General features: G+C 60.6%; 53 protein-coding genes, 2 tRNA genes and 1 pseudogene. 24 read left to right on the top strand and 32 right to left on the bottom strand.

Annotated features, from left to right (window positions below; translation table 11 throughout):
• The 3 genes and pseudogenes from AAFH49_RS13880 to AAFH49_RS13870 form a co-directional block, all read right to left on the bottom strand.
• Positions 1-268, bottom strand: a pseudogene (locus AAFH49_RS13880) (hypothetical protein); the annotation flags it as partial.
• Between the two features lie 181 nt (positions 269-449).
• Complete coding sequence (locus AAFH49_RS13875) at positions 450-2909, bottom strand: TonB-dependent receptor (RefSeq protein WP_342299029.1); 2460 nt, start codon at positions 2907-2909, stop codon at positions 450-452.
• A 96-nt stretch (positions 2910-3005) separates the two neighbouring features.
• Positions 3006-3356 (bottom strand): hypothetical protein, encoded by a 351-nt coding sequence (locus AAFH49_RS13870; RefSeq protein WP_342299028.1) that lies wholly within the window; start codon positions 3354-3356, stop codon positions 3006-3008.
• Positions 3357-3527: 171 nt separating this feature from the next.
• Here AAFH49_RS13870 and AAFH49_RS13865 point away from each other — a divergent pair, with 171 nt between their 5' ends.
• Positions 3528-4004: a hypothetical protein gene (locus AAFH49_RS13865; RefSeq protein WP_342299027.1), complete on the top strand. Its 477-nt coding sequence runs from the start codon at positions 3528-3530 to the stop codon at positions 4002-4004.
• 219 nt (positions 4005-4223) lie between these two features.
• A complete protein-coding gene (htpG, locus tag AAFH49_RS13860) occupies positions 4224-6041 on the top strand; it encodes a molecular chaperone HtpG (RefSeq protein ID WP_342299025.1) in 1818 nt (605 codons plus the stop codon).
• Positions 6042-6162: 121 nt separating this feature from the next.
• On the opposite strand, the gene AAFH49_RS13855 is transcribed toward htpG, so the two are convergent.
• Positions 6163-7077 carry a class I SAM-dependent methyltransferase gene (locus AAFH49_RS13855; protein ID WP_342299023.1) on the bottom strand — a complete coding sequence of 305 codons (915 nt, stop codon included), beginning with the start codon at positions 7075-7077 and terminating at the stop codon, positions 6163-6165.
• A gap of 116 nt (positions 7078-7193) precedes the next feature.
• On the opposite strand from AAFH49_RS13855, the gene AAFH49_RS13850 reads away from it, so the two are divergent.
• The gene (locus tag AAFH49_RS13850; RefSeq protein WP_342299021.1) at positions 7194-8162 is read left to right on the top strand and encodes a YpdA family putative bacillithiol disulfide reductase; all 969 of its coding nucleotides are present in this window, start codon (positions 7194-7196) and stop codon (positions 8160-8162) included.
• A gap of 61 nt (positions 8163-8223) precedes the next feature.
• Here the strand turns inward: AAFH49_RS13850 and AAFH49_RS13845 are convergent, their stop codons facing one another.
• The gene (locus tag AAFH49_RS13845) at positions 8224-9624 is read right to left on the bottom strand and encodes an SGNH/GDSL hydrolase family protein (protein WP_342299020.1); all 1401 of its coding nucleotides are present in this window, start codon (positions 9622-9624) and stop codon (positions 8224-8226) included.
• Between the two features lie 29 nt (positions 9625-9653).
• Positions 9654-10997, bottom strand: coding sequence for an OmpP1/FadL family transporter (locus AAFH49_RS13840; protein ID WP_342299019.1), 1344 nt, complete (start codon positions 10995-10997; stop codon positions 9654-9656).
• 150 nt (positions 10998-11147) lie between these two features.
• Between AAFH49_RS13840 and lptB the strand changes: the two genes are divergently transcribed.
• From lptB to AAFH49_RS13825, 3 genes are all read left to right on the top strand, one after another.
• Positions 11148-11879, top strand: a complete 732-nt coding sequence (gene lptB / locus AAFH49_RS13835; protein ID WP_342299017.1) for an LPS export ABC transporter ATP-binding protein — start codon at positions 11148-11150, stop codon at positions 11877-11879.
• A 110-nt stretch (positions 11880-11989) separates the two neighbouring features.
• The gene (locus AAFH49_RS13830) at positions 11990-13540 is read left to right on the top strand and encodes a GH3 auxin-responsive promoter family protein (RefSeq protein ID WP_342299015.1); all 1551 of its coding nucleotides are present in this window, start codon (positions 11990-11992) and stop codon (positions 13538-13540) included.
• Positions 13541-13676: 136 nt separating this feature from the next.
• Entirely contained in the window at positions 13677-13910 is a 234-nt protein-coding gene (locus AAFH49_RS13825) for a hypothetical protein (RefSeq protein ID WP_342299013.1), read from the top strand.
• Between the two features lie 15 nt (positions 13911-13925).
• Here the strand turns inward: AAFH49_RS13825 and AAFH49_RS13820 are convergent, their stop codons facing one another.
• Entirely contained in the window at positions 13926-14708 is a 783-nt protein-coding gene (locus AAFH49_RS13820) for a TIGR00266 family protein (RefSeq protein ID WP_342299011.1), read from the bottom strand.
• A gap of 185 nt (positions 14709-14893) precedes the next feature.
• On the opposite strand from AAFH49_RS13820, the gene AAFH49_RS13815 reads away from it, so the two are divergent.
• A complete protein-coding gene (locus AAFH49_RS13815; RefSeq protein WP_342299010.1) occupies positions 14894-15502 on the top strand; it encodes a toxin-antitoxin system YwqK family antitoxin in 609 nt (202 codons plus the stop codon).
• Positions 15503-15513: 11 nt separating this feature from the next.
• On the opposite strand, the gene AAFH49_RS13810 is transcribed toward AAFH49_RS13815, so the two are convergent.
• The 10 genes from AAFH49_RS13810 to AAFH49_RS13765 all read right to left on the bottom strand — a co-directional run bounded on the left by AAFH49_RS13810 (position 15514) and on the right by AAFH49_RS13765 (position 27050).
• Positions 15514-15906 carry a hypothetical protein gene (locus tag AAFH49_RS13810; protein WP_342299009.1) on the bottom strand — a complete coding sequence of 131 codons (393 nt, stop codon included), beginning with the start codon at positions 15904-15906 and terminating at the stop codon, positions 15514-15516.
• Between the two features lie 143 nt (positions 15907-16049).
• Positions 16050-16670, bottom strand: coding sequence for a response regulator (locus tag AAFH49_RS13805; RefSeq protein WP_342299008.1), 621 nt, complete (start codon positions 16668-16670; stop codon positions 16050-16052).
• Positions 16671-16767: 97 nt separating this feature from the next.
• Complete coding sequence (locus tag AAFH49_RS13800) at positions 16768-18771, bottom strand: tetratricopeptide repeat-containing sensor histidine kinase (protein ID WP_342299007.1); 2004 nt, start codon at positions 18769-18771, stop codon at positions 16768-16770.
• A 258-nt stretch (positions 18772-19029) separates the two neighbouring features.
• Entirely contained in the window at positions 19030-20580 is a 1551-nt protein-coding gene (gltX, locus tag AAFH49_RS13795) for a glutamate--tRNA ligase (protein WP_342299005.1), read from the bottom strand.
• A gap of 104 nt (positions 20581-20684) precedes the next feature.
• On the bottom strand, positions 20685-21980 hold the full coding sequence (locus AAFH49_RS13790) for an erythromycin esterase family protein (RefSeq protein WP_342299004.1): 1296 nt from the start codon (positions 21978-21980) through the stop codon (positions 20685-20687).
• Positions 21981-22092: 112 nt separating this feature from the next.
• Complete coding sequence (locus tag AAFH49_RS13785; protein ID WP_342299003.1) at positions 22093-22284, bottom strand: hypothetical protein; 192 nt, start codon at positions 22282-22284, stop codon at positions 22093-22095.
• Between the two features lie 58 nt (positions 22285-22342).
• A complete protein-coding gene (locus AAFH49_RS13780) occupies positions 22343-22726 on the bottom strand; it encodes a RidA family protein (protein ID WP_342299001.1) in 384 nt (127 codons plus the stop codon).
• 131 nt (positions 22727-22857) lie between these two features.
• The gene (gene glmS / locus AAFH49_RS13775; protein ID WP_342298999.1) at positions 22858-24693 is read right to left on the bottom strand and encodes a glutamine--fructose-6-phosphate transaminase (isomerizing); all 1836 of its coding nucleotides are present in this window, start codon (positions 24691-24693) and stop codon (positions 22858-22860) included.
• A 67-nt stretch (positions 24694-24760) separates the two neighbouring features.
• Positions 24761-26254 carry a DUF4270 family protein gene (locus tag AAFH49_RS13770; RefSeq protein ID WP_342298997.1) on the bottom strand — a complete coding sequence of 498 codons (1494 nt, stop codon included), beginning with the start codon at positions 26252-26254 and terminating at the stop codon, positions 24761-24763.
• Entirely contained in the window at positions 26238-27050 is an 813-nt protein-coding gene (locus AAFH49_RS13765) for a glycogen/starch synthase (protein ID WP_342298995.1), read from the bottom strand. The genes AAFH49_RS13770 and AAFH49_RS13765 overlap by 17 nt, the downstream gene beginning before the upstream one ends.
• A 119-nt stretch (positions 27051-27169) precedes the next feature.
• Between AAFH49_RS13765 and panC the strand changes: the two genes are divergently transcribed.
• The 6 genes from panC (at position 27170) to AAFH49_RS13735 (ending at position 31904) form a co-directional block, all read left to right on the top strand.
• A complete protein-coding gene (gene panC / locus AAFH49_RS13760) occupies positions 27170-28018 on the top strand; it encodes a pantoate--beta-alanine ligase (RefSeq protein ID WP_342298994.1) in 849 nt (282 codons plus the stop codon).
• Between the two features lie 110 nt (positions 28019-28128).
• Entirely contained in the window at positions 28129-28476 is a 348-nt protein-coding gene (panD, locus tag AAFH49_RS13755; RefSeq protein WP_198069639.1) for an aspartate 1-decarboxylase, read from the top strand.
• Between the two features lie 99 nt (positions 28477-28575).
• Positions 28576-29625 carry a lysylphosphatidylglycerol synthase transmembrane domain-containing protein gene (locus tag AAFH49_RS13750; protein ID WP_342298993.1) on the top strand — a complete coding sequence of 350 codons (1050 nt, stop codon included), beginning with the start codon at positions 28576-28578 and terminating at the stop codon, positions 29623-29625.
• A gap of 100 nt (positions 29626-29725) precedes the next feature.
• Complete coding sequence (rfaE2, locus tag AAFH49_RS13745) at positions 29726-30205, top strand: D-glycero-beta-D-manno-heptose 1-phosphate adenylyltransferase (RefSeq protein WP_342298991.1); 480 nt, start codon at positions 29726-29728, stop codon at positions 30203-30205.
• A 143-nt stretch (positions 30206-30348) separates the two neighbouring features.
• Positions 30349-31026, top strand: coding sequence for a zinc metallopeptidase (locus AAFH49_RS13740; RefSeq protein WP_342298990.1), 678 nt, complete (start codon positions 30349-30351; stop codon positions 31024-31026).
• A 263-nt stretch (positions 31027-31289) separates the two neighbouring features.
• Positions 31290-31904 carry a LuxR C-terminal-related transcriptional regulator gene (locus AAFH49_RS13735; RefSeq protein WP_342298989.1) on the top strand — a complete coding sequence of 205 codons (615 nt, stop codon included), beginning with the start codon at positions 31290-31292 and terminating at the stop codon, positions 31902-31904.
• Between the two features lie 108 nt (positions 31905-32012).
• Here AAFH49_RS13735 and ettA read toward each other — a convergent pair whose 3' ends face one another.
• Positions 32013-33677 carry an energy-dependent translational throttle protein EttA gene (gene ettA, locus AAFH49_RS13730; protein WP_342298987.1) on the bottom strand — a complete coding sequence of 555 codons (1665 nt, stop codon included), beginning with the start codon at positions 33675-33677 and terminating at the stop codon, positions 32013-32015.
• A gap of 283 nt (positions 33678-33960) precedes the next feature.
• Between ettA and AAFH49_RS13725 the strand changes: the two genes are divergently transcribed.
• From AAFH49_RS13725 to AAFH49_RS13715, 3 genes are all read left to right on the top strand, one after another.
• A complete protein-coding gene (locus AAFH49_RS13725; protein WP_342298986.1) occupies positions 33961-35280 on the top strand; it encodes a DUF349 domain-containing protein in 1320 nt (439 codons plus the stop codon).
• A gap of 99 nt (positions 35281-35379) precedes the next feature.
• Complete coding sequence (locus AAFH49_RS13720; protein WP_035561220.1) at positions 35380-35601, top strand: DUF2795 domain-containing protein; 222 nt, start codon at positions 35380-35382, stop codon at positions 35599-35601.
• Between the two features lie 134 nt (positions 35602-35735).
• The gene (locus tag AAFH49_RS13715; RefSeq protein WP_342298981.1) at positions 35736-36416 is read left to right on the top strand and encodes an ABC transporter ATP-binding protein; all 681 of its coding nucleotides are present in this window, start codon (positions 35736-35738) and stop codon (positions 36414-36416) included.
• A 4-nt stretch (positions 36417-36420) separates the two neighbouring features.
• Here AAFH49_RS13715 and AAFH49_RS13710 read toward each other — a convergent pair whose 3' ends face one another.
• From AAFH49_RS13710 to AAFH49_RS13700, 3 genes are all read right to left on the bottom strand, one after another.
• Positions 36421-37611 carry a lycopene cyclase family protein gene (locus AAFH49_RS13710; protein WP_342298980.1) on the bottom strand — a complete coding sequence of 397 codons (1191 nt, stop codon included), beginning with the start codon at positions 37609-37611 and terminating at the stop codon, positions 36421-36423.
• A gap of 99 nt (positions 37612-37710) precedes the next feature.
• Positions 37711-38454 carry an LOG family protein gene (locus tag AAFH49_RS13705; RefSeq protein WP_342299031.1) on the bottom strand — a complete coding sequence of 248 codons (744 nt, stop codon included), beginning with the start codon at positions 38452-38454 and terminating at the stop codon, positions 37711-37713.
• Positions 38455-38834: 380 nt separating this feature from the next.
• Entirely contained in the window at positions 38835-40064 is a 1230-nt protein-coding gene (locus AAFH49_RS13700; protein ID WP_342298978.1) for a Glu/Leu/Phe/Val dehydrogenase dimerization domain-containing protein, read from the bottom strand.
• A gap of 245 nt (positions 40065-40309) precedes the next feature.
• Between AAFH49_RS13700 and AAFH49_RS13695 the strand changes: the two genes are divergently transcribed.
• Positions 40310-40630, top strand: coding sequence for an ArsR/SmtB family transcription factor (locus tag AAFH49_RS13695; protein ID WP_168671712.1), 321 nt, complete (start codon positions 40310-40312; stop codon positions 40628-40630).
• An 11-nt stretch (positions 40631-40641) separates the two neighbouring features.
• On the opposite strand, the gene coaE is transcribed toward AAFH49_RS13695, so the two are convergent.
• From coaE to AAFH49_RS13655, 8 genes are all read right to left on the bottom strand, one after another.
• Entirely contained in the window at positions 40642-41295 is a 654-nt protein-coding gene (gene coaE, locus AAFH49_RS13690) for a dephospho-CoA kinase (RefSeq protein WP_342298976.1), read from the bottom strand.
• A 34-nt stretch (positions 41296-41329) separates the two neighbouring features.
• The gene (locus AAFH49_RS13685; RefSeq protein WP_342298974.1) at positions 41330-42016 is read right to left on the bottom strand and encodes a YbbR-like domain-containing protein; all 687 of its coding nucleotides are present in this window, start codon (positions 42014-42016) and stop codon (positions 41330-41332) included.
• A 3-nt stretch (positions 42017-42019) separates the two neighbouring features.
• Complete coding sequence (yajC, locus tag AAFH49_RS13680) at positions 42020-42352, bottom strand: preprotein translocase subunit YajC (RefSeq protein WP_342298972.1); 333 nt, start codon at positions 42350-42352, stop codon at positions 42020-42022.
• Between the two features lie 27 nt (positions 42353-42379).
• Positions 42380-42880: a DUF1573 domain-containing protein gene (locus tag AAFH49_RS13675; protein WP_342298971.1), complete on the bottom strand. Its 501-nt coding sequence runs from the start codon at positions 42878-42880 to the stop codon at positions 42380-42382.
• A gap of 132 nt (positions 42881-43012) precedes the next feature.
• Complete coding sequence (locus tag AAFH49_RS13670; RefSeq protein WP_342298969.1) at positions 43013-44011, bottom strand: isocitrate/isopropylmalate dehydrogenase family protein; 999 nt, start codon at positions 44009-44011, stop codon at positions 43013-43015.
• A gap of 128 nt (positions 44012-44139) precedes the next feature.
• A complete protein-coding gene (locus tag AAFH49_RS13665) occupies positions 44140-44451 on the bottom strand; it encodes a YtxH domain-containing protein (RefSeq protein WP_342298967.1) in 312 nt (103 codons plus the stop codon).
• Between the two features lie 141 nt (positions 44452-44592).
• Entirely contained in the window at positions 44593-45789 is a 1197-nt protein-coding gene (gene nusB, locus AAFH49_RS13660) for a transcription antitermination factor NusB (RefSeq protein ID WP_342298965.1), read from the bottom strand.
• A 176-nt stretch (positions 45790-45965) separates the two neighbouring features.
• Complete coding sequence (locus AAFH49_RS13655; protein WP_342298963.1) at positions 45966-47057, bottom strand: Glu/Leu/Phe/Val dehydrogenase dimerization domain-containing protein; 1092 nt, start codon at positions 47055-47057, stop codon at positions 45966-45968.
• Positions 47058-47324: 267 nt separating this feature from the next.
• On the opposite strand from AAFH49_RS13655, the gene AAFH49_RS13650 reads away from it, so the two are divergent.
• Positions 47325-49109 carry an ABC transporter ATP-binding protein gene (locus AAFH49_RS13650; RefSeq protein ID WP_342298961.1) on the top strand — a complete coding sequence of 595 codons (1785 nt, stop codon included), beginning with the start codon at positions 47325-47327 and terminating at the stop codon, positions 49107-49109.
• Positions 49110-49115: 6 nt separating this feature from the next.
• The gene (locus tag AAFH49_RS13645; protein WP_342298960.1) at positions 49116-49511 is read left to right on the top strand and encodes a VOC family protein; all 396 of its coding nucleotides are present in this window, start codon (positions 49116-49118) and stop codon (positions 49509-49511) included.
• Between the two features lie 65 nt (positions 49512-49576).
• Here AAFH49_RS13645 and AAFH49_RS13640 read toward each other — a convergent pair whose 3' ends face one another.
• Complete coding sequence (locus AAFH49_RS13640; protein ID WP_342298958.1) at positions 49577-50041, bottom strand: T9SS type A sorting domain-containing protein; 465 nt, start codon at positions 50039-50041, stop codon at positions 49577-49579.
• A gap of 177 nt (positions 50042-50218) precedes the next feature.
• On the opposite strand from AAFH49_RS13640, the gene AAFH49_RS13635 reads away from it, so the two are divergent.
• The 4 genes from AAFH49_RS13635 to AAFH49_RS13620 all read left to right on the top strand — a co-directional run bounded on the left by AAFH49_RS13635 (position 50219) and on the right by AAFH49_RS13620 (position 52198).
• Positions 50219-50292 (top strand) — tRNA-Pro (locus tag AAFH49_RS13635).
• 106 nt (positions 50293-50398) lie between these two features.
• Positions 50399-50472: transfer RNA gene (locus AAFH49_RS13630), tRNA-Pro, on the top strand.
• A gap of 209 nt (positions 50473-50681) precedes the next feature.
• On the top strand, positions 50682-51359 hold the full coding sequence (locus AAFH49_RS13625) for a hypothetical protein (protein WP_342298957.1): 678 nt from the start codon (positions 50682-50684) through the stop codon (positions 51357-51359).
• Between the two features lie 125 nt (positions 51360-51484).
• The gene (locus AAFH49_RS13620) at positions 51485-52198 is read left to right on the top strand and encodes a hypothetical protein (protein ID WP_342298954.1); all 714 of its coding nucleotides are present in this window, start codon (positions 51485-51487) and stop codon (positions 52196-52198) included.
• Positions 52199-52207: 9 nt separating this feature from the next.
• Here AAFH49_RS13620 and AAFH49_RS13615 read toward each other — a convergent pair whose 3' ends face one another.
• Positions 52208-52726, bottom strand: coding sequence for a hypothetical protein (locus AAFH49_RS13615; RefSeq protein ID WP_342298951.1), 519 nt, complete (start codon positions 52724-52726; stop codon positions 52208-52210).
• Between the two features lie 93 nt (positions 52727-52819).
• Between AAFH49_RS13615 and AAFH49_RS13610 the strand changes: the two genes are divergently transcribed.
• Positions 52820-53527: a hypothetical protein gene (locus AAFH49_RS13610; RefSeq protein WP_342298949.1), complete on the top strand. Its 708-nt coding sequence runs from the start codon at positions 52820-52822 to the stop codon at positions 53525-53527.
• A 9-nt stretch (positions 53528-53536) separates the two neighbouring features.
• Here the strand turns inward: AAFH49_RS13610 and AAFH49_RS13605 are convergent.
• A partial coding sequence (locus AAFH49_RS13605; RefSeq protein WP_342298948.1) for an ABC transporter ATP-binding protein occupies positions 53537-55191 on the bottom strand: 1655 nt, incomplete at its 5' end.

Genomic DNA, 55191 nt, shown 5'->3' with positions numbered 1-55191 from the left:
CATCGGCAAAGCCGATAGCGTCGGGCGCAGCAGGCTCAATAGCTACCTTTTCGCAGGCGGCCAGCAGGCCACCGGCTCCCACCAGCACGCCCAGTTTGGTGGTGATGGCCAGGAAATCGCGCCGGCTCTGGCCGGTGGCCAGCTCCGCCAGCTCCTCAGCCGAGGGCCCGCCGGGCTCGTTGGCCGCCACGGCCAGCTGAAAGGCTTTTTGCAATGAGCGCAGCAGCGAAGTACGGGCCTTGGGAATGTTCGTAAAGAGTTCGGACATATAAACTGGAAAAGGGCGGGATTTATGAAATTTATCGAAAGAAACAGTTTTATATCGGGATAAAAAAATACGGTCGGCGACTTCCATCTGGAAGCCACCGACCGTTGCAAATTGCCGGTTGGTGATTAGTCGGCGAGTAATAAGGGCCCAGTTTCGCCCGGCCTGTGAAAGCCGCGCGCCGCTACTTGAACGCCAGCGGCACCACCAGCCGCACGCTCACATTACGCCCCTGATTGAACACGCCGTAGCGGCCATTGGCCACATTCAAATCAGCGTATTTCAACCGGCTCAGATGGCTCTGGTAGCCCACATCGAACAGATTATTGGCGGTGATGAACAGCGAAAACAGCGTGCGACCTTTGGCATCGGCCAAATCGGTGCCGATGCCGGCGTTGATGAGCGTGTAGCCGGGCGTGGCCGTCTCGGTGTCGAAGGCCGAGAAGTAGCGGTTCTGGGCGAAGGTGTGCTCCAGCTGCACGCGGGCGTAGGGGTTGGTGATGCGCTTGCCCTGGCGGCGGAAATTGGCCCGCAACTCCGATTGCAGCCGGTCGCCGGGGATGAAGGGCAGGTACTTCTCGGCAGCGGGCACGTTCAACTGCTCAGCGCGCACCATCGAAAACGAGTTTTCAAAGTGCAGCCAATCCAGCGGGTGGGGGTGGAAGTCGAGGCTGACCTCGCCGCCCACCAGGCGGGCCTGGCCCTGGTCGTACTTATAGGCCCGGGTGTCGTCGCGGAGCGAATCACCCCCGCTGGCCGTGAGCAGCCGGCGCGTGAAAATGTAGTTGCTGATGCTGTTCTCAAACGCATCGACGCTGAACCGAACGTGGTCCGTGACGTAACTCACACCGGCGTCCACCTGCAGACTGGTTTCGGGGCTAAGGTTGTCGTTGCCGATTTCGTAGCGAATGGTGCCTTCGTGCTTGCCGTTGGAGCCCAACTCGGCAATATTCGGCGCGCGGAAGCCGCGCGAGAGGTTGGCCTTCACCGTCAGCTTCTCGTTCAGATTATACGCCGCGCCCAGGCTGCCGCTGTAGTTGCGGAAGGTGCTCAGAAAGCCTGGAAACTTGGTTTCGGCCGTGGGGGCATTGCTGGGCCGCTCATTGCTGTCGAGCAGCAGCTTATCGGCTGAAATCTGGCGCACATCGTACCGCAGCCCGCCGCTGATGTCGAGCGAGCCAATGGTTTTCTTGGCCACGCCAAACACGCCGCCCTCGTTCACGCGGTAGGCCGGAATCAGGAATTCCTGGCCTAGGTTCTGGTTTTGCTGGTGCAGGCCGCTGGTGCCCACGGTCAGGTTCCAGCCATTTTTTTCGGGCAGGAAGTAGCGCAGCGAATAGTCCACGGTGCGCAACTGGAAGTAGAGCGAGGTTTCGGCGGGGTCGAGCACGTTGCCGTACTCGCGGCGCAGGTTCTGCTGGTAGCTCACCTGCAGGCCAATACGGCCGCCGTTCGAGCCCAGAATGAAGCTGTTGTCGGTGCCAATGCGCAGGTGGTTGATTTGCTGCTGGGGGACAGCCAGGCCGTAGCCGCGCAGGTCGCTGTCGGTCACGGGTACGCTCAGGGTCGAGTCGCCGCTGGGCACGTCCTTCACGAAGCGGCCGGTTTGCGGGTCGCGGGCACCCTCCGTCAGCCCCAGTCGCTGGTTGAACGTGCTGAAGGTGAGGTGCGAATAGCCCCAGCTTTTATTCACGCCCACGTAGCCGTTAGCATCCCACTCATTAAAACCCGAGTTGTACACCCGGCCATCGTAGCGGTTCTGGTAGTCGCCGGCCACCTTGCGGGTGCCCCGCGCCAGCCAGTTAAAGCCGTTGAGGTTGCCCGCATTCTGGAAAGAGTAGGCCTGCAGGTGGTTATTGGTCTGGTAGTTGGCCGTAGCCGTGCCGGTGATGTGGCCCTCGGCAATGGGGTCAGGGGCCACGAAGTTGATAACGCCGGCCATGGCATCGGAGCCATACAGCAGCGAGCCCGGACCTTTGATAATCTCGGCCCGGTCCACGCTAAACTCGTCAATCTCAATGCCGTGCTCGTCGCCCCACTGCTGGCCTTCCTGCTTGGCCCCGTTGTTTAGGGTGATGACGCGGTTGTAGCCCAGCCCGCGCACGACAGGCTTGCTGATGGCCGCGCCGGTCGTAATCTGGCTCACGCCCGGCGTGTGCGCAATGGCATCCACCAGATTCGAGCCGGCCGTCTGGTTCAAGCGCGTGTGGTCGACCACCGAGGTCGGAATAGGCGAGCGCCGCAGCTGCGTGGCCTGCGACACCCCGGTCACCACCACCTGCCCAATCTCGGTGGCCGCCACCGTCAGCTTGAAATCGAGCGGCTGGCCGCTGCCCGTGTCCACGGTCTGCGTCACGGTGTTGTAGCCCAGCGAGCGCACCTGCACCGTGAAACGCCCCCGCGGCAGGCTGCTGAAACTGAATGAGCCGTCCGGCCCGGCGGCCGTGCCCTGCTTTAGGTCGTCGAAAATAATGTTGGCTCCCGGCAGGCCCTCACCGGTAGCTGCATCGGTAATGCGGCCGGTGAGGGGCGGGGCGGCCATGCGCACACGCGGCGCAACGGGCTGGGTATTCTGAGCAAAAAGAGCTGTCGGCGCTATCGCCAGGCCCATTAATAAAGAGAAACGGGGAATAAGGAATGACATGAAAAAAGCCAAAGCAGCCCGGCCCGCCAACCGCGCAAAAGCGCGGCTGCGGGCGAGGCAGGGTAACACCAAGAAGAAAAAGGAATGCGCCGGAGGTTAGGCGAGGGCGGGCGGGCCGCGCAACGACCGCGCAAAAAGCACTTCGCCCGCCGCCGGCCGCACGGGCGGCAAAGCGGGCGTAGCGGCGTAGCGTATGGCCACGCGGGGCTGGGGCGCAGCCACCGGCACGGCGGCCTGAAACGCTACGTCATAAAACTGCTCTACGTCGCAGTGCTGGTGCTTGGCGCTGACAAGTGCCTTGCCCTTGTGGCGGAATGCCGGGGCCTGGGCCGGCTCTTCAATGGTGTGGGCGTGAGGGTGCATCGCCAGAATCCACGCCTCGGGCAGCAGCGTCCGCACGAGGCAGAGCAGCAGCAGCAGGGCTAGATGGGAACGGATGGCTTGCACAATACAAAGATGGAGGTAAAGGCCGGAAGTTGCTCAGTAAATAAATTTTACGAGTGGTTACTGTTCACCAATCCATCGCGCTACATTTCCCGTAATGGTGCCGTAACTTGCTGCCCGAGCGGCCTTTTAGCGCCTTTTTCTGTGATAATTAGCAATATTCCTGACTTTTCTTTGCAATACGACGAACAGCTGAGCCTGTTGCGTATCGAATGGGCCTCAGGAGCCGACACCCGTACCCTGCGCCAAAGCGCCGAACAACTCCTGGCCCTGGACCGGGAGCTGGGCCCGCGCCACCTGCTGCTCAACATGAATACCTTTCCCGACATCTCGGTCTACGACCAGGTGTGGCTGGGCGTGAGCTGGATGCCGGGCATCGTGAAGCTGCCGCTGGAGCGCGTGGTGCTTGTGAACCACCGCCACCGCGTGCACAACCAGCTGGCCATCGATTCGCTGCTGGCCATGTTTCGGAGCATTATTAAGTTTGATATTCAGTATTTCCCCCAGCCCGAGCCCGGCCTGCAATGGCTGTCCGACTACTCGGCGCGCCTGCCCGAGCTGCAGGCCGAATGGGACGCCGTATTTGGGTCCGGCCCGGTTTCGGCTGGTAGCTTCGAAGCTCCGCACCGGAGCCAGCCCGAGTTGCTGTAGCCAGACCACATACTTGTCATTCCGACGAAGGAGGACGATGCCTGGACGGCTTTACTCAGATTCCTCCTTCGTCGGAATGACAAGTATGGGCCGCAACCGGCCGCTGTCAATCTGACAGCTGATTACCCCTTGGAACGTCCTTTGAAAGCTACGGAAACCGTGGCCGGGGCCTCTGCGCCCAGCCATTCCGTCTGTATTCAACCGTTTCCATCTTATATCATGCAAGAAACCGGCTCCATCTCCATCCACACCGAGAACATCTTCCCGATTATCAAGAAGTTCTTGTATTCCGACCACGAGATTTTCCTGCGGGAACTGGTCAGCAATGCCGTCGATGCCACCCAAAAGCTGAAAAGCCTGGCCCAGCTGGGCGAGTACAAAGGCGAGCTCGGCGAGCTGAAAGTGCGCGTGACCGTGGACAAGGAAGCCCGCAAAATCACGATTTCTGACCACGGCCTGGGCATGACCGGCGAGGAAATCAAGAAGTACATCAACCAGATTGCCTTCAGCGGCGCCACTGAGTTTGTGGAGCAGTACAAGGACAAGGATGCCGCCACGAAAGACCAGATTATCGGTCAGTTTGGCCTCGGTTTCTACTCGGCCTTCATGGTGGCCAGCGAGGTCGAAATCTTCTCGCAGAGCTACAAGGAGGGCACCGAAGCCGCTCACTGGACCTGCGACGGCAGCACCTCCTTCACCCTGGAAACCACTGAGAAAGCCGAGCGCGGTACCGACGTGGTGCTGCACGTAGCCGAAGATTCAGACGAGTTTCTGGAGGAGGCCCGCCTGCGCGGCATCCTCACCAAGTACTGCAAGTTCCTGCCCATTCCGATTGAGTTCGAAGGTGAGCTCATCAACGACACCAACCCCATCTGGACCAAGCAGCCGAGCGAGCTGACCGATGAGGACTACAAGAAATTCTACCAGGAGTTGTACCCCATGAGCATGGACGAGCCCCTGTTCTGGATTCATCTGAACGTGGACTATCCGTTCAATCTAACTGGTATTCTGTACTTCCCGAAAGTGAAGGACGAGCTGCAGTTCTCGCGCAACAAGATTCAACTCTACTCGCGCCAGGTGTTCATCACCGACGAGGTGAAGGACGTGGTGCCCGAGTTTCTGATGCTGCTGCACGGCGTGATTGACTCGCCCGATATCCCACTGAACGTGTCGCGCAGCTTCCTTCAGGCCGACGCGGCGGTGCGCAAAATCAACACCTACATCACCAAGAAAGTAGCCGATAAGCTCAGCAGCCTGTTCAAGCAGGACCGCGCCGGCTACGAGGAGAAATGGGGCGACATCGGTATGTTTGTGAAGTACGGCATGCTGAGCGACGAGAAGTTCTACGACAAAGGCAAGGACTTCGTGCTGCTGAAGAACGTGAACGGCAAGCTGTTTACCATCAACGAGTACACCGAGCACATCCAGGCCAACCAGCAGGACAAAAACGGCAATACCGTCATCCTCTACACCAATGATGCCGAGCACCAGCACGGCTTCGTGGCGGCAGCCCAGGAGCGTGGCTACGACGTGCTGAACTTCGACCAGGTGCTCGACCCGCACTTCGTGGGCCAGCTGGAGCAGAAGCTGGAAAAAACCAGCTTCAAGCGCGTGGATGCCGATACGCTGAGCAAGCTCATTGAGAAGGACGACACCACCGAAAGCGTGCTGAGCGAGGACGACACCAAGAAGCTGGAGGAAACCTTTACCACGGCTATTGCCAACCCGGCTATGCACGTGAAAGTGGCCGCCCTCAGTCCGCAGGATGCGCCCGTGGTCATCACCCAAAACGAGTTCATGCGCCGCATGAAGGACATGCAGCGCACTGGCGGGGGCGGCGGCATGCAGATGTTCGGGGCCTTCCCCGAGTCCTACGATGTGACCGTGAACGCCAACCACCCGCTGGTGAGCAAAGTGCTGGCCGACGGCGGCGACAAGCTGGCCAAGCAAGCGTTTGATTTGGCGCTGCTGTCGCAAGGCATGCTGAAAGGCGAGGCCCTGACTGCCTTCGTGAAGCGCAGCACGGAGCTGCTGTAGCCGTAGCGCGGACTTTTAGTCCGCGACCGAATAGCAAAAAAACGCCTGAGGCTTTAAGCTTCAGGTGTTTTCTGCTTTAGGGTGCTGTTTTAATATTGGGGCCGCGGACTAAAAGTCCGCGCTACTTCACGTTCCGCGCCACCACAAACATGCGGTCGCCAAATCGGCCCGTCAGCTTGTTCAGGTAATACGTCGGGTATTGCCCGGCCAACTTGCTCACCTTCTCTACCACGCTGCCGCCGAGGCGGATGTTCTTCGGCGGCTTCACCGGGTTCAGCAGTTCCACCACTTCAAAGCCCTGCTTCTTGAGCATTTTGGTGATGGTGGCGGGGGTGAACTCGAACAGGTGGTAGGGCGGAATGTCCATCTTGCGCTCTTTGCCCAGTGCGCCATAAGCCGCGAAGCCCAGGCGCACGGTGGGCAGGTTGAGCGTGGCCGGCAGGGCCAGCACCAGCAGCCCGCCCGGCTCCAGAATGAGGTGGAACTTGGCCAGCGTGGCGCTGGGCGAAAGCAGGTGCTCCAGCACGTCGCCCATGTAGGCGAGGTCGAACTGGTTTTCGTGGAAGTCCTCGGTGGTTTCGATGTTGCCCGTCACCACGGGCAGGTGCAGCTCGCGGCGGGCAAAGTCGGCGGCGTGCTCGGAGATTTCGAGGCCGTGGGCTTCCCAGCCCAGCGCCTCTAGGCTTTTGAGGGTGTAGCCGGGGCCGCAGCCCACGTCGAGGTAACGGAACCGGCGGCCGGGGTACTTGGCCAGAATGTAGTTCGTGAACTTGTCGGGCCGAACCTGGTTTAAAGCAGCCTGCTTCTGGCCTTCTTCGATGAACACTACTTCCTGCTGGGTCCGGTCGTAGTTGGGGCGCTCGGTGAAATAGTCCTTCCCGTAGAGCCGTTCCAGCTGCGCGGGCGTGGGCTGGGGGTCGAGAAACATCAGGGCGCAGCTGCGGCACTGGGTGCCTTGCAGCCGCTGGCCTTCAAATTCGTAATAGAAAGGCAGCTTCTTAAAATCGGTGCTGCCGCACAAGTCGCAGGTACGCATGGCGCAAAGGTAGGGGCGCATATTTGCGTCTCAGCGTCTGGGCCAGTTGGTTTCGAGAGAAGGTGTACCCCATTAACCGTTCAACGACAAGACGCAAGTATGCGTCTCTACATCATATGCTCGACGTTCTCATCATCGGAGCCGGCCCCGTGGGCCTGGCCTGCGCCCTCGAAACCCAGCGCAAAGGCCTCAAGGTCGCCATCATTGAAAAGGGCGCACTGGTCAATTCCCTGGTGGGCTACCCCACCAACATGGAGTTTTTCTCCACGCCCGAGCTGCTCGAAATCGGCGGCTACCCCTTCCCCACGGCGCACTACAAGCCCCTGCGCGAAGACGCCCTCGACTACTACCAGCGCGTGGCCCGCGACGAAAAGCTGGATATCCGCCTGCATGAAAAGGTATTGAAGCTGGAAGGCGAGCAGGGCAATTTCACCATCACTACCAGCAAAGGTGAAATCCCGACCCGCAACGTCATCGTGGCCACCGGCTTCTACGACTTGCCCAACCCGCTCAACGTGCCCGGCGAGGATTTGCCGCACGTAAGCCATTATTACAAGGAGCCCTACCAGCACGTGATGCAACACGTCGTCGTCATCGGGGCCAAAAACTCCTCGGCCAAAGCCGCCCTACAAATGACCCGCGCCGGGGCCAAGGTCACGCTCATCGTGCGCGGCCCCGCCATCAGCGATTCCGTCAAATACTGGATTCGCCCCGACCTCGTCAACCGCATTGCCGAAGGCCGCATCACGGCGCATTTCAACACCACCGTCACCGCCATCACCCCGGCGGCCATCGAAGTCCTCACGCCCGACGGGCCGCTCACCATTCCCACCGATTTCGTGTACGCCCTCACCGGCTACCACCCCGACGAAGCCCTGCTCGGCCGCCTCGGCGTGCAGCCCGACCCCGATGACGAGGCCTGCGCCCCGCTCTTCGACCCCGCCACCCACCAAACCACCCGGCCCGGCCTGTTCGTGGCTGGCACCGTGTGCGGCGGGCGCGCCACCAGCCGCTGGTTCATCGAGAACGGCCGGCACCATGCGCAGCTTATTGCGGCGCACCTGAGCACGCAGATACCGGCGTAGTCATAAAAAAAAGGCCTTCCCTGGAGCAGGGAAGGCCTTTTTTCCAGGCAAAGCCGTTCGCTTACGGGAACAGCACGCCGCGGTAGTCGTTCGGTGCCACGGCCGGGATTGCCGAGCCGTAGTACGAGTTGATAACGCGGATAAACTCGTTGGCCACCACGGCGTAGCCGCGCGGCGTGGGGTGCACGCCATCGAGGCTGAACAGGTTGCCGGAGGCAAACGTGGCCGTGTTGTTCACCGCATTGGTCACGATGCCCTGCTGGGCAATGCTGGTGAAGAAGGTGTTCATATCGGCCAGGGCCACCTTATTCTGGCGGGCCGTTTTGGCGATGATGTTGTTCAGCTGCGTAGTACGAGCTACCACTGCCGCCGCTTCGGTAGCGTCGAGCACGTAGTTATTAGGCAACGGGCTGGTGGGCAGGCTACCAGGGGCCGTACCACCGGCCGCTACCACGGCGGCAATGTAGCCTTGGGTAGTCAGCGTCAGCAAATCAGCCGAAGTAGCCAGACGCACTACGGGCGCGGCGGCCGTACCAGTGGTGATAAACACGCCCGGCGATGCCGGGTTGGCCGCCTTAAACGAGGCCGCAACAGCCGCGACGGTTACCGTGGTGAAATACGGAATCGTCGTCACGTTCGGGATGTTGGCCGCAACCCCGGCTACCGTGCCGTTTTTCGAGATGGTCGACAGGATGTTGCGGTAGCCCCGGCCGAAGCTGGTGGTATCCGTCATGCCGCTGAAAGGGTTGGTGGCGCTGGCAACCCCGCCGTTGGTGGCGAACGTCAGCACGTCGTTGTTGCCCATCCAGCAGGTGAAGAACGTCGGGGTTTTCTGGCCGATGTAAGTCACGTAGTCTTTCGTGCCCCGGTCAGCCGCCGGCAGAATGCGCTGGTAGAAGTTGTTGAGCACGCCGTAGGCCGCCGCGGCACCCCGGGTCTGGGCATCCACGGTTGCGTTGCCGCTCGAAGAAGCCGTTTTATCGGCGCTCAGCACCGAGATGCCGGGCACGCCCAGGTTATCGGGCTGGTTGCCAGTGTAGGCCTCTAGCTCCGTTGGGAAGGCTGGGTTATTGGTGTAGGCCACCTGCTCGCCGAGGAAGCTGTTGGCTGCCGAGGGCTGCACGGGGGTAGTTGTGCCGTTCACGACCCGAAGCTGCACGTAGCCCGAGCCATCCTTCTTGGTGGCCGAAAACGAAGGCTGCACGAAGGCCGAAGGGCCTTTGCCCGTCTTGGCAAACTGCTGGGCCAGAATGGCGGGGTACGACGAGGCCTGGGCCTCGTTGTACAGGCCACCGTCGGAGTAGCCCGAGGTGAGGGAGTTGCCCACGGCTACGTAGCTGCTGAAGTTCAGCGAGCCGGCGTCGGCGGCAGGGCGGTTGTCCTCCAGCGTGGGCTGGCAGCTGCCCAGCGTCAGCCCCAGCAGGGCCAGAGCGGGCAGCGAGTAGTTAAAAGTGCGTTTCATTGTTATGCGTCGGAATGCGGGGGTGGGAATTAGAATTTAACGTACAGCCCCACGCCGGGAATGGCAATGGTCGTTTTGTAGGTGCCGGCCACGCGGTCGGTGGTGCCGTTGTTCACCAGGTCGGCCTGGCTCTGGCTGCGCTTCAGGAAATCCTCGAACAGGAACGACGCATCAACGCCGAAGCGCTTGGCAAACTCGTAGGAAACACCGGCCGACAGGCCAATGCGGTCCGCATCCGGGGTTTCGGGGCTCACGTAGCCATCTTTCACCGCCGCCTGGTCGAAGAAGCCGCCGGCGCGCACCGTCAGGGCCTCCGTGGCTTTGTACTGGGCACCGAGGCGGAAACACAGGGCATCCTGGTAGTAGCGCTTGGCCGAGGAAGAAGTATTATAGGTGGTTACACCATTCGTTGTGGTGCTGCCCAGGCGGCTGTCGGTGTTTTCACCGGCTTTGGCGAAATCCTTCGCGTAGCCATTATTGCCGCTGTAGTTGAAGTCGAGCGTGCGGTACACGTTCCAGAACACCAGGTTGGCATCCAGCGAAACCGTCAGTTTCTCGGTCGGCATCACGGCTACGCCCACGCTGGCCGTGGCAGGCAGGGGCAGGGTGGCCGAAAAGTTGGTGGCCGTGAAGGCGGCCCCGGTCGAATAAATCACGTCGCGCAGGCGCACGTCACCGTTTTCAATCTTGGCATCTACCTGCGAGCGGTAACTGGCGCCCACGCTCAGCTTGTCGCTGGGCTTGAAGAAGATACCCACGTTGTAGCCAAACGTCTGCTTGGCCTTGCCGTTAAGAGTGACGTGAGGCGTAGGAGCACCGCTCTGGGCCGACAGCGGAACGTCTTTTTGCAGGTCCACGTCGCCATAGGCCAGCATCACCAGGCCCGCGCCGATGCTCAGCTGCGGCGTGATGGCGTAGGAGCCCGTAACCTGGGCGAAGATGGAGCGCAGGTTGATGTCCGTGAGGGAATAGCGGCCTTCCCAGTTGCTGGCGTAGTGCAGCTCGCTGCCGAAGGGTGTATAGGCGCCGATGCCGATTTTCCACTTGCCTTCCTTCGGGCCGAAACCGGCGTAGAAGTTGAAGGGCGTCACCAGCTTGTTGTTGAGTTCGCTCTGACCGCCGCCGCTTTCGGGACGGAAGGCACTGCGGGCAATGGCTCCGTTGAAGCCTACCTGCACGCCGTTTTCGCGCACCATGGCCAGCGCGCCGGGGTTGTAAAACATGGCGGCCTGGTCAAGCGTCAACGCCACGCCGACACCGCCCATGCCGATGTTTTTCTGGCCGCCCAGGTTCACCTGAAAGCCACTGGCAGACGCGGCCGACGCGCTGACCAGCAGCGTGCCCCCCGCAAGGAGTAGTGTTTTTACCGTCATAAAAAAAAGAAAAATTAGGTGGGTTAGGTTGTGGGCTTAAAAGTAACGGAAAATTTCACGCCATTTGTTAGGCAAGCCGAATATTTCACCCGTTTCAATCGTTTGACGCGGCATTCGCCCGCCTTCCGCCCAGCCCGTACCTTTGCCCCTATGATTCTTCGCGCCGACCACCTCGTTAAAAAATACAAAGCCCGCACCGTCGTCAACGACATGTCGGTGACCGTTGAGCAGGGCGAAATCGTGGGCTTGCTCGGGCCGAACGGGGCCGGGAAAACCACCTGCTTCTACATGATGGTGGGCATGGTAAAGCCCAACGGTGGTCGCATCTTTCTGGATAACACCGAGATAACGACCATGCCCATCTACCAGCGGGCACGCCTCGGGGTGGGCTACCTGGCCCAGGAAGCCAGCGTGTTCCGCGACCTGAGCGTGGAGGAAAACATCATGGCCGTGCTCGAAATGACCAGCATGAAAAAGCAGGCCCGACACGACAAGGTGGAGGAAATGCTCGAAGAATTCAGCCTGACCCACGTGCGCAAAAATCTGGGGAAAGTATTGAGCGGGGGCGAGCGCCGCCGCACCGAAATAGCCCGCGCCCTGGCCGTAGACCCCAAATTCGTGCTCCTCGACGAGCCCTTCGCGGGCGTCGACCCCATCGCCACCGAAGAAATCCAGGGCATTGTGGCCAAGCTCAAGCACCGCGGCATCGGCGTGCTCATCACCGACCACGATGTGAACTCCACCCTCAGCATCGTGGACCGCGCCTACCTGCTTTTCGAAGGCAAGCTCCTCAAAGCCGGCACCGCCGAAGAGTTGGCCGGCGACGAAACCGTGCGCCGCGTGTACCTGGGTAAGAATTTCGAGCTGAAGCGGAATGTGTGATGAGCAGCAGTTTTGCTGAATAATACAGACCGTCATGCTGAGCGCAGTCGAAGCATCTCTACTGCGCTCAGCATGACGGTCTTTTAACCCACCAACCCGCCCACCCGCCTATGCTCGACCAGCTACTCGCTCATGCCGTCCAACTCAGCAGCCTGCCGCGGCTGGCCCGCATCCGGCAGCAGCCGCTGGAGGTGCAGGCGCGGCTGCTGCGGGGGTTGCTGCGCCGGGCGCAGGGCACGGTGTGGGGCCGGCGCTACGGCTTTGGGGAGAAAATGACGCCTGCCGACTTTGCCCGGCGCGTGCCCGTGAGCACCTACGAGCAGCTGTACCCGGAGCTGGAAAAGGTGTTGCGCGGCCAGCCCGACGTGCTCTGGCCCGGTCGCCCGCAGTGGTTTGCCAAAAGCAGCGGTACCACCAACGCTCGCAGCAAGTTCATCCCCGTCACGGCCGAGGCGCTGCACGACTGCCACTACCGCGCCGGGCGCGACATGCTGGCCCTGAGCACGCACCTCTACCCCCGCGAGCGGCTGCTGGCCGGCAAAACCCTCTCGCTGGGCGGCGCGCATGCCCCCAATCCCTTCCGGCCCCACGAGCCGGCCTCCCGGGTGGGCGATGTGTCGGCCGTCATCATGGCGCAGCTGCCGGCCTGGGCCGAAATATTGCGCACCCCGCCCCTCAAGCTGGCTCTGCTGGATGAATGGGAGGAGAAGATTGAGCGCATTGCCCGGCACGTATTGCGGCAGGACGTGCGCGTGCTGGCCGGCGTGCCCACCTGGACGGTGGTGCTGCTGCGCCGTGTGGTGGCCCTGGCCGGGGCCGAAAATATTACCCAAGTGTGGCCGCAGCTGCGGCTGTTTCTGCACGGTGCGGTGGCGTTTGGGCCGTACCGCGAGCTGTTTCGCCAGCTCATTCCCGATGCCCGGATGCGCTACCTCGAAATATATAATGCCTCGGAAGGCTACTTCGCCTTGCAGGACGAGCCCGAAAGCGAAGACCTGCTGTTGCTGCTCGACCACGGCATCTACTACGAATTCCTGCCCGCCGACCAGTGGACCGCGCCCGACCCGCGCCCCGTACCCCTGGCCGAAGTAGAGCTGCATCGGCCCTACGCCCTGGTCATCAGCACCAATGCCGGCCTGTGGCGCTATGTGGTGGGCGATACCGTGCGCTTCACCTCGCTGGCCCCTTACCGAGTGCGCATCACGGGGCGTACCAAACACTTTCTCAATGCCTTCGGCGAAGAAGTGGTGATTGAAACGGCCGAGGCCGCCGTGGCCGCCGCCAGCCAGGCCACCGGCCTGCTAGTGCGCGATTTCACGGCGGCCCCGGTCTGGTTCACGGCCGACAGCGCCACCTCGCGGGGCGGGCACGAGTGGGTGATTGAATTTGCTACCGCGCCCGCCGCGCCCGATGTGGCCCGGTTCGGAGCCGTGCTCGATGCCACGCTCTGCGCCCTCAACTCCGACTACGCGGCCAAGCGCCACCGCAGCCTGGCACTGGCCCCGCCCAAAGTGCGGGCCGTACCCGGCGGCACCTTCGACGCGTGGCTGGCCCACCAGGGCAAGCTGGGCGGCCAGCATAAAGTGCCGCGCCTGCTCAACTCGCGCGACGTGCTGGAGGCCGTGCTGCGTGCCGCCAGCTTGGCGGCGGGACCAGTATAACGGCTAATTCTGGGGGCTTCCTGTATCCATTTATGGTGTCAATTATGCGTTTGGCATAGAGGATTTGGATTTTAGTCGAATAGAACCTGTATATATTGAGTTAGAAGTGGTAATATTACCATCATATTCCCACGCAATGTCCTATACCACCGAATTGTCAACCGCCCAAAAGTCAGCTTATAAACGTCCCTACAAGTCGCGACAGCAGCGCCGCGAGGCCGACCGTCGCAAGCACGACGAGTCCAGCGACATGAAATTTCTGGTGCGCGTAGCCGTGGGCGTGGCCCTGGTGCTGGCCGTGGCCCTGGCGTTTGTGCTCAAAGGCGCCATGAGCCCTGCCGGACCCGCCACCACTGAAGCGTTGCAATAAAGGTCTTTGGGCCCCCTACTCGTCGAGCATTCCGCCGAGGAGGCCACCCAACACCCCGCCGCTTTCTTTCTGGGCATTGCCGCCGCCCGGGGCCAGCGCCCGAATAAGTTTTTTGACGGGCATGGACTGCAGCCACACGCGGCCACTGCCGCGCAGCGTGGCCAGCAGCAGCCCCTCGCCCCCGAATATCATCGACTTGAGGCCGCCCGCCCGGGCCACGCTGAAGTCGATACCCGGCTCAAAGGCCACCACGCAGCCCGTATCCACCCGCAGCAGCTCGTTGTTGAGGCGCTTCTCGATGATGGTGCCGCCCGCGTGCACGAAGGCTTTGCCGTCGCCGGTCAGTTTCTGGAGGATGAAGCCCTCGCCGCCAAACAGGCCGGCCCCGAATTTCTGGTTGAAATGCAGGCTGATTTTGGTACCCCGTGCGGCGGCCAGAAAGCCGTCTTTCTGCACGATGAGGCCGGCGGGCATGTCCCGCAAGTCAACCGCGATGATGGTGCCGGGATATGGAGCCGAGAAGGCCACCTTGCTCTTGCCAAACCCACCCCGGTGCGTGAAGTGCGTGAGAAACAACGACTCGCCGGTGATGAGGCGGGTGCCGGCCGAAAACAGCTTGCCCATCAGCCCCTGGTCGGGCTCGGAGCCGTCGCCCATCTTGGTTTCAAAGGCAATGGCTTCTTCCATGTACACCATGGCTCCGGCCTCGGCAATGACCGTCTCATTAGGGTCGAGCTCAATTTCGAGCACCTGAATATCGGAGCCGAGGATGCGGTAGTCAACGTCGTGGGAAGTCATGGCGGGGAGAATATTTGGTGCGGCCAAAGATAGAGCCGCCGCCATATCTACGCATAGGCCAGCCGGTTTTTATCCCTGTATAATTTGGGACGAAAGAGAGCAGCCCGGCGCACAATATTTCGGCGGGCTTGCGTTGGATAGTTTCTTTTAACTAATTTTATAGTTAAACTTAACTTCCTTGCCGTATGCACATTACTCGCCTGTTCCTCCTGGGTTGTTTTGCTTTGCTGCTGGGCGCTTGTGCCGGCTCGCGGGGCACCGCGCACTACGGCCCCCGGGGCTTCTGGCGGCCCAACCGCTTCGACCGACACGGGCTGGAAACCGGGCGCTGGCGCACGTATTATGACTCGGCCGACCGGCAGCCGTTCACGGCGGGGCGCTACCGCCACGGCCGGCCGGTGCGCACCTTCCGCTACTATGCCCCCACAGGCCAGCTCGACCGCAGCGAGCAGTACCGGCGCGAAGGATTTTGTGAGGTAACGTACTGGCACCCGGACGGGCAGGTGGCCCGCCGGGGACACGCCCAGTGGGTGACGGGCAGCGGCAAAACGCCCCGCTTCTACTGGTTTGGCCCCTGGACGAGCTACAACGAAGCCGGCCAGATTACCAGTCTCCAAACCTACGCCGACGGCACCCTGACCCGCACCGAAACCTATGAAAATGGCCAGCTCACGCAGGTCGAAACCTTCGATAAAGACAAGCGCACCCGCGTTGAAACCTACGCCGACGGCCAGCTCATCAAAGTAGAATCCTTCGAAAAGGGTTTGCGCACAGGCACCACCAACACGCTGTAAGTAATTGAAATTTACTCCTCCTGCGGGAGTTCGCCGCGCGTTTCGGCGGCTTCCTTGTCGGGGTCGCCTACGGTTTTCTTGCGCTTGGCCTCGCGGCTGGTGCGTTTGATGAAGTCCTCATCCGATTCTTCGGGCTCGGCAGCGTGGCCGTCTTCGATGGGGAAGTTGGCATCTTCGGCGTCATCATCGCCGGGCTTTTCGCCGAACTGGCCGGCGCGGTCCACGAGCTTTTTATCGCGCACGTGGCGGCCCAGAAACTGGTTTATCTGCTCGATGGAGTAGTTGGACGTGATTTCGCCCAGCGGATTCACCCCAATCTCAAAGCCCTCCAATTCTTTGTGAACGCGGGCTTTTTTGGCGGGGTCGGTGGCAGCTTTCTTGGGTTTGACGGGTTTCTTGGCCATGACGGGGTGCAGAGACGGAGAAATACTCCGCTGCTGTACGCGAAATCACGGGTTTGGGTGCCAGCAAGCCGGCTTCAAGGACAAAAAAGCGAGTGTGCCGGCTCCCGCAAGGCGGGTGCGGGGCGGCGCTTTCGGCCCGCGCTTTAGCCGCGCCGGCTGCGGGCCAGCAGCTCGGATTTGGAATTGATTTGCAGCTTGTCGTACACCGTGCGGATGTGGGCGCGCACCGTGTTCAGGCTGATGCCGAGGCGGTCGGCCACCAGCTTGTAGCTCAGGCCCTGCTCCAGGGCCTCCACAATCTGCTGCTCGCGCGGGGTGAGGGCGGTAGCGGGCGCGGCGGGCCGGAAGTAGCGCATCACGTGCCGCGCAATGGCCGGCGACATCGGCGAGCCGCCCGCCAGCACATCCAGCAGGGCCTGCTTGATGGCCGGCAGCGGCGTGCTCTTCACCAGGTAGCCCACCGCCCCGGCGCACAGGGCCTGGAAGGTACGCTCGGCATCCTGATACACGGTGATGAGCACCACCTCGGCCTGCGGGGCCAGCTCCCGAATCAACCCCACGCCCTCAATGCCGGTAGCGCCGGGCAGGCCGATATCGGACAGCACCAAGCGCGGGGCCACGGTGCCATCGGCCAGCAGGCTCAGCAGTTCCTCTACCGAGCCCGCCACGGCCACGCACTCGAACTCCGGCTGCGCGCACAGGTACGTATGCAGCGCCTCGCGGATGGCAGGCTGGTCTTCCACAATGGCCAGGCGAATTTTCATAGAGCAAAGGTCCGGCGTATTTGCAAGCAGCGGTATCGCATGTTGATGCGATGCCCGGTGGTGGCGCGGCCCTTTCAAGGCCGGGCCGGAATGTCGCTTATGCGCTCTTTTTCAGCCCAAAAGCCCGGCGCGGACTGGCCAGCGGCACGGCCACCTGCACCCGGAAGCCCCCGCCAGTTACGGAGCCGGCGGTGGCCGCTCCGCCCATGGCTTCGGCCCGTGTGGCCATGTTGCGCAGGCCGTGGCCCGAGCGCCGGCCGGTGCCATCCTGGGTCGGGGCGGGACTGGGGGCGTTGTCTTGCACTTCCAACACCAGCTGGGGCAGGCTGCTGGCCACGTAGCGCAGGCGCACGGCCACGGCGGTGGCACCGGCAGCGTGCTTCAGCACATTATGCAGGCTCTCTTTATAGATGAGGTACAGATTGCGGCGCAGCAGCACCGACAGCCGTTGGTCGGGGAGGTCAGCGGGGAAGTCAAATGTTACAGTCAGGCCCGCCAGGCCCAGCACCTCGTAGGCGTAGTCGCGCATGCGGTCCAGCAAGTCGGGCAGGTGGTCGTTGTGGGCATCGAGGCTCCACACCACATCGTTGAGCTGGCGCACGGCCGAGCGGCTGGCTTCGGTGATTTCGCCCAGCTGCTGGCGCTGGCCGGCCGCATCGGCCAGGCCTTCCTGAAGCAGACTACTCTGCAAGGAAATCTGGCTCAGCAGGGTGCCCACGTCATCGTGCAGGTCGGCGGCCAGGGTATTGCGCAGGGCCGTTTCGCGGCGGCGCTGGTGCTGGCGGTAGCGCCACAGCAGGGCGGTGCCACCCATGGTGGCCAGTAGCAGCAGCACCAGCAGGCCGGCGGCCAAGCGCTGCTGCCGCAGGCGGGCCAGCTCCTCCTGCTGGCCCAGCAGCTGCAGCTCGGCGCGGTGCTGGGCGGCCGCGTGGTTGAAACGCAGGGCAGCGGTGCGGCGGCTCACATCGGCCCCGTGCAGGCTGTCGTTGTAGGTGTCGAAGCGGCGCTGGTCCTGGTAGGCGGCGGCCCAGTTGCCCTGGGCGGCGTGGGCCTGGGCCAGCACCTCATAGGCCGAGTGCAGGCCTTCGAGGGATCGGGCCTGAGCACTGGCCTGGCGGCCGCGGGTGGCGTAGGCCAGGGCGCTGTCGGGGCGGCCCTGGTGCAGCCAGGTGCGGCCCAGCAGCGCCAGCAGCTGCGGCACCAGCAGCACGTCCTGGGCTTCGGCGGCCTCGTGCAGGGCGGTGCGGGCCAGAGGCAGGGCGGTGGCATGGTCGCCCAGGCGCTCCGTCACATCGGCCAGGTGGAAGCGCATGGTGCGCACCGTGGCCTGGTCGGCCACGGCAATGCGGTGGCTCACGGCAATGCTCAGGCCGTAGAAGCGACGGGCTTCGGCCCAGTTGCCCTGGGCGCGATTGAGCTCACCCAACTCCGCCATAATCAGGTTGATGCGGTCGGGGTAGTCGTAGTGGCGGGCAATAGCCAAAGCCTCCTGCAAGTACTGCCGGGCCGAACCAAACTCGCCCAGCCGGGTGTAGAGGCTGGCCGCGTGGATTTTCAGGCTGGTATGGAAGCGCCGCTCATTGCCCGTCGAGCTGATGGCCATGCCGCGCAGGCAGTAATCAAGCGCCTCGGCCAGGCGGCCCTGCTGGTCGGCAATGCGGGCCAGCCGGCCCAGGCCCCGCATCTGCCCGCCCAGGTCGTGCAGACGGGTGAATTCGCGACGGGACTCCTGCAGCGGCAGACAGGCCGAGTCGTATTGGGCCAGGGCAATGTGATAGTCGGCCAGGTTCAGCAGGGCTTCGGCCAGGAAATCGCGGTAGCCCACGCGGCGTGCCAGCCCAACGGCCTCCCGGCGAAAGGGACCGGCCTCGCCGGCATCCACTTCCATCAGCTCATCGCCCAGGTCACACAATAGTTCCACTCTCACCGTATCGCCCTGCGAATGGCTGCGTAACAGGTTCTTCAGGCTGTCGATGCGTTGGAATGCTGCCGACGTTTGAGCTGCTGCCTGCCGGGGCAGCCCAGCGCCCACGCCCAGCAGCCCGCAGATAACGGCAACCGAAGTGCGGAAAGCCAGCAGGTAACGCCCGTATACAGCCACGGAATGAACAAATAAGGACTTCCGGGTGCCAGCCGTCGGATTAAGTAGACGTTTAGGGAATATTGCCAGGTTGGTAGTTGAAAACAAATACCTGCCAAAGTTATGCGAAAGCAGCCAATGGCTATAGCTGGATGAAACGATAACTCGGGTGCTTTCTCTATTATCTTCAATGGGATGCAAGCTCCTACGCTTCAGTAAAAAAAAGCCCGGCCGCCTGATATCAGGCAGCCGGGCTATAAGCCGCAGTCGAAACCGAATTTATGCCGCTACGGGAATGGTAGCCACGGCCGTGCGCAGGCGCTCGGCCACTTCGGGCACACCCAGAATCACGAGCGTCTCGAACAAATCGGGGCCGGCGGCGGCTCCGGTCACCGCCACGCGCAGGGCTTGCAGCACCTGGCCGGGCTTGAGGCCCTGGGCCGCCATCGTGTCGTTGAAGAGGGTTTTCAGGCCTTCGGCCGAAATTTCGGGGGCCGTGGGCAAGGCCTCAGCGTAGGCCGTGAGGGCGGCGGCCACGGGGCCGTTCCACTTCTTGCTCACCACGGTTTCGTCGTAAGTATCCGGGGCCTGGAAGAAGTATTTGGCCTCCTGCCAGAAGTCGTTCGGGAAGCTCACCCGCTCCTTCATCACGCCCACAATCTGCTCGGCTTTCTCCTGCGAGCACACAATGGCGTGCTCGTGCAGGGCCGTGAGCAGATAGGGGGCCAGCTCGGCGTTGGTTTTGGCGCGCAGGTAGTGCTCGTTGAACCACTTCACCTTGTTCTGGTCGAACTTGGCCGGCGACTTGCTCACGCGCTCAATCGAGAAGGCCTGAATCAGCTCATCCATCGAGAAAATCTCCTGCTGCGTGCCGGGGTTCCAGCCCAGGAAGGCTAGGAAATTCACCAGGGCTTCGGGCAGGTAGCCGTCTTCGCGGTAGCCGCGGCTGATGGTGGCTTCGCCGGTTTCGGCATCGGTGCCGTGCCATTCCAGCGGGAAAACAGGGAAGCCGAGGCGGTCGCCGTCGCGCTTGCTCAGCTTGCCGGTGCCGTCGGGCTTCAGCAGCAGGGGCAGGTGGGCAAACTGCGGCATCGTCTTCTCCCAGCCCAAATAGCGGTATAATAGCACGTGCAGCGGCGCGCTCGGCAGCCACTCCTCGCCCCGGATTACGTGCGAGATTTCCATCAGATGGTCATCCACGATGTTGGCCAAATGGTAGGTCGGCATGCCGTCCGACTTCATCAGCACCTTGTCATCAACCGCCGAAGAATGCACCACCACCCAGCCACGAATCAAATCCTGGAAGCGGATTTCCTCCTTGCGGGGCACTTTCAGGCGAATCACATACTGCGCACCGCCGTCGAGCAGGGCCTTCACCTCGTCCTCGGGCAGGGTGAGGGAGTTGCGCATCTGGGCGCGGGTGATGGAGTTGTACTGCGGGTTGGGCACCTTCGCGGCCTGTAGGCGGGCGCGCATGGCGTCCAGCTCCTCGGGCGTGTCGAAGGCGTAGTAGGCGTGGCCGTCGGCGATGAGCTGGTCGGCGTACTGCTTGTACATGGGCTTGCGCTCGCTCTGCTTGTAGGGGCCGTGGGGGCCGCCCACGCCCTGGCCTTCGTCAATCACGATGCCGCACCAGGCCAGCGCTTCCAGAATGTACTCCTCGGCACCGGGCACGAAGCGGTTTTGGTCCGTATCCTCGATGCGGAGTAGCATTTTGCCGCCCAGCTTGCGGGCCAGCAGGTAGTTATACAGGGCGGTGCGAACGCCGCCAATGTGCAGCGGCCCGGTGGGCGAAGGTGCGAAACGCACCCGGACTTCTCTCTCGGTCATAACAGAAAAAAAGCGCGCCCCGGGGTTCGGAACGCGCTGCAAAGGTAAGACGGTTGGCCGGTCGGCACGAAGCTCAAAATTCAGCGCTTAGGGAGCTTCGCTACTCACTCGCCCCAGGGGTAAAGGTCGGGCGGCCCGTTTTCTTCGGCGTGAATTGCCAGCGGGTGCAGGGGTTTGGTGTGGTCCAGGAACGCAAAGGCGTCGTAGCGGTCGGGAATAAGTGAGGGCACGTAATTGCCAAAATGTTCGAACTGCGGCCGGTACACCACCCCGATGGCCCGGTGCCCCACGGCCCGCGCCAGCCGCGCATCCCCCCGTATTTCCGAAGAAAAAAGCAGGGCATTTTCACCGCCCAGTTGCGCGTGCAGCATGGCCTCCCAGGAATCACGCGGGGCGGCGGGCACGGGCATTTTCTCAAGTGGCGCGCCCCATTCCTTGCCCGCCACCACGCCGCCCTGGTACGAGCCAAAGCCCAAGCTGAACACCTGCGCGCGGCCCAACTGCTCCCGCGCCAGCTGCCCGATATTTACCATGTCTTCGCGCCGCATGTCGGTATAGCGGGCGTCACCTACGTGCGTATTGTGCGCCCAGATGATGGCCTTGCTGTGCGGCCCGTGCAGGCCCAGCAGACGGTTGAGGGTTTCCATCATGTGCTCGTCGCGCACGTTCCACGAGGCCCCGCCGCCGCGTAGCATGGCCTTGTAGTAGCGCTCGGCGTTCACGGCCACCAGGGCATTTTGCTCGGCCGCGAAGGCTTGCTCGCGCTCCGGCAGGGTGGCGTAGGTGCGGGTGGCGGCCTGCCGGCGCAGGGCGCGGAGCACGGCCGCTACCTCATCCTGGCAGTCTTCTGAAATGAAGGCCACGGCGCGGGCATATTCCTGCGGGTCGTGGCCGTAGGGCTCGAAGCAGCGGAAAGCCTGGCGGGCGGCGGTTATCGCGCCGTCGCCCTGCTGCTCGGCGTACTGGAGCACCGCCTGCAACGACTCCCAAAGACTGTACACGTCGAGGCCGTAAAAGCCCACGCGCCCCGCGGCGGGCCGGCGTTGGTTCTGGTGGTGCAGCCATTCTACCAAAGCCGCGATTTCCCAGTTGCCCCACATCCAGGTGGGCCAGCGGTTGAAGGTGCCCAGCAGACGGGCGGCCGTGCCGTAGGTGTTCGTGTCCTGCTTAATGGCCGCGTTCACCTCGAAGCAGTCGGGCCAGTCGCCCTCCACGGCAATGAAGTCGAAGCCTTTTTCCGCAATCAGCCGCTTGCTCAGGGCCGTGCGCCAGGTGTAGTATTCGTGGGTGCCGTGCGAGGCTTCGCCCAGCAGCACCACACGGGCATCGCCAATAGCAGCCAGCACGGGTGCCAGGTCGGCCGCCGTGCGGAGTGGGTGGGTAGGGAAGGGGGTTGCCATGGCTGGCAGGGATAGGCGCGGGCAGCGTTGCCTGGTCGTATTATTCTGCCTACGTGGTTAGCCTGCTGTGAGTTAACGACGAGCTTGCCGGTGGTGCCCTTCAATTGCCATCCTATCCCCGGTTCTTAAAACCCAGCCAGAGCACCAGTCCCAGCAGCGTGATGCCGCCCCGAATACCCCACGCCACGGCGGTGCCCCACTGGTCAATCCACGTCAGAAAAACGTAGTGAATGTTGGGGTTAATAAATGGCAGCGCCAGTGAAATAAGCCCAATAATGAGCAGGCCGAGTCCAAGTTCTTTCATGCGATGTGGGCGTTAGGCTGAAATAATTTTCCAACCCAACGCCCACATTGCCGGGATATTATGCGCCTACGGCGATGCAGGAAATTTCCACTTCCACATCGCGCGGCAGCCGGCTTACTTCCACCGTCTCCCGGGCCGGGGCCGTCGCATCGTCGAAATAAGAGCCATACACCTGATTGATGGTGGCGAAATTGCCGAGGTCTTTCACGAAGATGCTGCACTTCACCACATCGGTCAGGGCGAGGCCGGCAGCGGCCAGCACAGTGGTCAGGTTCTTCAGCACCTGGTGGGTCTGAGCAGCCACGTCGCCGGCCACCAATTGCCCGCCCGCATCCAGCGGAATCTGGCCCGAAACGTACACGGTATTGCCCGCCTTCACAGCTTGTGAGTAGGGGCCGATGGGGGCCGGAGCCTGGTCGGTGAGAATAATCTGGTGGGACATATGGTGGGTTGGTGGATTTTTGGGTTGGTGAATTAATGGATTATGGAGCGCAAATAACGCGAAAAGCCGCCCCTGTTTCCAGAAGCGGCTTCTCTTGGGCAAGCTTTAAAAACTCACCAATTCATAATCCACTACTCCACCGTCACCGATTTCGCCAGGTTGCGGGGCTGGTCAACGTTGCAACCGCGCAGCACGGCAATGTGGTAGGAGAGCAGCTGCAACGGAACTACCGATACCAGCGGCATCAGTACTTCCGACGTATGAGGCACTTCAATCACGTATTCGGCCATGGCCGGAATCACGGTGTCGCCCTCGCTCACGATGGCGATGATGCGGCCCTTGCGGGCTTTCACTTCCTGAATGTTGCTCACCACCTTCTCGTACGAGCTGTCGCGGGTGGCAATCACCACCATCGGCATGTTCTCGTCAATCAGGGCGATGGGGCCGTGCTTCATCTCGGCGGCAGGGTAACCCTCGGCGTGGATGTAGCTGATTTCCTTGAGCTTCAAGGCACCTTCCAGCGCTACGGGGAAGTTGTAGCCCCGGCCCAGGTACAGGAAGTTGGTGGCATCCTTAAACTCCTCGGCAATCTCCTGAATCTGGGCATCCAGCTCCAGGGCCTTGGTCACTTTGGCCGGAATCGTCTCCAACTCCACCATCAACTCGCGTAGCTTGGTATCGGTGATGGTACCGCGCTTCTGACCCATAATCATGGCCAGCAGGGTGAGCACCGTTACCTGAGCCGTGAAGGCTTTTGTAGAAGCCACCCCGATTTCAGGTCCGGCGTGGGTATAAGCACCAGCGTCGGTAGCGCGGGCAATGCTGCTGCCCACCACGTTGCATACACCGAAGATGGTAGCACCCTTGCTCTTGGCCAGCTCGATGGCTGCCAAAGTATCGGCCGTCTCACCACTCTGCGAAATCGCAATTACGATGTCACGCTCGGTGATAATCGGGTTGCGGTAGCGGAATTCCGAAGCGTACTCTACTTCTACCGGAATGCGGGCCAGGTCCTCAATCAGGTACTCGGCCACTAGGCCGGCGTGCCAGCTGGTGCCGCAGGCCACGATGATGATGCGCTGGGCATTGATAAACTTCTGCTCGTAGGCTCGGATGCCGCCCATGTTCAGGTGGCCGGCTTCCAGCTCCAAGCGGCCGCGCATGGAGTCGAGGATGGAACGGGGCTGCTCGAAAATCTCCTTCAGCATGAAGTGCGGGTAACCGCCCTTTTCAATGGAGTCCAGCTCCATCTCCAGCTTCTGGATGTAGGGCGTCTGGCTCACGTCCTCGCGGCTGCGGATTTCCAGCTGGCCGTCGCGGATAACTACGATTTCGTAGTCGTTCACATACACCACTTCGTTGGTGTACTCGATGATGGGCGTGGCATCGGAGGCGATGAAAAACTCACCTTCGCCAATACCAATCACCATCGGCGAGCCTTTGCGGGCGGCGATGAGTTGGTTGGGCGCATCCTTACTGAGCACCACAATGGCGTAGGCACCAATTACTTCGTGCAGGGCCAGGCGCACCGCTTCTTCGAGGGAGCAGCTGTTCTGCTTCTGAATTTCCTCAATCAGGTTCACGAAAACTTCCGTGTCCGTATCGGAATGAAAAACGTGGCCCTGCAATTCCAGGTGCGTTTTCAGCGCCGCGTAGTTTTCAATGATGCCGTTGTGAATAATGGCAATGCGCTCCGACGTGGAGTAGTGCGGGTGGGCGTTTACGTCGTTGGGCTCGCCGTGGGTGGCCCAGCGGGTGTGGCCCATGCCTACGTTGGCGTGCGTGTCTTTGTCGCTCAGGAAGTTTTCCAGCTCCGCGACTTTGCCCTTTTTCTTATAAACGCTCAATTCACCGTTGAGCAGCGCCACGCCCGCCGAGTCGTACCCGCGGTATTCGAGCCGATGCAGGCCTTTGAGAATGATAGGGCAGGCCTCACGATGGCCCAAATAAGCAACAATGCCGCACATGGCAAACGGGTTTAAAGTTATTAGAAATCAGAAAGTAAAAGGGCTATTGGTAGGCCCTCGCCCGGCACTAGCGCTGGGAGTAGTATACGCGCAAAGTTATTTTTGCGGCATCAATAGCTGCCCGGTCAAGGCTCAGGGTATTAGTGCCAAGGTTGCCGTAGGAGCGGAGGTTGGGCACCAGCACCAGGGCATCGGGGGTGGTATCGAGTTTGTTGGTCAGGTAGGCTTGCAGGTAGGTGGTAACGGGAATGCTGTAATACGGCTGAGTGGAGGTTCCATCAACCAGCAAGCTGTAGGCGGGGTTGCCGGCTCCTGTCTGGGTTGCACCGTCGGCCTGCACTACCCGGTCCACGGTCGTATAGTTCACTATTCGTTGCAACACTTGGTTCGCGGTGTTCACTTCCAAGGCGAAGAGCCGCGCAGGGTTGGTAAATAGGGCGTTGGAAAAAGGCTTTACCGGCACGCGCAACTCGGCGCGGTTCACGGTCAGGCCGGGCTTGGCGGCCAGGGCGGCCAGGCCCGTAAGCGTAATGCGCGTGCCCAGCCCCGTGCCTTCCTGCGCGTAGCTGGTATTGTTCAGGTCGCCCGAAGCCACGAAGCCGGGGCGGGTAGCCAGGGCTTGCAGCGCAGGCGGCAAGATGTTGGTAATCTGCGTGTAGTAACGAGGGTCGTTGGCCGTGGCCGTGCCGCCGCTGCCATATATCGAGCCGAAATATATCGGGTAGTAGTGCGACAGCACATTACTGGTAGCTCCCACGGAGTGGAAATAGACCACAATGCGCGGAATGTTGGATTGGCCAAAGCTCACAATATTGCCCGTGTGGCTGGCGCTGGGAACTATGGCCAGCCCTTTCAGCAAGGCATTAAGCTGGTCCTGCGAAAAGGTGGACGACTGCTGGAGCTTCTGAAAAAGCGCGGTGAAAAACGGCGACGCTACCGCGGGATTGCCGGCCGTGGCCGTGGTGCGCTGCAATATCAGGCGCACGCTTGGGTCGGGCACAATGGTCGTTACCGCCGGAATGGCGGCTGTGGTAGCGGTAGCTGGCACGGCCGCGGTCACGGTTTGCACCTGCGTGCGGTCGAGGCGGCTGGTCAGGTTCTGGCCCAGCAGCGGCCCTAGCGGGGTGGTAGTGCCGGCATCGTACACCTGCCGGTCGTCGAGCGCCGCAGGAAGCTGGTAAAGGTCGTACGCCACCGGGGTGGTGCTGCCATTCACCTTGTCGAAACCCAGCACCATTATTACCGAGTCAAGCACCGGGGCATTGAATTTCGATGGCAGTGAGTCGTTTACGCCCCCGTTCACCAAGTTGAAATACGCCCGGGCTTCGGTCACGCCCGCCACGTTGTCGTTGAGGCGGCCGATAAGGAAGTGGTCCGTTTTGAGGCTTTGCACCGGCGCCAGGCGTACGGTGCCGCTCGTCACGGGCAGGTCCAGGTATTGGGTGCTGATGCCGGTGGTGTCGGGCAGGTCCACGTTGAGGGCGGTGCCCGTGTCGCAGCCCGTCAGGGCCAGGGCGGCAAATGCCACCAAAGGGGCACAGCGGCTAGTTAGCCAATTCATTGTAGAGCGCTAGGTAAGAAGAGTGCAGGTTTTCGTCGGTAGCCACCTGGCTGAGCTTGTTGTGCAGGGCGTATTCGTGGAACATGCCGTTCATGTTTTCCGAAAAATCCTCGTCGGAACGCACCACGGTGTCGGCATACTCCATGCCCATTTTGATAAAGCCGCTGAAATCAGCGGTTTTCAACGAGGCCATCATGGCATCGTCGATGTCGAGCATCTTGGCTTTCTCGAGGATGTTGCCCTCAAATTTGTCCATGAACTCGTTGCTGTAAATCGAGAATACCGACTTGGCATCCTTGAACACCGGGTCTTTCTTGTAGGTGGTTTTCAGGTACAACGGAATCAGACCGGTCATCCAGTCGGAGCAGTGCACGATGTTGGGCGACCAGCCCAGCTTCTTCACCGTCTCGAGCACCCCTTTGCAAAAAAAGATGGCGCGCTCGTCGTTGTCGGCGTAGAATTTATCGTTTTTATCGACCAAAGCCGACTTGCGGTGGAAATAATCTTCGTTATCGATAAAATAAACCTGCAACTTTGCCGTCGGAATCGAGGCGACTTTGATGACCAGCGGTTTTTCGTCGTCGCCGACTGCGATGTTGATGCCCGAGAGGCGCACTACTTCGTGCAAACGGTTCTTGCGCTCGTTGATAATGCCAAAACGTGGCACGAAAATCCGGATTTCGCAGCCCATCTCCTGCATGCTGGCGGGCAGGCGGCGCAGCATTTCGGCCACCTTGGTGGTCTGGAGAAAGGGGTCAATTTCGGTGGCCGCGTATAGGATTCGTAGCTTCGACATAAAGGAATTATTGAAGAGAATGGAACAAGGCCATGCTATGGGTGCACAAAATTAAACAATTTTGAGCGGAAATTCAACATAAGCTACTTTGGGGGCCGTTCCAATTGCCTTCCTCTCCTATGCAGATACTAACTACCGCCGCCGGGTTGCAAGCCTACACCGAACAGGCGCGCCAGGCCGGCAAACGGGTGGGCCTAGTGCCCACGATGGGAGCCTTGCACGCCGGCCACATTCAGCTGGTGCAGGCTGCCCGCGCCGATTGCAATGAGGTGATAGCCACCATCTTTGTTAATCCCACGCAGTTCAACAATGCCGATGATTTCCGGCTCTACCCCCGGGTGCCGGAGGCCGATGCGGCCCTGCTGGAACCGGCCGGCTGCACGGCCTTATTCGTGCCTTCGGTAGAGGAAATGTACCCCCGGCCCACGGTGCTGCGGTTCGATTTCGGGGCTTTGGAACAAGTGATGGAAGGGGCGCACCGGCCGGGCCATTTCAACGGCGTGGCCACGGTGGTGAGCAAATTGTTCCATCTGGCCCGCCCGCACCGGGCGTATTTCGGGCAGAAGGACTGGCAGCAGGTGGCCGTGGTGCGCCAGCTGGTGGCCGACTTGTCGTTCGACCTGGAGATAGTGGCTTGCCCCACCATTCGGGAAGCCGACGGGCTGGCCATGTCCTCGCGCAACCGCCGGCTCGATGCGCCGGCGCGGGCCGTGGCCCCGCTGCTCTATCAGGTGCTGAGCGCCGCCGCCGCCCAGGTGCGGCAGGGCGTGCGGCCGGCCCAGGTGCAGGCCGATGCCCTGGCTACGCTGGCCCAGGAGCCAAGCATCACCTCTGAATACGTGGAAATAGCCGATGCCCAAACCCTGCAGCCGCTGGCCGAATATGCGCCCGGCCGGGCCGTGGTGCTGTGCCTGGCCGCTCACCTGGGCGGCGTGCGGTTGATTGACAACGTGGTGGTGGACGGCTAGGCCCGGCCAAAGCGGGGCAGGGGAGGAGGTTATCTTTGTGACCCCAACCAAAGCGGGGCAGGGGAGGAGGTTATCTTTGTGGCCCCAACCAAAGCCTGCGGGCCAATGCTATGCACATTGAAGTAATGAAGTCCAAAATCCACCATGCAACGGTCACGCAGGCCGAATTGCACTACGTGGGCAGCGTGACAATTGACGAAGACCTGCTGGATGCCGCCAATTTCGTGGAAAACGAAAAGGTGACCGTAGTGAACGTGAACAACGGCGAGCGTTTCGAAACATACACCATTCGCGGGGAGCGGGGCTCGGGCACCATCTGCCTGAACGGCCCGGCGGCGCGCAAAGTGGCGGTGGGCGACGTGGTTATCATCTTTTCCTACGCGCTGGTCGATTTTGCCGAAGCCCGGCAGCACAAGCCTACGGTTATTTTCCCCAACGAGCATAACCGACTGGCTTAAACCAATGATTGAATGGGCGAATGAGTGAATGAGCGAATGACTCTCGCGGCCATTCCTCCTTCACTCCTTCGCCCATTTACTCATTCACTCATTGTATTGATGAAACACCTGTTGACGATTGTTAAATACGTGCTGCTGCTGAGCATTTCGGTGGCGCTGATGTGGTACGCGGTGCGCGGGCAGGACCTGTCGCGCATTGGGCACTACATTGCCACGGCCAATTATTTCTGGCTCACGCTCACGCTCACGCTGTCGGCGCTGGGCTATTTCAGCCGCGCCTACCGTTGGCAGATGCAACTCGACGCTTCCCAAACGCCGGCCCCGTACTGGGCCGTGTACCACGCCATGATGGTGGGCTATCTGGCCAACCTGGTGCTGCCGCGCATGGGCGAAGTCATCCGCTGCTCGGTGCTGCGGCGCACGAGCGGCGTGCCCGTGCAGGTGGCGTTGGGCACGGTGGTGACCGAGCGCGTGATTGATGTGCTGGTGCTATTAGGCTTGGTAGTGAGCCTGTTGCTGCTTGATTTTAATACCTTCTGGAACTTCGTGACCGTGCAGGTGCTGGGCGGGCGCTACGAGGCGCTGGCCCGCAACCGCACGCCCCTGCTCATTGCGGCCGTCATTGCGGGCGTGCTACTGCTGGCGGCGGGCTATGCCCTGTTTCGCAACCTGGAGCGGCTGCGGCAGAATGCGTTTTTCAACAAGGGTATCCTATTTGTGAAGGGCCTACTGGCAGGCGTGTTCAGCGTGCTGAAGCTGGAGAAAAAAGGCGTGTTTCTGCTGCACACGCTGTTCACCTGGGCCGTGTATTACCTCATGGATTACCTGGCCTTCTTCTGCTTTCCTGAAACCTATAACCTCGACATGAAGGCCGGTTTGGCCGTGCTCACCTTCGGTGCCTTTGGCATGGCCGCGCCGGTGGCGGGCGGCATCGGGCCATTTCACGTGATGGTGCAGGGCATTTTGCTGGTGTACGGCGTGAGCAAGGAGGCCGGCATTGCCTACGCGCTGGTGGTACACGGGGCCCAAACGCTGCTGGTGGTGCTCATGGGTGGCATCAGCTTCGTGGCCGTAGCGGCGGCCGACAAGCGCAGCCTGCTCACCGAAGCTGAAGCCCTGGCCGAGGAACCGCTTACCACTGAGTTATGAGTTAAGGGTTAAGAGTTGCCCGTTTGAATGAATGGCCGAGCCTTTGTTCAAGCAGGCAATGTCCTTTAACTCTTAACTTATAACTCTTAACTCCCATCCCATGTGGACGAAAGATAAAATCCTGACCCGCGAGCAACTGCCGGCCACCTTGGCCGACTGGCGCGCGCAAGGCCGCAAGGTGGTGTTCACCAACGGCTGCTTCGATTTGCTGCACCTCGGCCACGTCGACTATCTGGAGCAGGCCCGGCACCTGGGCGATGCGCTGGTGGTGGGCCTGAATACCGATATTTCGGTGCGCTGCCTCAAGCCCGGCCGGCCCATTCAGGACGAGGAGGCGCGGGCCCGCATTCTGGCCGCGCTGGCGTTTGTGGATGCCGTGGTGCTCTTTGGCGAGCCCACGCCCCTGTCCCTCATCGAGCTGGTGCAGCCGGATATTCTGGTGAAGGGCGACGATTATGCCATCGAGCGCATTGTGGGCCACGAGCTGGTGCTGGCCCGGGGCGGGCAGGTGCTCACGGTGCCGCTGGTGGCGGGCTACAGCACCTCGCGCATCGTGGAGCACATTATTGCCACGCAGTAGCCACTTTGGCAGGGCCGAAAGACTGCATCTTTTTTGCAGAGCAGGTGTTTTGATAGCAGTGCCGGGTAGCGGCCGAAGCGTGGGCCAGTAGGTCCATGCCTCGGCGTCCGGCTGCGAATATCCCTTCATCTCACTTTCTTCCCATGTCTTCTTCCTATTTGCTCATCATCGTGCTGATGGCGGCCAGCTGGGCCATTCAATGGCGGCTGCGCAGCAAGTTCAAACAGTACGCCCAAGTAGGCCTGAGCTCGGGCCTGAGCGGGGCCGAAATCGCCACCAAAATGCTGGCCGACCATGGCATCTACGACGTGCGCATCATCAGCACCGCCGGCCAGCTCACCGACCACTATAACCCCACCGACAAAACCGTAAATCTGAGCGAAGGCGTGTACGCCGAGCGCAGTGCGGCGGCGGCGGCCATCGCGGCCCACGAGTGCGGCCACGCCGTGCAGCACGCCACAGCGTATTCCATGCTGCAATTCCGGTCGGCGCTGGTGCCCACGCTCAGCGCCGTGTCGCGCTTCATGCCCTGGATTTTGATGGCGGGCATTCTGATGCTGCGTACCAGCATCATTCCGTTGGGCGTGGGCATTGGCCTGTTTGCCCTCACCACGCTGTTTTCGTTCATCACGCTCCCGGTTGAGTTTGATGCCTCGCGCCGGGCCCTGGCCTGGATGGACCGGCGCGGCGTGGTGACCGTGCAGGAACACGCCATGGCCAAAGACGCGCTGTGGTGGGCGGCCATGACCTACGTGGTAGCGGCCCTGGCCTCGCTGGCCACCCTGCTTTATTACGTGGGCATTTTCCTGCGCCGCCGGTAAGCCGCCGCATCGTTTTTCACCAAAAAGAGCCGTCCTTCTGCTTGCAGAGGGGCGGCTCTTTTTTATGGCCGGCCGCCGAGGACGGGAAAAAAGTGGCCTAAAAGCCTGGTTTTTCAGGATTCAATTATTTAGATAATGAGTAGTATTGTTTATCGAAGCTAAAATACTACTTTGGCAGCCCCTTCCGCCTGTTGCCTGCGCCAATGCTTTGCCTCCGAAAGCTTACTGGTCAGCGGGTTCACCGCGTTGTGTCTGCCCGTGTCATGATTTCTTCTACCCCCACAGCCTTGGTGGCCGCCGCCCCAACGCTGCTCCGGCAAGGACTGGTAGCTACTCTGAAGGAGCAGTGGCCCCAGCTCCAGCTCACCCTCACCGCCGATGCCACGCAAGTCGTGGAACTGGTCGACCATGCCGCCTTCTGCCTGCTGGTGCTGGATGAGCAGCTGGCCGGCCGCCACCTGCCCGAGCTGCTGAACCGGCTGCACCACGCCAGGCCCAGCCTACGTCTGGTGGTGCTCACGGACCACCAGGTGTCCGTTTCCCCGCCGGCCGCCCTCGGCAAGCTCCTGCAGCTATCGCGCCATGTGCTGCCCCACGCCCTGGTTGGGGCGCTGGCGCAGTGGCTCGATGCGCCGGGTTGCACCGCCGGGGCCAGCCGCTCGCTACGGGCCTGTACCGTGCCCGACCCCTTCAGCCGCCGCGAGCTGGAGGTGCTGCGCCTGGTGGTGGCCGACCATTGCAACGAGGAAATTGCCGACCAGCTTTGCCTGAGCGTGCGCACCGTGGAAAGCCACCGCCGCATGCTGCTCCAGAAAGCCGGCACCCGCACCCTGGTGGGCCTGGCCGCCCGCGCCGTGCGCGAGGGCTGGGTGGCGTGAATGGTGTGAATCGCGCCAAACCGTTTACCTAATTCTACTTAAAATAAAAAGCACGCGGTGCTGGAGTCATCCGGCACCGCGTGCTTTTTAATAGTGAATCGATTTTAACTACCCCAGCTTCTTATACCGCACGCGCTTCGGCTCCACGTCGCCCAGGCGCTTGCGCTTGGCCTCTTCGTAGTCCGAGAAGTTGCCCTCGAACCACACCACTTCCGAGTCGCCCTCAAAGGCCAGAATGTGCGTGGCCAGCCGGTCCAGGAACCACCGGTCGTGGCTGATGATGACGGCGCAGCCGGCAAAGTTCTCCAGCGCGTCTTCCAGCGCCCGGATGGCGTTTACGTCCAAGTCGTTGGTCGGCTCATCGAGCAGCAATAAGTTAGCTCCCTGCTTCAGCGTCATGGCCAGGTGGACGCGGTTTTTCTCACCGCCCGAGAGCGTACCTACCTTCTTCTCCTGGTCGCCGCCGCCGAAATTGAACTTGCTTACATAAGCGCGGGAGTTCACCGGCCGGCCGGCCAGCAGCATGGTTTCGGTCCCGCCCGTGATGGTGTCGAACACCGATTTGCTGCCGTCCAGCGTGTCGTGCTGCTGGTCGATGTAGGCCGTGAGCACCGTTGGGCCCACTTCAAACGTGCCCGCGTCGGGCTTTAGCTGGTTGGTGATGAGGCGGAACAGCGTGGTCTTGCCTGCGCCGTTCGGCCCGATGATGCCCACGATACCACCCTGCGGCAGCGAGAAGCTCAGGTTCTCAAACAGCAGCTTATCTCCAAACGACTTCGTGATGCCCTCGGCCTCAATCACCTGTGCGCCCAAGCGCGGGCCGTCGGGGATGAATAATTCCAGCTTCTGCTCCTTGTCTTTCGCTTCCTCGCTGGCCAGCTTATCATAATTGGCCAGGCGGGCTTTGCCTTTCGATTGCCGGGCTTTGGGCGACATCCGCACCCAGTCCAGCTCGCGCTGGAGGGTCTTCATGCGCTTGCTTTCGGTATTTTCCTCCTTGGCCATGCGGTCGGTTTTCTGCTCCAGCCACGAGGAATAGTTGCCTTTCCACGGAATGCCCGAGCCGCGGTCCAACTCCAGAATCCAGCCCGCCACGTTATCCAGGAAGTACCGGTCGTGGGTCACGGCGATGACCGTGCCTTTATACTGCTGCAAGTGCTGCTCCAGCCACAGCACGCTCTCAGCGTCGAGGTGGTTGGTGGGTTCGTCCAGCAGCAGTACATCCGGCTCTTGCAGCAGTAGGCGGCACAGGGCCACGCGGCGCTTTTCGCCACCTGAGAGGTTACCAATAATGGCCTCCTGCGGCGGGGTGCGCAGGGCATCCATCGCCCGCTCCAGCTTGGTGTCGAGGTTCCAAGCATCGAGTTGGTCGAGGCGCTCCTGCACCTTGCCCTGGCGGTCGAGCAGCTTATCGAAGTCGGCATCCTCGGCCCCGAAGGCTTCGTTGATTTCGTCGTATTCCTTCAGCAGGGCCACGGTTTCGGCCGCGCCTTCTTCCACCACCTCGCGCACGGTTTTGGTGGGGTCGAGGTGCGGTTCCTGCTCCAGGTAGCCCACCGAGTAGCCCGGCGAAAACACCACTTCGCCCTGAAACTGCTTATCAACGCCGGCAATGATTTTCAACAAACTCGACTTGCCCGAGCCGTTCAGACCCAGCACGCCGATTTTGGCCCCGTAGAAAAACGAGAGGTAGATGTTTTTAAGAACTTGCTTCTGCGGCGGGTAAATCTTACTCACGCCGGCCATGCTGAAGATGATGGTCTGGTCGCTCATGGGGTGGGGGTGGGGCTAATGAAAGAAATGCGACTACAAAGAACGACAGCCGCCGCTTGCAACCCATGCCCCGACCCCGGGTTCTGTGAGCGGGTTGGTCCGGCCCTGGTCGTTGAATGTGCCGGTTTGGCCGGGGTTTAACGAAAGCTACATCTATTCATCACGTTTTTACCGTAAACTTGTACTCCCTTCCCGGTACGCATTTCAGCTGCAGCCCCTACGTTCTTTTTTGCCTTTCCCCTCCCCAATACCCCACCTTCCTACCCACGAGCTTACTATCTATATGGAACCAACCGACCACTTGTTGGCCGAAGCCAAGCGCTACGGCTACGTGGAAGCCGATGGTGTATGGCTGCGCCCCGTGCTGGGCCAGCCCGCTCGCCAGATTGGCCTAGTCAAAGATTCGGACGATGCCGCCCTGCGGTACTTCAGCCAACGTTTTGAAACCCTGCGTGCCAAAGTCGATTCGCTGCTCGAAAAAATGGCGGCTAGCGAGAACAAAGGCTCCTTCCTGATGAAGGCCCTGCACCTCAAAGAGCAGCTCCTGAGCTACGACGGCCTCGGCGATTTCGCCAGCCTGCACCGCCGCCTCACCGAGGCCGAGGATGCCATTGCCGTGACCGTAGTCCGCAACCGCGAAAAAAACCTGGCCACCAAAATCAGCTTCATTCACGAAGCCGAAGCCCTCAGCGAAAGCGTGGAGTGGATTTCGGCCAGCGAAAAGGTGAAAGACCTGCGCCAGGGCTGGCTCAAAACCGGCCCCGTCGACAAAGCCATGACCGACGAGTTGGAGCACCGCTTCCAGACCGCCATTCAGGTGTTTTTCGACCGCCGCAAGGCCTTTCAGTCCGATAAAAAGGCCATGACTAACCGGGTGCAAACCCGCTACCGTGACCTCATTCAGCAGGCCGAAGCCCTTAAAAACTCCGACCAGTTCGAAACCACCTCGCGCCAGCTCAAATTGCTGCAACAAGCCTGGCGAGATGTCAACGGCAACCTGCCCAAGAAGCAGGCCTCCGAGCTCTGGACGCGCTTCCGCGCCGCTAACAACCACTTTTTCGAGCGCCTCAAGGTGCATATTGCCGCGCAGCAGGCCGCGGGTGCGCCCGGTGCCCCCGCCACCCCCGAGGTGCTGCTGGCCCGCAAACGCTCCCTGGCCGAGCGCGCCGAAGCCCTGATGGCCATTCCGCCCCAGGAAGCCATCCATCAGGCCAAATCCCTGCAAGCCGAATGGAAGCAGGTGGGCACCGTGCGCGGCGAGGAGTCGGACCGCATCTGGCAGCGCTTTATGGTGGCCTGCGACAAGATTTTTGAGCTCAGCGCCCTCGAATACCACCTGCGTAAGCGTGCCGAAGGCACTCCCATGCCCACGGCCCCAGCCGAACGCGCCCGCTTCCGGGCCAGCACTTTGCGCGAGCTCCTCAAGGACGACCACGAGGAACTGAACACGCTCCGCGCCAACCTCGACAACCTCAGCCCTAGTGCCGCCAACGATGCTTTTCGGCAGATGCTGCAAACCAAAATCCGGTCGTTTGAGCGCAAGATTCGCACGAAAAACGACCTGATTGCCTTGTTCAGCCAGCAGGCGCAAACTGCCGGCTAACCTTGGCTAATATTTTGCGTTGTCGGTTGAAACGCCCCTCTCGTTTGTATCTTGACGGGAAACTGTTACCTTCGCCCACCCTTTTTTATTCGCTTCACTATGTATTGGACACTCGAACTGGCTTCCTACCTGGAAGATGCTCCCTGGCCCGCCACCAAAGACGAACTGATTGACTTTTCTATCCGCTCGGGTGCGCCCATGGAGGTAGTAGAGAACCTGCAAGCCTTGGAGGACGACGGCCAGCCCTACGAAAACATCGAAGAAGTATGGCCCGACTACCCGACCAAGGAGGACTTCATGTTCAACGAGGACGAGTACTAAGCTTTAATTATGAGTTTTGAATTATGAATGATGAGTTGGCTGGTGATTCATCTCCTGAACTCATAACTCATAACTCTCAGCTCATAACTCCCGCGCTTAGCGCGGAAAATCTGGTTGCGGGCTACCCCGGTAGGGTGTTGGTCCGCAACCTTTTTTTGTGCCTGCCCGCGCCGGCTTTTGTGGCCGTGGTGGGGCACAACGGCAGTGGTAAAACCACGCTTTTTCGGGTGCTCACGGGGCAACTGCCCTATGAGGGGAGCATCCAATTGCTCGGCCACGAAGTGCGCGACCTGCGCCGGTCCGCCACGGCCGGCCTTCTGGGCTACCTGCCGCAACGCGGTAGCCTCGACTTCGCCATTGCCGTGCGCGAGCTGGTGGTGATGGGCCGCTACCGCCACCACGGCCTGCTCAGCGCCTACGCCCCAGCCGATTATGTCCTGGCCGATGCCGCGCTGGCCCGCGTGGGCATGGCCCACCTAGCCGCCCGTGATTTCACGCAATTGTCTGGTGGCGAACAGCAATTGGTGTGGCTGGCGCAGCTCAGCCTACAAGATGCCCAGGTGTATTTGCTCGATGAGCCCACCCAGCAGCTCGATGTGTATTACCGCCGCCAAGTATTCAGCTTGGTGCACGATTGGGCTACCCAGCAGGGTAAAACCGTGCTGTGCAGCACCCACGACCTCGACAACCTTCCGGCACTCACTGGCTATCTGCTGAATCTTTCGGAGCCGGAGCCGCAGCTGCGCCCCATATCCGAGGCTACGGTGCGTGAGGCCCGGGCATGGCTGGAACAAGCCCCACGGCCGGTAGAATAAGGAATCAACGCCGGCCTGGCCGGCCGCGTAGTACCTGCCCGATGGACCGCATAAAAGGTCCCGCCGATACTGAATTCATCACCCGCAGGTTATCGGCCCAGGAAGTCTTCTCATCCAAAAACCGGAAAATGCGCTCCACCGGGTTGCGCTCAAATAGCTGCCGGAAGATGTCGCGCGTGGTTTCGCCCCGTCGCTGCATGATGTCAAGCAGCAGCGTATCGAACAACCGGAATTGCCATTTATCGCCCGTCGCATCGACGGGCGGGTGGCCGGTTTCGGCCAGCGCCGCCACCAGCCGCGCCGAGTGCTGCTGAATGCGCTTGAAGGCGTAGCCGGTGCTGGGCTTGGCCCGGCCGCCCCGCGTGCCCAGGTTGATGATGTGCGCGCCATTGCGGGCCGGCAGCGGATGGTCCGTCATCGGAATCGCGCCTACTTCTTCGGCCACAATGCGGTAGGTTTTCAAACCCAGCGTGTTGCTCAGGTATTCCCGAATAGCTGCTTCGTATTCCGCCTTTGGTAAAACGATTTCTGAGAATAGCGTGTACTCAACCAATGCTTTACGTGGTTCGAAAGGTAACACGTATATGAACCGCGCCTCGTGCTGCTGCTCGCCGCGAAAATCCATGAACTCCACCGTGGTTGGGTCGAAAACATCGGCATCGGTTTCAATTTCCCACCCCACGAAATGCTGCAATAGGTAGCGGTGCTTCTCTGGCTGCTTCAGCTTCGCCAGGTCTGGCGGGCGGCTATCGAAGCCGTAGCGGGCAGTGTAAGTCCCCCCGGCAGCAGTTGTTGCGCGCACGCCCATCGGCGTGTTCTCTAATTGCTCAACATTGCTACTTACCCGCGTGAATTGCGGATTATCGGCCAGTGCTTGTTGCACGAAGCGGTAGTAATCCAGTCCGTTGATGGTTTTGTAGCGGTAATGCCCCAGGTCAATCACGCGCTCGAAGCCGGGGCTGCGAAAGGCGATTTTGCCCCACTCGTGCGCCACAATGCTATTGAATATTCCCGGCTCATCGGCCCAGAACGACCAAGTCCGGTCGTTCTGCGTTTTGGCTTCGGGCTCGATAATCAACACTCGCTTATCAGCCAGCCGAGGCTCTTGGGCAATGTGATATGCCAGACTCAACCCCGCCGCGCCGCCGCCCACAATGAGGTAGTCGTACTCAATCAGCGAATTGGCGTTGGACATTGAATAAGGAATATCAAACGCAAAAATGGCACAGCGTTCAACAAAAAAGCCGAACCATACGGCCCGGCTTTCTCGGTATTTGAATAACGACCAAATGGCCTAGAAGTTCGGCGACAGCAGGTACTTGTGGTAGAAATCGTCGATGATTTTCACAGCTTCGCTGGCGTCGTCCACAATCTGCACCAGGTTCATGTCTTCGGCCGAGATGTTGTGCTCCTCGTGCAGCATCACGTCCTCAATCCACTTAAACAGGCCGTTCCAGTAGGCCGAGCCCACCAGCACGATGGGGAAGCGGCTGATTTTCTTGGTCTGAATCAACGTCATGGCCTCAAACAGCTCATCGAGGGTGCCGAAGCCGCCGGGCATGCCCACGAAGGCCTGCGCGTACTTCACGAACATCACCTTCCGCACGAAGAAGTAGTCGAAGTTGATGCACTTGTCCTGGTCGATGTAGATGTTGTGGGTTTGCTCGAAGGGCAGCTCAATGTTGAGGCCCACCGACTTACCGCCCTCGGCACGGGCACCTTTGTTACCGGCTTCCATGATGCCAGGGCCGCCGCCCGTGATAACGCCGTAGCCGTGGCGCACCAGCTTGGCCGCAATTTCCTCGGCCATCTGATAGTAAGGATTGTCGGGCTTGGTACGGGCCGAGCCGAAAATGCTCACGCAAGGGCCGATTTTGGACATCTTCTCGAAGCCCTCCACGAACTCGGCCATCACCTTGAAAATCTGCCAGCTATCGGCGATTTTGATTTCGTTCCAGTCCTTGTCCACGAAGGCTTTGCGCAGGCGCTGCTCGTCTTCAAGGGCCATGGTGGTCTGGCCGTTGGTGGTCTGGCGCATCTCCGTGATGGAGGTGAGCTTGTCGTCGTTGACGTTGGGCTGCTTAATGGTTTTGCCGCTACCGGCATTCAGCATGTCGTCGGAGACCTTAGTTTTGCTGGTCTTGGCTTTTTTCAGTGTAGACATATTATTCAATTGGGAATTCCTTCAAAAACAAAATCGCCCCAAATGTGGGGCGACCAAAAGTAGGGCGTCAAAGTTATCGAATTGTTGCCAAATAAAAATGCTGCCGGTTGAAAGGAATTTTGTCTGTAATTCTGAACGCAGTGAAGGACCTTATCGCGCCCAAATCGTTTGCGGTAAACGAACTGCTGCAAACGCGATAAGGTCCTTCGCTACACTCAGGATGACAAACGTTGATTCTGTGCCGCTAATGAGCTCTATACCAGTTGCCGCAGCGCCATCTCGAATGAGCGCTGCGCGATGCCGGTGGGCTGCGCGTTCTCGGCGTGGGTGCGCTCCAGGGCCGCGCCGATGATGCGCGAGGTATCGGCGAAAATGGCCTGGTCGGTGATTTCAGCGCCGGTTTCCATCAGATAGGCAAACACGCGGGCCATGCCGCAGTTGGCGATGAAATCGGGGATGACGGCCGTGCGCTCATCGGCGAAAACGCCGGTGGGGCCGAAGAAAATCTCGGGGTCGGCAAATGGCACGTTGGCCCCGCAGCTGATGACCTTGAGGCCGCCCGCCACCAGTTGCTCCACCTGCGAGCGCGCCACGAGGCGCGAGGCGGCGGCCGGAATAAAAATGTCAGCCCCCATGGACCACACTTTCTCGTTCACTTCCTCGAAGGAAAGCAGGTTGTCGGCCGTCAGCGCGTTGCCCTGGCGGGCCAGTAGCAGCGCCCGGATTTCCTCCAGCCCGAAGCCTTCGGTGCTCAGCAGCCCACCGGCCCGGTCGATGATGCCCACGATGCGCACGCCCTGGCCAGCCAGGTAGTAGGCCGCCGCCGCGCCTACATTGCCCCAGCCCTGGATGATGGCGCGCTGCCCGGCCATCTCGGTGCCGGGCCAGAGGCGGTAGTAGTGGCGCACGGCCTCGGCCACGCCGTAGCCGGTGATGAGGTCGGCCACGGTGTATTTGCGGGCCAGGTTGGGCGAAAACGTGGCATCTTCCACCACTTTGATGACGCCCTGGCGCAACTGGCCGAGCTTCTGAATCTTCTGGGGCTCAGTGGCGTGGTAGTGGCCGTTCACCACGCCTTCCTGCGGGTGCCAGAGGCCGTATTCCTCGGTGATGGCGATGACTTCATGAATTTCATCCACGTTGAGGTCGCCGCCGGTGCCGTAATAATTTTTCAGCAGGGGAAATACGGCGCGGTACCAGCGCTCCAGCACGCCGCGCTTGCGGGGGTCCTGCGGGTCGAAGTTGATGCCCGACTTGGCCCCGCCAATGGCTGGCCCGGACACTGTGAACTTCACCTCCATGGTCTTGGCCAGGCTCTCTACTTCGCGCTTGTCGAGGCCTTTTCGCATGCGGGTACCACCGCCGGCGGCTCCGCCCCGTAAGGAGTTGATGACGACCCAGCCTTCGGCTTCGGTTTCGGCATCTTTCCATTCAAAGACGATTTCGGGGCGCTTATTTTCAAACTTGGTGAGCAGGTCGAGCATAGGACGAAATAGATGAGAAAAACTGCCGATAAGCAGAACTACAAAGGTAGGAGCATCCTTATTAAGCGGGCAGAATACAGAAATGGTATTTCTATAAGAAATGAAAATGAATAAATATTAAGGTATTTTAGGAATAACAAACCCCTTTAACGCTATTTTGCGTAATCGTTAGGAACTAGCTCAGCAGTACGGCTGTATTGCACTTATTCTACTCTTCCACTTTCCCCTCACTTTTTATTGACTTCATGAAACCATTACACTCGCGTGTAGAAGCGCAACAGTTGGACCGCGCTGCGGCTATGCTCAAGGTTCTCTCTCATCCCAAGCGTCTTGCCATTGTAGACTTGCTGGGAAAGACCAAGGGCAAAGACAGCCAAATGTCGGTAACTGACATCTACCAGGCTCTTGATTTACCCCAGGCCATCGCCTCGCAGCATCTCATTACCCTGAAAGACCGGGGCGTGTTGAAGTCCAGTAAAATCGGTACGAAGATTTATTACTCACTGGCGGTGCCCCAGCTCCTGAAAGTGATTGATACGTTGGAAGATTACTCGGGCCGCATTTAGGCTCTCCAGCATTAAAAAGAAAAAGGCTGCCCCGGAAGAGGCGGTCTTTCTTTGTTTACGGGGGTGGCTGGCGGGGCGCTGAAGGCCGCGTGCAGCGCCAGCACCTGCGGCAGCAGCGGCTGCACATCGTCGTTGGTCAGCACGTAGTCGGCCCGCGCCATTTTTTCTTCTTCGCTGAGCTGCTTGGCCATGATGGCCTGCACATCGGCGGCCGAGCGGTGCGGGTCGCGGCGCAGTACGCGGGCTACCCGCACCGCCAGCGGCGCAAACACGGTGATGATGCGGTCGAGCTGCTTGTAGGAGCCGGCTTCAAACAGCAAAGCGGCTTCTTTGAGCACGTAGGCGTGGCCGGCCTGCGCCTGTGCGTCGGCCCAGCGCTCGAAATCAGTGCCTACGTGCGGGTGCACCAAGCCATTGAGTTGGGCCAGCAACGCCGGGTTGTTGAACACGGTGCCAGCCAGCACGGGCCGGTTGAGGCGGCCGGCGGCATCGTAGGTGTCGGGGCCGAAGGCGGCGGTGAGTTGCTGGCGCAGTTCCGCGTCGTTTTCCATCACCCAGCGGGCGCGGGTGTCGGCATCGTAGATGGGCACGCCCAGCGCATGAAACAAGCGACTGACAATGCTTTTGCCCGAGCCGATTCCGCCGGTAATGCCGATGCGCAACATGGGTGAGGAATTGATTTAAAGGAAAAGAGGGGACTTAGCGCCGCGTCTGGCGCAGGCGCACCGTGGGCACGGAGGCCCGAATCCGGGCTGGGGTTTTCACATCGGCCTCTACTTCCTCGGCCTTGCCCCGCGCCGAGGGCTGCGGCGGCACAATGGGGTAGGGGCTGGGTAACTCATTCACGAGGCTGGCCGGCCCCCGAAACGTGACCATGGCGGGCGTAAAGCTGGCCTTGTAGTGTTTGGCCGAATCGGGCGGCAGCGCTAGCGGCAGCCGGCGGCTGGCGTAGCGGTCGAAGGTAAGACGCAGGGTATCGCCGGCCCATTCGGTTACCTGTACCCCTTCCAGCGCGTTTTGCAGGCCCCGGCGCCAGGCGGTGGCAGGCAGATAGCGGGTGCCGGGCAGCGGCACAGGGCGCAGGTCGGCGGGGTGAGTGCCCCAGCCCAGGTTGGCCCGCAGCAAGCGCCAGCCCTGGCCCGTGACCGTGACGGGCAGCGCTGTGGGCAAGGGCCGCATGGGCACGTAATGCACCGAGTCGTAGTGCCAGGCCAGCGGGAAATTGATGCGGGTGGTGTAGGTCTTGTTCAGGGCATTCATCTGCCAGAACAGGCCCGCCGCCAGCAGGCAGGCCGTAATGGCCCGGTAGAAGCTGGGCTCCTGGCCCGCGAAGGGCCGCACGAACCAGCGCAGCAGCCAGCTTGCCCGATTCAGCGGCCCGTCCATGACTTAAGCGCCGATAGTGTCGGCCCCGGTAGCGGTGTTGGCTTTGTTGCCCACTTCGCGGGCAATGGCCGAGCGGTCGAAGCGCAGCTTAGTGCCACGGTCTACCTCAACTACCACGGTGTCGTCGGTGAGTTCCACAATCAGGCCGTGCAGGCCGCCGATGGTGACAATGCGCGAACCCTTGGCCAGCGACTGGCGGAAGTTCTTGGCATCGGTGGCCCGCTTTTGCTGCGGCCGAATCATGAAGAAATAGAAGACGCCAGCGGCAATCAGCAGGAAAAGCGGCTGGGCATAGTCGGCGCCGCCGGCGGCTTGCAGCATAAGGTTCAGGAACATGGCGTTGGAGTAAGAAGCGGGAATAGGCTAGTTGGCCTTCGGAGTGAGTACGTTGCCTTTGATGAGAATGGTGGTGATGGTAGGCTGCGTATTGGCCCGCACCGCCACCTGCTTGCTGATGATGCCCTGCTTGCCGCGGCTGTCGAACTGCACTTCCATCTTGCCCTGGGCCCCGGGAGCCACGGGCTCCTTGGTCCAGCTGGGGGTGGTGCAGCCGCAGGAAGCGGTAGCGTCCTCAATCAGCAGCGGCGATTTGCCGGTGTTGGTAAAGGTAAACGTGTGGTGGACTTTAGAATCAGGTTGAATGTCACCAAAATCAAACTCAGCCTCGGCAAATTTCATCACCGGAGCATTGGGATTGGGCGCGGCTTCGTCGCTCACCACGTTGGGGTTGTCCACGGTGGGGTTGGCGGCATCAGATTCGACGGTTGCGGCGGCGTTAACGCCTTCGGTGCCTACTTCGGCGGTTTTGTCGTGGTTGCAGGCTCCGAGTAGGAGCGATGCGGCAAGGAAAATCGGGTATTTCATTGAATTGAAAAGGTGTTTTATTCTGTCATCCTGAGCGGAGCGAAGGACCTTATCACAGCCGAACAATTCGTTCTGACTTGATAAGGTCCTTCGCTCCGCTTAGGATGACAGACGGCACACAACCGTATAAAATTACAGCTTGGCAATAATGCTTTGAGCGAACTGGCTGGTGCTGGCTTTGCCGCCGAGGTCGCCGGTGCATTCTTCCTGGTTCAGCAGGGTGGCTTCCAGGGCTTTGTCGATTTGCTCAGCCTTGGCGTGCTCGCCGAGGTGGTGCAGCATCATGATGGCCGAGCGGAGCAGGGCGGTGGGGTTGGCTTTGCCTTGGCCGGCAATGTCAGGGGCCGAACCGTGCACGGCTTCAAAAATGGCCATGTTGTCGCCGATGTTGGCCCCGGCTACCACGCCCAGGCCGCCCACGAGGCCGGCGCAGAGGTCGGACAGCAGGTCGCCGAACAGGTTGGTGGTCACAATCACGTCGAACTGCTCGGGCTTGTTCACGAGCTGCATGCACATGTTATCGATGATTTTGTCCTCGAACACAATCCCCGGAAACTCGTTGCTGGCCTCTTTGCAGGCATTGAGCATCAGCGTGCCGGCCATTTTAATGATGTTGGCCTTGTGGGCCAGAGTCACCTTTTTGCGGCCGTGCTTGGCGGCGTAGGCAAAGGCGGCGCGGCAGATTTTGCGCGAGCCTTCTACCGTGACGCGGGCAATGGCGTCGGCGATGCCGAGGCGCTCGTCGTACACTTCCAGGCCCGAGTACAGGCCTTCGGTGTTTTCGCGGAAGAGCACCAGGTCGATGCCTTCGTAGCGGGTGTGGATGCCGGCCGTGGTTTTGCTGGGCCGCACGTTTTGGTAGAGGTCGTACTTCTGGCGCAGCGTCACGTTGATGCTGCGGAAGCCCTTGCCGACCGGCGTGGTAATCGGGCCTTTGAGGGCCACCTTATTCTTTTCCAGTGACTTGAGCAGCGCATTCGGAATCAATTCGCCCGACTGGTCAAACGTCGTTTGGCCGGCATTCTGCTCCTCCCACTGAATGGGCACCTGCGCGGCAGCAAAAATATCGGTTACCGCTTTCGTGATTTCGGGGCCTATGCCATCGCCGGGAATAAGGGTTACTACGTGCATCGTACTGGTAATAAATGACTGAATGAGAAAGCAAAGAACGGAATGAGTGAATGAGCGAAGACTGAATTTTCATCAGCTGTTCACCCATTCTCCCATTCCGTCAAGTACTTAGGCACCCGTAAAAAAAATTAAGCGCCCTTGCGGGAATTGATTTGGTTGATGAGTTGGTCAACATCGCCGAGTAACTGTTCGGCTTTGGATTTGGCATCGGAAATCACGCGCTGGCCTTCGCTTTTGGCCGTCGATTGGCCCACGCCTTCGCGGCTGGTCACGAGGCTATCGGTGAGGTCAGCGAGCACCGAGCGGTACTTTTCGAGCTGGTAGCTGAGCCAGGAGCGGGTTTCGGTGCCGGGTTCGGGGGCATAGAGCAAGCCAAGGGCTGCGCCGGTGAGGGCGCCGCCCGCGAAGCACAGGATGCCGGTGGTGGTTTTGCTAGCCATGGTCGTCGAGGATTGGGGAAGAGAGGTGAGAATGTTTTCAGAGCTGCGTACGCAGAAACGCGGCCGTAGATGCAAAAGTGGCTATATCGGCCCAATGTTCAGCCGCAGGCCATAATGTTGCCGTTCGCCCGCGCCCGGCGCTTACTGGTTGTCCAGCAAGCCGCGGCCCGATTTGCGAATGTCGCCGCTGGCGGCCAAATCCGTTGCCAGCTTGTCCAGAATGCCGTTAACAAATTGTTTGCTTTTGGGCGTGCTGTAAAGCTTGCTGATTTCAATGTACTCGTTGATAGTGACTTTCACCGGAATGCCGCGGAAAAGCTGCATCTCGGTAAGGGCCATTTTCAGGATGATTTTGTCGAGCAGGGCCACGCGTTCCACGTCCCAGTTCTGCACCGAGCCGGCGATGAGCTTCTCCATCTTGTCGTCCTCGATGAGCGTCTGCTTGTAGAGCGTTTCGGCAAACTCGCGGTCGTCGGCCCAGTTGGCCGAGAGGTTCATCAGCTCCTGCGTGGGCTCGGCGGTGAAGGGCAGCATTTTCAGCGTCTTCAATACCAGGTTGCGCACGATGGGCCGGTTTTCCTCCCAGTTCAAATCATCGGATTCGAGCTGGCGTGGTAGCGCTTCGCCTTTGAAAACGAAGTCCTTGTAAATGTGACGCAGGATTTCGAGGTCCGTGTCGTAGTCCATCTCGGGCTGGTCGATATCCTTGCCGTTGAGGTAGGCCAGCACGGTTTCGTCGGCCTTCATTTCCTCCCAAGCGGCGCGCAGGGCCTCCAATTCCTCATTGCCTTCCCAGGCCAGCTTGCGCCGGATGGTCTGGCTCTGGAGCTGCTCGTTGGCCATCAGCTTGGCAATGGCCTTGTTCTGGTGCAGGCGGGTGGCATCCTGGGCATCCTCGCGCGGGCCGAGTCGGCGGCGCTCCTCACGGCTCTGCTCTTCCTCAATCACGCCGAGCAGGGCGGCGGGCAGGTTCAGCAGGTGCAGGTATTGGTCGTGAATGCTTTCGGCGCCCACCAGCAGCTGGCCGGCGTAGAACTCGCCGTCCTTCTTCACCTGGTTCTGGAAGGAGTTGATGGCATCGGTCACGGCCTTGTCCACGGCTTTGTCGTCCGTTTTCTCGGGCATCACGCCGGTGCGGTACCAGTCGCGCAGCTGGGCTTCGCCCATCTTGCGCTGGCCTTCCAGCAGGCGGCGGTCGGGGGCCTCTTTGGCCGTCAGGTCGGGCTCGAAAGCCGCCGCGATGCGGTCTTGCGCCAGCATTAAATCAGCTCCCACCGCCTGGTGGTAGGAGTAGAGCGACTGCATGACTTTGATACGGAGGAGGCGGCGATTGAGCATATTGGTCTGGTAATCAGTTGTTGGTTGTCAGAGGTTAATCTGAACGAAGAAAGCGCGTCATGCAGAGCGCAGCGAAGTATCTTTACCGCAGTCAGTAATCCAATTAAATGAATTGCGTTGCGCGGGCAAGATGCTTCGCTGCGCTCTGCATGACGTTCTTTTTTCGTTCAGGCTAACTAATACGTCGACTTCACCCGGCCCACGCTGGCGATGCGCTCCTTGGCCTGCCGGATGGCGGCGGCCTGCGGGTGCGTGCCTTCTTCTTCGGCCTTGGCCAAAACCTGGAGGGTGAAATCGTAAATTTTTTCGGTCTGGGTGAGGGCACCCTGGCGGCTGGCTCCCGTCACTTCGGAATACACGTTGATGAGGCCGCCGGCGTTGATGAGAAAGTCGGGGGCGTACACGATGCCGCGGCGCACGAGCTCGGGGCCGTGCTGGTTTTCTACTTTGAGCTGGTTGTTGGCGCAGCCGGCCACTACGCGGGCCTTCAGGCGCGGAATGGTGTCATCGTTGAGCGTGGCACCCAGCGCGCAGGGCGAGTAGATGTCCATTTCCTGGTCATAAATATCGTCGAGGCCTACGGCGGTGGCACCGAAGCGGTTGGCCGCATCCAGGGCGCGGTCTTCGTAGTAATCGGTCACGATGAGCTTCGCGCCCTCTTTCTGGAGGTGCTCCAGGAGGTAGGTGCCCACATGGCCCGTGCCCTGCACGCCAATGCGCTTGCCAGCCAGGCTCTCTGAGCCGAATGCCTTTTTAGCAGCGGCTTTCATGCCCATGTACACGCCGTAGGCCGTCACCGGCGAGGGGTCGCCCGAGCCGCCCATGCTCTCGGGCAGGCCGGCTACGTGCTTGGTTTCCATGCGGATATACTCCATGTCCTTGGTGGTCATGTTCACATCCTCGGCCGTGATGTACTTGCCGTTCAGGTTCTGCACGAAGCGGCCGAATTTGCGCAGCAGGGCTTCGGTCTTCAACGTTTTGGCATCGCCGATGATGACGGCTTTGCCACCACCCAGGTTCAGGCCCGAGATTGCGGCCTTGTAGGTCATGCCGCGCGAGAGGCGCAGTACGTCGTTCAGGGCTTCCGCATCAGAAGCGTAGTGCCACATGCGCGTGCCACCGAGGGCCGGCCCAAGCACGGTGTTGTGGATGCCGATAATGGCTTTGAGGCCAGTTTCGTGGTCGTGGCAATACACGACTTGCTCGTGCTGATGCTCGGCAATCTGGCCGAAAATCGACTCGGGGGCGATGATTTGGGTTTCAATCATGGGGATGAATTGAAGGTTGGTGGGAATTTGGGGATGGATGGTTGGGAAGAGTGCGGCGTAACTTTGTTGGGTCTTTGGGCTTGTACGAAAATCCAGAACGTCATGCTGAGCTTGCCGAAGCATCTCTACCGCGTAAGTAAATAATTACTACTGCGGTAGAGATGCTTCGGCAAGCTCAGCATGACGTTCGGTTTGACCATTGACTCATCGTTTCAGGCCGCAAAAGTACCGCTATTTTCCCGAACCGGCCCCCTTTCCACCCTGCCCGTGCGCGCATTATCCGCCGTTAATCCCTTCATCTTCCGCTACAAGTGGCATTTCCTCGCCGGGGTGCTGTTCGTAGCGCTAAGCACCTTATTGGCCATTTTTCCGGCCCAGCTGGTGCGCTACGCCTTCGATTTGGTGAACGAGGGCATCGACCTCTACCACCTCTACGCTGGTACCGAAGCCCAGAAGGGCGTGTATCAGCTATTTGGGCGCAACGTGCTGTTCTACGGCGTGCTCATCATTGCACTGGCGCTGGGGCGCGGCATCTTCCTGTTCTTCATGCGCCAGACGCTCATTGTCATGTCGCGCCACATCGAAAACGACCAGAAGAACCAGATTTACCAGCACTACCAGTCGCTGCCGCTCAGCTTCTACCGCCGCCACAGCACCGGGGATTTGATGTCGCGCATTTCGGAGGACGTGAGCCGGGTGCGGATGTACCTCGGGCCGGCCATCATGTATTTTTTGCAGCTGGTGCTGCTGTTCCTGCTCATCGTGCCGCTCATGCTCATGGTGAACGTGAAGCTGACGCTCTACACGCTGCTGCCGCTGCCGGTTTTGTCGGTCAGCATCTTCTATGTCAATAATTTGATTGAGCGGAAGTCCGACGAAATCCAGCGGGCACTGTCGGGCATGACGACCTTTGTGCAGGAGGCTTTTTCGGGGATTCGGGTGCTGAAATCCTTCGTGCGCGAGGCCGATTCGCACGCGCAATTCTCGGCGGCCAGCAACGAGTATAAAGAGAAGTCGCTGAGCCTGAACTTCGTGAACTCGCTGTTCTTTCCGCTTATTCTGTTCCTCATCGGCTTGAGCACGCTCATTACCGTGTGGGTGGGCGGCCAGGAGGTCATTCGCGGCACCATCACCACGGGTACCATTGCCGAGTTTCTGATTTACGTGAACCTGCTCACTTGGCCGGTCACGGCGCTAGGCTGGACTTCCTCTCTGGTGCAGCGCGCCGAGGCCTCGCAGGCCCGCATCAACGAATTCCTGGACCAGAAAACGGACATCATCTCGCGCCAAAATGTGCAGCGTGAACTGGACGGTGATATCGTGTTCGAAAACGTGTCGTTCACTTACCCCGACACCGGTATTCAGGCCCTGAAAAACGTGAGCTTCCGCGTGAAGCCGGGCCAGACGCTGGCCGTCATCGGCAACACTGGCTCAGGCAAAAGCACGGTAGCCGCCCTGCTCTGCCGCCTCTACGACGTCTCGGCCGGCGACATCAAAATCGACGGCACCGACGTGCGCGACTACTCGCTACGCGCCCTGCGCGGCCAGATTGGCTACGTGCCGCAGGACGTATTCCTGTTCTCCGATACCATCCGCAACAACATCAACTTTGGCCTCGACCAGCCTGATGAAGCCCGGATGCTGCAAGCCGCCCGCGATGCTGATGTGTACGAAAACATCCTCGCCTTCCCCGAAGGCTTCGATACCAAAGTGGGCGAGCGCGGCATCACGCTCTCCGGCGGCCAGAAGCAGCGCGTGAGCATGGCCCGCGCCCTGGTGAAGGAGCCCAAAATCCTGATTCTGGATGATTCGCTCTCCGCCGTTGATACCAAGACGGAGAATGCCATTCTGGGCAGCCTGCAGCGCATTATGGCCGCCCGCACCAGCCTCATCATCTCGCACCGCGTGAGTTCGGTGAAGCTGGCTGATGAAATCCTGGTGCTTGACGATGGCGTGATTGTGCAGCACGGCACCCACGATGCGCTCATGGCTGACGCGGCGGGATTGTATAAAGCGCTGTATGACCGGCAGCTGCAAACCGAAGAAGCCTAACTGCTCATGAATCAACGCCTGGCTCACGTCACCCTGCTCGTTCGTAACTACAACGAAGCCATTGCCTTCTACACCAACGTGCTCGGATTTACCCTGGCTTCTGACCTAGACATGGGCGGCGGCAAGCGCTGGGTGGTAGTAGCGCCGCCTAGCGCGGCCGGTTGCAGCCTGCTGCTGGCCGAAGCCAAAACCGACGAAGAAAAGCGCGGCGTGGGCCACCAAGGCGCGGGCCGCGTCTGGCTATTCCTGCATACCGACGATTTCTGGCGCGACTTCCCCGTGCTGCAAAGCCGCGGCCTGCATTTCCTCGAAACGCCACGCTCCGAGGTCTACGGCCACGTTGCCGTCTTTGAGGACCTGTACGGTAATAAATGGGACCTGCTGGAGCCGCTGGCCGGATAGTCAGGTAACAAAAAAGGGCCGTTACGCTTAGCGTAACGGCCCTTTTAATTTATTCAAGCGCGAGCTTACTGCCCAATCATGACGCGGCGCATGCCGGTTTTTTCATAAGCCGTGCAGCGCACGATGTAAGCTCCGGCCGGCAGCTGGCCCACGTTGAGCACGGCCGGGGTCTGGCCGTTCATCATGGTGTAGGTGATGACGGGGCGGCCGCCCGCATCACTCACTTCCACGCGGGTGGGGCCGGGGTTATCGGTTTTGACGGTGAGCTTGCCGGCCACGGCATCGGCTTTCACCTTGATGGCGTTGGGGTTGGCAGCGGGGGTTTCGGGGGCCAGCGCGATGCGGCTCGTGCCCTCGGCCGGCGCGGCGGCGGCAACGGCCGTGGCGGGGGCCGCCACTACGCCGTTGGGCAAAATTGCTTCTTCTTTGGCCGGGGCCGCAGCGGCTGCGGTGGGGCTGGCCGGAGTCTGGGCCTGCGCCGCTGCCGAAGCCAACGTGCTGGCCAACACAAGTAGTAATAACTTTTTCATAAGTAGGATAAGAACAAGATGAGGTAAAACGGCTTGCGTAAAGCTAAGCAATTCCGGGACTGCTTGGGCCAAAACCGCTCCAAAAACCGGTCCTAAGCCACCATTGGCAAAACTTTATTTGCGTCGGGCTTGCACAGGAATCAAAAATAATCTTACCTTTGTCGCTCCAATACCAATCGGGGTGTAGCGTAGCCTGGTATCGCGCCAGCATGGGGTGCTGGAGGTCGTAGGTTCGAATCCTGCCACTCCGACGGAAGAGCAGCCGCTCTTGTAAAGCCTCCGAACTTTTGGGTTCGGAGGCTTTTTTCGGCCGCTAATATTGGAACAAGAAAACCGGCTGCCCCATCGGCCGGCTTTCGGGGTGTAGCGCAGCCCGGTAGCGCGCGTCGTTCGGGACGACGAGGCCGTAGGTTCGAATCCTGCCACCCCGACATTTCTCGCAAGCTTCAACGCCTCCGCCTCATCGGCGGGGGCGTTGTGCGTTTAAGCCAAGACGGGTAGCAAAAATAAAGTGCTGATTACAACAAGCAAAGGCTGCTTTACGGGGTGTTTATTGGCACTACAACCAAATTGCTTGAAGAAAGGCATGGAGAATGGGTGAAATCGCAAGAGCTTTGCGTTAAATTTTAATCCTTTCTTCATGAAAACCCCTCTACTTGTACTGGCTGCGCTAGGCAGTACGCTGACGGCCGCACAGGCCCAAACCACCATCGGCAAAGGCACGGGCCTGCTCACCGGTAGCGTGGGCTTCCACACCGAAACCGATGACTTGACCAGTAACGGCAATGGTGGGCTCAATAGCAAAAATACTTACCGCACTTTCCGGCTTGATTTTGCCGTTGGAGGCTTTGTGGCTGATAATCTGGCGCTGGGCGTGCAGCTTCAGCATACGGTGACGGGTGGTTCGTATAGTTCGTCAAGCAGCAACAACCAATCGGGGCCTCCTACTTCTTCCACTTTACGGGTGGGACCAATGGCCCAATACTACCAGATGTTTAGCGAGCAATTTGGCATGACGGCTACACTCGGTGCGGGCTACGAATCGGACTCGCAATGGGCCCAGCGGACATCCAGTTACCCGCCTTACTACTATTATTCGAACTTGAAAGTGAGCGGCTACTACGTGGCGCTCACGCCGGGTATCGTCTTTTTTCCGGTGCCGAAGTTTGGCTTGACGGCTAGCATTGGCAGCCTGAGCTACAATCGGTTAAAGGTTAAGGATACTGGCTCGGCCGACAGGTACCTTAGCGCGCTCGATGCTGGGTTTGGCTTAAGTCAACTGCAGTTTGGGGCCAACTATTATTTCGGCCGTAAGTAGCCGTTCGACCTCTAAGCACATGAAAAAGCCCTGGCTGCAATAGCAGCCAGGGCTTTTTCATGAGTTCATGAAATCGACAGTTTCGCGGCTTATATTCATAGCATCATTCAGTTAGTCCAGGATTTATGAAAATACTGCTTACGCTGCTGGGGCTGCTGAGTGCCGCCGGTTTTGCCCCACTGGACGCACAGGCCCAGTGCCACGCGGCCTTTGTTCCCTACACTGCCTGCCATCACAGCCACCACGATTCCTGTGAGGTGAAAAAGCCCTTTGTGCCAATCCGCAGGGGCGGTTCTATTGGGCTGCTGGGAGCTACGGACCGGGCGGCTACGCCTTACCTGGGGATGGAGGCGGAAGCGCACTACTGGCTGCTGCCCCGCTGGAGCGCCGGCCTGCGCGGCAGCTTCACCGGCGAAATGCCGGCTGCCCACGCGCCGGCCGAGGTGTATGCCGGGGCGACGCAGCCGCGCCTGGCACTTTTTAGCGCTACCTGGAATAACCAACTGCTTCTGGCCGAAAACACTCGCTGGCGGCTGGCCGCCGAAGCAGGAGCGGGACTGGGCGGGGCCAGCCTCTACGACAATGCCCAGCAGGTGCAGCGCAAGGGGCAGGGCTGCGGCTGCACCACGGCCAAGCGCCTCGATACGGCCGTGGCCCCGGTGACGGAAATCGGCCTTATGGCCACGTACAAGCTACGGCGCGTGGATGGGCCGTGGCTGACGCTGCGCGGCGGCTACCGGCAGTGGTACGCCAGCGCGCCGTTTGGCACGGCCGACCAGTTTTCGGCCTACCTGCTGAGCGTGGGAGTGAGCGTGCCCGACATTACGCGCAAGCGCTAAGGCGGCCGGCTACTTCACGCCCACCCACACTTCCGATTCCTCGTTGGCCCCGAAGCGCTCTAGGTAGAAGTCGCCACGCTGGGTGAGCTTCTGGGCTTTCACGGCTTCGAGGGCGGCGGGGTAGAGCTTGTTGGGGGCCAGCAGGTAGCTTACGCCGCTGAGGCGGGCGGCCAGGATGCGCTGCCCGGCCGGCACCACGCGGTAGCGAAAGCCGGTGGGCAAGGCCTGCGTGGTATCGGCCACGGCCAGGCCGATGAAGGCCTGGATGGTATCGTGGGCCGTTTCGGGGTCGTTGAGGTAGAGGTTGGCGAGGTCGCCGTGCAGGCGGGCCTGGGCATCCTTGGCCTGGCGAAACAGTGTACCAAAGGCATCGCCGGTGACCTTGCCGTGGAAGGGCTGGCCGGCCAGGTACAGCGGCGCGACGGTGGTTTCGAGGGTGACTTTGGGCTCGCGGGTGCCACCGAGGTAGGCGTAGGTGCCGGCCGCAATGATGGTGAGCAGGATGATGGCGAGAAAGAGGTAGCGCACGGCGTGGGGAAACGGTTTACATTGCAGTAGGGCAGCGCGAAAACACGAAATCGGTCGGCCTATCTACCAAGCTACAAACTTACTCGTGCGCTCATGAAGCTCTACCGGATACTACTCGTGATGCTGGTGCTGGCCGGGCACCGCGGGGTGGCCCAAACCACCGAGGCTCCTACCGAATGGCCGGCGCGTCGGTGGTCGGTAGGCACCCAACTGGCCTTTTATCCGCGCTTTGCCTTTGTCGAGGCGGCCGATGAGCGTGGCATAGAATCCGTCCGGCCCTGGCCCGTGATGCCGGCCATCACCTACCAAATAAGGCAAGTGGGGAGCTTCGAAGTGGGGTTATTGTTGCGAACGATGCCGAGGCGTACCGCCACCGTCGCCGACAGTTATGGTACGAGTATCCGGCAGCGCAGTGCCAATTCCTGGGCCGTGCCGATAATTATCCGGTCGCACTTGCCACTGCCCGACCGTGGGCGCTGGCAGGCCGATTTTGAAATTGGGTTCATGCCCCTGGCCGCGACTTACCGCGAGGAAAGCACCTATACCGATGCCCGGACGGGCCAGCAATCGAATTCCGACATGAGTACATCCTACCACGACTTCCTGCTCGTCGGCGGCCTGGGCGGCGCGTATGCCCTCACGCCCAATCTGAAATTGACCGCCGATGCCCGTGTAACGTTCTCGTTGCTGCTGGCATTGGTTGGCTCGTATCTGACGAACCACGGCATCGATAACAATATCTCGGCCTTCGCCCCGGCCCTGAGTACGGGCGTGAGCTACCAATTTGGAAAGACGCTCTGAGCCAGCCGGCTATTCCTCGTTCAGCGAAGCATCTGCCACGATGTACTGCATGCGGTAGAGCTGGGCGTAGTAGCCGCCCGCAATGCGCAGTAGCTCCTCGTGGGTGCCGGTTTCCTTGATTTCGCCTTTGTCGAGGACGATGATTTTGTCGGCTTTCTGGATGGTGCTCAGGCGGTGGGCGATGACGAGCGAGGTGCGGCCCTGCATCAGCTTTTCGATGGCCTGCTGAATCAGCTCCTCGGTTTCGGAATCGACGGATGACGTGGCTTCATCCAAAACAATAATGTGGGGCTGGTACACCATGGCCCGCACGAAGCTGATAAGCTGGCGCTGGCCCACGGAAAGCGTGGCGCCGCGCTCCATTACGGGGTAGCCGAGGCCTTCGGGCAGGCGCTCGATGAAGCGGCGGGCCCCTACGAGGTCGGCCGCTTCCCAGATTTGGGCGTCGGTGATGGCTTTATTGCCGAGCGTGATGTTGTCGCGGATGCTGCCGGCGAAGAGGAAAACATCCTGGAGCACAATGCCGATTTGGCGGCGGAGCAGGCTGAGGTCGTATTCGCGCAGGTCGCGGCCATCGATGAGGATGCTGCCGCTCTGGATGTCGTAGAAGCGGCTCAGTAGGTTGATAATGCTGGTCTTGCCCGCGCCGGTCGCGCCTACGAAGGCGATGGTCTGGCCGGGCTTCACGTGGAAGCTGATGTCTTTGAGCACCCAGTCGGGCTCGTTGTAGGCAAATTTGACGTGCTTGAATTCCACGTCGCCTTGCAGCTCGGCGGGGGCGAAGGTGCCGCTGGGGGCCACCAGCTCCTGGTTGTCGAGGAGTTTGAGGAGGCGTTCGGTGCTTACCAGACCGAGTTGCAGGGTGTTGAACCGGTCGGCAATCTGGCGGATGGGGCGGAAGAAAAGCGCGTTGTACATGATGAAGGCGATGAGCGCGCCCTTCGAAATCGAGCCCTCAATCTGGCCCTGCGCGGCGTACCACACCAGCAGGCCCACGCCAATGGCCCCCAGCACCTCGGCCACCGGGAAATAGATGCTGTAGTAGAGCACCGAGCGGATGTTGGCTTCGGTGTGCTCCTTGTTGATGGCGGCAAACTTGCGGTACTCGCGCTCCTCGTTGTTGAAAATCTGGACCACGTTCATGCCCGTGAGATGCTCCTGCACGAAGGAGTTGAGCTTGGCCACGGCCGTGCGCACATCCTGAAACGAGCCCTTGATTTTCTCCTTGAACACATACGTGCTGAACAGCAGCGGCGGAATTACCGAGAGGCTGATGAGCGTGAGCCGCCAGTCGATGTAGAACATGAAGGCCATGATGAAGAGCAGCTGCAGAATGTCGCCCACCATGGCCGCCAGGCCCTCACTGAACACGTCGGATAGGGTTTCAACATCGGAAATATTGCGCGTCACGAGCACGCCGATGGGGGTCTGGTCGAAGAACTTGAGCTTGAGGCTGAGCAGGTGGCGGTAGAGGTCGGTGCGGATATCGCGCACGATGTACTGGCCCAGCCAGCCGCCGTAGTAGGTCTGCAGATAGCTCACGCCGGCGTGGGCCACCAGCAGCACCAGCAGCAGCAGAAACATGAAGTTCAGCCCCTTCATGTCGCCCTGCTCGATGCTGACATCGACCATGCGCTGGATGAGAAAGGGCCGCAGCGTGCCTA

The sequence above is a fragment of the Hymenobacter segetis genome (assembly GCF_038448715.1).
GTDB classification, from domain to species: Bacteria; Bacteroidota; Bacteroidia; order Cytophagales; family Hymenobacteraceae; genus Hymenobacter; species Hymenobacter segetis.
Note: the sequence above shows the minus strand (reverse complement) of the source record. Positions and strands in the feature narration are given on the sequence as shown.

Coding starts and splice junctions, on each gene's coding strand:
- panD (WP_198069639.1), top strand. CDS start 28,129: ATGCACATTGAAGTAATGAAGTCCAAAATCCACCATGCAACGGTCACG.
- AAFH49_RS13685 (WP_342298974.1), bottom strand. CDS start 42,016: ATGGACGGGCCGCTGAATCGGGCAAGCTGGCTGCTGCGCTGGTTCGTG.
- AAFH49_RS13645 (WP_342298960.1), top strand. CDS start 49,116: ATGAATCAACGCCTGGCTCACGTCACCCTGCTCGTTCGTAACTACAAC.
- panC (WP_342298994.1), top strand. CDS start 27,170: ATGCAGATACTAACTACCGCCGCCGGGTTGCAAGCCTACACCGAACAG.
- ettA (WP_342298987.1), bottom strand. CDS start 33,677: ATGAGCGACCAGACCATCATCTTCAGCATGGCCGGCGTGAGTAAGATT.
- AAFH49_RS13765 (WP_342298995.1), bottom strand. CDS start 27,050: ATGTCGAAGCTACGAATCCTATACGCGGCCACCGAAATTGACCCCTTT.
- gltX (WP_342299005.1), bottom strand. CDS start 20,580: ATGACCGAGAGAGAAGTCCGGGTGCGTTTCGCACCTTCGCCCACCGGG.
- coaE (WP_342298976.1), bottom strand. CDS start 41,295: ATGTTGCGCATCGGCATTACCGGCGGAATCGGCTCGGGCAAAAGCATT.
- AAFH49_RS13850 (WP_342299021.1), top strand. CDS start 7,194: ATGCTCGACGTTCTCATCATCGGAGCCGGCCCCGTGGGCCTGGCCTGC.
- AAFH49_RS13700 (WP_342298978.1), bottom strand. CDS start 40,064: ATGCTCGACCTGCTCACCAAGTTTGAAAATAAGCGCCCCGAAATCGTC.
- AAFH49_RS13810 (WP_342299009.1), bottom strand. CDS start 15,906: ATGGCCAAGAAACCCGTCAAACCCAAGAAAGCTGCCACCGACCCCGCC.
- AAFH49_RS13675 (WP_342298971.1), bottom strand. CDS start 42,880: ATGAAATACCCGATTTTCCTTGCCGCATCGCTCCTACTCGGAGCCTGC.
- htpG (WP_342299025.1), top strand. CDS start 4,224: ATGCAAGAAACCGGCTCCATCTCCATCCACACCGAGAACATCTTCCCG.
- yajC (WP_342298972.1), bottom strand. CDS start 42,352: ATGTTCCTGAACCTTATGCTGCAAGCCGCCGGCGGCGCCGACTATGCC.
- glmS (WP_342298999.1), bottom strand. CDS start 24,693: ATGTGCGGCATTGTTGCTTATTTGGGCCATCGTGAGGCCTGCCCTATC.
- AAFH49_RS13825 (WP_342299013.1), top strand. CDS start 13,677: ATGTCCTATACCACCGAATTGTCAACCGCCCAAAAGTCAGCTTATAAA.
- AAFH49_RS13705 (WP_342299031.1), bottom strand. CDS start 38,454: ATGCGCCAGACCACCAACGGCCAGACCACCATGGCCCTTGAAGACGAG.
- AAFH49_RS13805 (WP_342299008.1), bottom strand. CDS start 16,670: ATGAAAATTCGCCTGGCCATTGTGGAAGACCAGCCTGCCATCCGCGAG.
- AAFH49_RS13725 (WP_342298986.1), top strand. CDS start 33,961: ATGGAACCAACCGACCACTTGTTGGCCGAAGCCAAGCGCTACGGCTAC.
- AAFH49_RS13845 (WP_342299020.1), bottom strand. CDS start 9,624: ATGAAACGCACTTTTAACTACTCGCTGCCCGCTCTGGCCCTGCTGGGG.
- AAFH49_RS13720 (WP_035561220.1), top strand. CDS start 35,380: ATGTATTGGACACTCGAACTGGCTTCCTACCTGGAAGATGCTCCCTGG.
- AAFH49_RS13665 (WP_342298967.1), bottom strand. CDS start 44,451: ATGGCTAGCAAAACCACCACCGGCATCCTGTGCTTCGCGGGCGGCGCC.
- AAFH49_RS13750 (WP_342298993.1), top strand. CDS start 28,576: ATGAAACACCTGTTGACGATTGTTAAATACGTGCTGCTGCTGAGCATT.
- AAFH49_RS13770 (WP_342298997.1), bottom strand. CDS start 26,254: ATGAATTGGCTAACTAGCCGCTGTGCCCCTTTGGTGGCATTTGCCGCC.
- AAFH49_RS13830 (WP_342299015.1), top strand. CDS start 11,990: ATGCTCGACCAGCTACTCGCTCATGCCGTCCAACTCAGCAGCCTGCCG.
- rfaE2 (WP_342298991.1), top strand. CDS start 29,726: ATGTGGACGAAAGATAAAATCCTGACCCGCGAGCAACTGCCGGCCACC.
- AAFH49_RS13710 (WP_342298980.1), bottom strand. CDS start 37,611: ATGTCCAACGCCAATTCGCTGATTGAGTACGACTACCTCATTGTGGGC.
- AAFH49_RS13655 (WP_342298963.1), bottom strand. CDS start 47,057: ATGATTGAAACCCAAATCATCGCCCCCGAGTCGATTTTCGGCCAGATT.
- AAFH49_RS13735 (WP_342298989.1), top strand. CDS start 31,290: ATGATTTCTTCTACCCCCACAGCCTTGGTGGCCGCCGCCCCAACGCTG.
- AAFH49_RS13840 (WP_342299019.1), bottom strand. CDS start 10,997: ATGACGGTAAAAACACTACTCCTTGCGGGGGGCACGCTGCTGGTCAGC.
- AAFH49_RS13875 (WP_342299029.1), bottom strand. CDS start 2,909: ATGTCATTCCTTATTCCCCGTTTCTCTTTATTAATGGGCCTGGCGATA.
- AAFH49_RS13695 (WP_168671712.1), top strand. CDS start 40,310: ATGAAACCATTACACTCGCGTGTAGAAGCGCAACAGTTGGACCGCGCT.
- AAFH49_RS13620 (WP_342298954.1), top strand. CDS start 51,485: ATGAAAATACTGCTTACGCTGCTGGGGCTGCTGAGTGCCGCCGGTTTT.
- AAFH49_RS13855 (WP_342299023.1), bottom strand. CDS start 7,077: ATGCGTACCTGCGACTTGTGCGGCAGCACCGATTTTAAGAAGCTGCCT.
- AAFH49_RS13820 (WP_342299011.1), bottom strand. CDS start 14,708: ATGACTTCCCACGACGTTGACTACCGCATCCTCGGCTCCGATATTCAG.
- AAFH49_RS13815 (WP_342299010.1), top strand. CDS start 14,894: ATGCACATTACTCGCCTGTTCCTCCTGGGTTGTTTTGCTTTGCTGCTG.
- AAFH49_RS13610 (WP_342298949.1), top strand. CDS start 52,820: ATGAAGCTCTACCGGATACTACTCGTGATGCTGGTGCTGGCCGGGCAC.
- AAFH49_RS13790 (WP_342299004.1), bottom strand. CDS start 21,980: ATGGCAACCCCCTTCCCTACCCACCCACTCCGCACGGCGGCCGACCTG.
- lptB (WP_342299017.1), top strand. CDS start 11,148: ATGATTCTTCGCGCCGACCACCTCGTTAAAAAATACAAAGCCCGCACC.
- AAFH49_RS13640 (WP_342298958.1), bottom strand. CDS start 50,041: ATGAAAAAGTTATTACTACTTGTGTTGGCCAGCACGTTGGCTTCGGCA.
- AAFH49_RS13670 (WP_342298969.1), bottom strand. CDS start 44,011: ATGCACGTAGTAACCCTTATTCCCGGCGATGGCATAGGCCCCGAAATC.
- AAFH49_RS13785 (WP_342299003.1), bottom strand. CDS start 22,284: ATGAAAGAACTTGGACTCGGCCTGCTCATTATTGGGCTTATTTCACTG.
- AAFH49_RS13780 (WP_342299001.1), bottom strand. CDS start 22,726: ATGTCCCACCAGATTATTCTCACCGACCAGGCTCCGGCCCCCATCGGC.
- AAFH49_RS13740 (WP_342298990.1), top strand. CDS start 30,349: ATGTCTTCTTCCTATTTGCTCATCATCGTGCTGATGGCGGCCAGCTGG.
- AAFH49_RS13625 (WP_342298957.1), top strand. CDS start 50,682: ATGAAAACCCCTCTACTTGTACTGGCTGCGCTAGGCAGTACGCTGACG.
- nusB (WP_342298965.1), bottom strand. CDS start 45,789: ATGCTCAATCGCCGCCTCCTCCGTATCAAAGTCATGCAGTCGCTCTAC.